Annotated in this window: 53 protein-coding genes and 1 other annotated feature (2 of these 54 running past the window's edge); of the genes, 26 read left to right on the forward strand and 27 right to left on the reverse strand. The window is 56.9% G+C overall.

From position 1 onward, the window contains the following. From purE to mnmH, 3 genes are all read left to right on the forward strand, one after another. A protein-coding gene (gene purE, locus SK58_RS18420) for a 5-(carboxyamino)imidazole ribonucleotide mutase (protein WP_006809824.1) crosses the window boundary here: on the forward strand, positions 1–208 show its end. Its footprint begins 302 nt before the window's first position; only the last 208 of its 510 coding nucleotides appear in the window; its start codon lies off the left edge, out of view; its stop codon occupies positions 206–208. Continuing rightward, positions 205–1,272, forward strand: a complete 1,068-nt coding sequence (gene purK / locus SK58_RS18425; RefSeq protein WP_003858922.1) for a 5-(carboxyamino)imidazole ribonucleotide synthase — start codon at positions 205–207, stop codon at positions 1,270–1,272. The genes purE and purK overlap by 4 nt, the downstream gene beginning before the upstream one ends. A gap of 84 nt (positions 1,273–1,356) precedes the next feature. Then, entirely contained in the window at positions 1,357–2,427 is a 1,071-nt protein-coding gene (gene mnmH / locus SK58_RS18430; RefSeq protein WP_015571228.1) for a tRNA 2-selenouridine(34) synthase MnmH, read from the forward strand. An 87-nt stretch (positions 2,428–2,514) separates the two neighbouring features. Here the strand turns inward: mnmH and SK58_RS18435 are convergent, their stop codons facing one another. From SK58_RS18435 to ybbA, 3 genes are all read right to left on the reverse strand, one after another. Beyond that, positions 2,515–3,660 carry a porin gene (locus SK58_RS18435; RefSeq protein WP_017383228.1) on the reverse strand — a complete coding sequence of 382 codons (1,146 nt, stop codon included), beginning with the start codon at positions 3,658–3,660 and terminating at the stop codon, positions 2,515–2,517. Between the two features lie 182 nt (positions 3,661–3,842). Further along, positions 3,843–6,257: a putative ABC transporter permease subunit YbbP gene (gene ybbP, locus SK58_RS18440; protein WP_015571231.1), complete on the reverse strand. Its 2,415-nt coding sequence runs from the start codon at positions 6,255–6,257 to the stop codon at positions 3,843–3,845. After that, positions 6,254–6,940, reverse strand: coding sequence for a putative ABC transporter ATP-binding protein YbbA (ybbA, locus tag SK58_RS18445; RefSeq protein WP_017383226.1), 687 nt, complete (start codon positions 6,938–6,940; stop codon positions 6,254–6,256). Before ybbA ends, ybbP begins: the two co-directional genes overlap by 4 nt. Here ybbA and tesA point away from each other — a divergent pair. The 3 genes from tesA to SK58_RS18460 are packed head-to-tail and all read left to right on the forward strand — an operon-like array spanning position 6,911 to position 9,246. Further along, positions 6,911–7,543, forward strand: coding sequence for a multifunctional acyl-CoA thioesterase I/protease I/lysophospholipase L1 (gene tesA / locus SK58_RS18450; protein ID WP_003858933.1), 633 nt, complete (start codon positions 6,911–6,913; stop codon positions 7,541–7,543). The two genes, ybbA and tesA, sit on opposite strands and share 30 nt — an antisense overlap. Then, the gene (locus tag SK58_RS18455; RefSeq protein ID WP_006809829.1) at positions 7,524–8,333 is read left to right on the forward strand and encodes an SDR family oxidoreductase; all 810 of its coding nucleotides are present in this window, start codon (positions 7,524–7,526) and stop codon (positions 8,331–8,333) included. Before tesA ends, SK58_RS18455 begins: the two co-directional genes overlap by 20 nt. Positions 8,334–8,391: 58 nt before the next feature. Continuing rightward, on the forward strand, positions 8,392–9,246 hold the full coding sequence (locus SK58_RS18460; protein ID WP_017383224.1) for a co-chaperone YbbN: 855 nt from the start codon (positions 8,392–8,394) through the stop codon (positions 9,244–9,246). A gap of 51 nt (positions 9,247–9,297) precedes the next feature. On the opposite strand, the gene fetB is transcribed toward SK58_RS18460, so the two are convergent. Both fetB and fetA read right to left on the reverse strand, forming a co-directional pair. Continuing rightward, positions 9,298–10,080 carry an iron efflux ABC transporter permease subunit FetB gene (gene fetB, locus SK58_RS18465; RefSeq protein WP_017383223.1) on the reverse strand — a complete coding sequence of 261 codons (783 nt, stop codon included), beginning with the start codon at positions 10,078–10,080 and terminating at the stop codon, positions 9,298–9,300. Continuing rightward, the gene (fetA, locus tag SK58_RS18470; RefSeq protein ID WP_015571235.1) at positions 10,073–10,744 is read right to left on the reverse strand and encodes an iron efflux ABC transporter ATP-binding subunit FetA; all 672 of its coding nucleotides are present in this window, start codon (positions 10,742–10,744) and stop codon (positions 10,073–10,075) included. The genes fetB and fetA overlap by 8 nt, the downstream gene beginning before the upstream one ends. Before the next feature lie 142 nt (positions 10,745–10,886). Here fetA and SK58_RS18475 point away from each other — a divergent pair, with 142 nt between their 5' ends. The 3 genes from SK58_RS18475 to SK58_RS18485 all read left to right on the forward strand — a co-directional run bounded on the left by SK58_RS18475 (position 10,887) and on the right by SK58_RS18485 (position 13,259). After that, a complete protein-coding gene (locus tag SK58_RS18475; RefSeq protein WP_048220301.1) occupies positions 10,887–11,741 on the forward strand; it encodes a hypothetical protein in 855 nt (284 codons plus the stop codon). A gap of 154 nt (positions 11,742–11,895) precedes the next feature. Beyond that, positions 11,896–12,810 carry an SPFH domain-containing protein gene (locus tag SK58_RS18480; RefSeq protein WP_003858941.1) on the forward strand — a complete coding sequence of 305 codons (915 nt, stop codon included), beginning with the start codon at positions 11,896–11,898 and terminating at the stop codon, positions 12,808–12,810. Continuing rightward, on the forward strand, positions 12,807–13,259 hold the full coding sequence (locus SK58_RS18485) for an NfeD family protein (RefSeq protein WP_015571238.1): 453 nt from the start codon (positions 12,807–12,809) through the stop codon (positions 13,257–13,259). The genes SK58_RS18480 and SK58_RS18485 overlap by 4 nt, the downstream gene beginning before the upstream one ends. Here SK58_RS18485 and cueR read toward each other — a convergent pair. After that, on the reverse strand, positions 13,256–13,666 hold the full coding sequence (cueR, locus tag SK58_RS18490) for a Cu(I)-responsive transcriptional regulator (RefSeq protein ID WP_017694388.1): 411 nt from the start codon (positions 13,664–13,666) through the stop codon (positions 13,256–13,258). The genes SK58_RS18485 and cueR overlap by 4 nt on opposite strands. 108 nt (positions 13,667–13,774) lie before the next feature. Here cueR and copA point away from each other — a divergent pair, with 108 nt between their 5' ends. The 3 genes from copA (at position 13,775) to ybaK (ending at position 17,796) form a co-directional block, all read left to right on the forward strand. Then, positions 13,775–16,273: a copper-exporting P-type ATPase CopA gene (gene copA / locus SK58_RS18495; RefSeq protein ID WP_032104065.1), complete on the forward strand. Its 2,499-nt coding sequence runs from the start codon at positions 13,775–13,777 to the stop codon at positions 16,271–16,273. Between the two features lie 50 nt (positions 16,274–16,323). Next, the gene (locus tag SK58_RS18500; protein ID WP_017383220.1) at positions 16,324–17,118 is read left to right on the forward strand and encodes a TraB/GumN family protein; all 795 of its coding nucleotides are present in this window, start codon (positions 16,324–16,326) and stop codon (positions 17,116–17,118) included. A gap of 198 nt (positions 17,119–17,316) precedes the next feature. Further along, complete coding sequence (ybaK, locus tag SK58_RS18505; protein ID WP_010428207.1) at positions 17,317–17,796, forward strand: Cys-tRNA(Pro)/Cys-tRNA(Cys) deacylase YbaK; 480 nt, start codon at positions 17,317–17,319, stop codon at positions 17,794–17,796. 91 nt (positions 17,797–17,887) lie between these two features. Here ybaK and ushA read toward each other — a convergent pair whose 3' ends face one another. Next, entirely contained in the window at positions 17,888–19,540 is a 1,653-nt protein-coding gene (ushA, locus tag SK58_RS18510) for a bifunctional UDP-sugar hydrolase/5'-nucleotidase UshA (RefSeq protein WP_048220302.1), read from the reverse strand. 164 nt (positions 19,541–19,704) lie between these two features. Between ushA and SK58_RS18515 the strand changes: the two genes are divergently transcribed. Beyond that, positions 19,705–20,925, forward strand: a complete 1,221-nt coding sequence (locus SK58_RS18515) for an MFS transporter (protein WP_015571242.1) — start codon at positions 19,705–19,707, stop codon at positions 20,923–20,925. A gap of 232 nt (positions 20,926–21,157) precedes the next feature. Continuing rightward, entirely contained in the window at positions 21,158–22,834 is a 1,677-nt protein-coding gene (ybaL, locus tag SK58_RS18520) for a YbaL family putative K(+) efflux transporter (RefSeq protein ID WP_017383218.1), read from the forward strand. A 93-nt stretch (positions 22,835–22,927) separates the two neighbouring features. On the opposite strand, the gene SK58_RS18525 is transcribed toward ybaL, so the two are convergent. The 9 genes from SK58_RS18525 to SK58_RS18565 form a co-directional block, all read right to left on the reverse strand. Beyond that, a complete protein-coding gene (locus SK58_RS18525) occupies positions 22,928–24,232 on the reverse strand; it encodes an inosine/guanosine kinase (protein WP_032104066.1) in 1,305 nt (434 codons plus the stop codon). Positions 24,233–24,294: 62 nt separating this feature from the next. Next, entirely contained in the window at positions 24,295–25,257 is a 963-nt protein-coding gene (gene hemH, locus SK58_RS18530) for a ferrochelatase (protein WP_017383216.1), read from the reverse strand. A 124-nt stretch (positions 25,258–25,381) separates the two neighbouring features. Then, complete coding sequence (adk, locus tag SK58_RS18535; RefSeq protein WP_006809841.1) at positions 25,382–26,026, reverse strand: adenylate kinase; 645 nt, start codon at positions 26,024–26,026, stop codon at positions 25,382–25,384. A 218-nt stretch (positions 26,027–26,244) separates the two neighbouring features. After that, the gene (gene htpG / locus SK58_RS18540) at positions 26,245–28,119 is read right to left on the reverse strand and encodes a molecular chaperone HtpG (protein WP_033486645.1); all 1,875 of its coding nucleotides are present in this window, start codon (positions 28,117–28,119) and stop codon (positions 26,245–26,247) included. Positions 28,120–28,229: 110 nt separating this feature from the next. Beyond that, positions 28,230–28,835 (reverse strand): recombination mediator RecR, encoded by a 606-nt coding sequence (gene recR / locus SK58_RS18545; protein ID WP_006809843.1) that lies wholly within the window; start codon positions 28,833–28,835, stop codon positions 28,230–28,232. After that, positions 28,835–29,167 (reverse strand): YbaB/EbfC family nucleoid-associated protein, encoded by a 333-nt coding sequence (locus tag SK58_RS18550; protein ID WP_003858972.1) that lies wholly within the window; start codon positions 29,165–29,167, stop codon positions 28,835–28,837. The genes recR and SK58_RS18550 overlap by 1 nt, the downstream gene beginning before the upstream one ends. A 53-nt stretch (positions 29,168–29,220) precedes the next feature. Continuing rightward, positions 29,221–31,149, reverse strand: a complete 1,929-nt coding sequence (dnaX, locus tag SK58_RS18555; RefSeq protein ID WP_017694393.1) for a DNA polymerase III subunit gamma/tau — start codon at positions 31,147–31,149, stop codon at positions 29,221–29,223. Beyond that, positions 29,827–29,891 (reverse strand) — a sequence feature (DnaX frameshifting element). Its footprint overlaps the gene before it by 65 nt. An 88-nt stretch (positions 31,150–31,237) precedes the next feature. Next, the gene (apt, locus tag SK58_RS18560; protein ID WP_000127359.1) at positions 31,238–31,789 is read right to left on the reverse strand and encodes an adenine phosphoribosyltransferase; all 552 of its coding nucleotides are present in this window, start codon (positions 31,787–31,789) and stop codon (positions 31,238–31,240) included. A 151-nt stretch (positions 31,790–31,940) separates the two neighbouring features. Beyond that, positions 31,941–32,318, reverse strand: a complete 378-nt coding sequence (locus SK58_RS18565; RefSeq protein WP_015571246.1) for a DUF454 family protein — start codon at positions 32,316–32,318, stop codon at positions 31,941–31,943. Positions 32,319–32,368: 50 nt separating this feature from the next. On the opposite strand from SK58_RS18565, the gene priC reads away from it, so the two are divergent. Together priC and rsmS are read left to right on the forward strand one after the other, a co-directional pair. Then, positions 32,369–32,896, forward strand: a complete 528-nt coding sequence (gene priC / locus SK58_RS18570; protein ID WP_017383213.1) for a primosomal replication protein N'' — start codon at positions 32,369–32,371, stop codon at positions 32,894–32,896. Between the two features lie 12 nt (positions 32,897–32,908). Beyond that, on the forward strand, positions 32,909–33,085 hold the full coding sequence (gene rsmS / locus SK58_RS18575) for a pleiotropic regulatory protein RsmS (protein WP_017694394.1): 177 nt from the start codon (positions 32,909–32,911) through the stop codon (positions 33,083–33,085). Between the two features lies 1 nt (position 33,086). On the opposite strand, the gene mscK is transcribed toward rsmS, so the two are convergent. Together mscK and acrR are read right to left on the reverse strand one after the other, a co-directional pair. Beyond that, complete coding sequence (gene mscK / locus SK58_RS18580) at positions 33,087–36,434, reverse strand: mechanosensitive channel MscK (RefSeq protein ID WP_048220303.1); 3,348 nt, start codon at positions 36,432–36,434, stop codon at positions 33,087–33,089. Positions 36,435–36,547: 113 nt separating this feature from the next. Continuing rightward, entirely contained in the window at positions 36,548–37,201 is a 654-nt protein-coding gene (acrR, locus tag SK58_RS18585; RefSeq protein WP_015571247.1) for a multidrug efflux transporter transcriptional repressor AcrR, read from the reverse strand. Between the two features lie 141 nt (positions 37,202–37,342). Between acrR and acrA the strand changes: the two genes are divergently transcribed. The 6 genes from acrA (at position 37,343) to SK58_RS18615 (ending at position 44,180) form a co-directional block, all read left to right on the forward strand. Further along, positions 37,343–38,536, forward strand: coding sequence for a multidrug efflux RND transporter periplasmic adaptor subunit AcrA (acrA, locus tag SK58_RS18590; RefSeq protein WP_017694395.1), 1,194 nt, complete (start codon positions 37,343–37,345; stop codon positions 38,534–38,536). Positions 38,537–38,558: 22 nt separating this feature from the next. Next, entirely contained in the window at positions 38,559–41,705 is a 3,147-nt protein-coding gene (gene acrB, locus SK58_RS18595) for a multidrug efflux RND transporter permease subunit AcrB (RefSeq protein WP_015571248.1), read from the forward strand. A gap of 510 nt (positions 41,706–42,215) precedes the next feature. Next, positions 42,216–42,590, forward strand: coding sequence for an Hha toxicity modulator TomB (gene tomB, locus SK58_RS18600; RefSeq protein ID WP_006809850.1), 375 nt, complete (start codon positions 42,216–42,218; stop codon positions 42,588–42,590). 27 nt (positions 42,591–42,617) lie between these two features. Then, positions 42,618–42,836 (forward strand): HHA domain-containing protein, encoded by a 219-nt coding sequence (locus SK58_RS18605; RefSeq protein ID WP_015571250.1) that lies wholly within the window; start codon positions 42,618–42,620, stop codon positions 42,834–42,836. 208 nt (positions 42,837–43,044) lie between these two features. After that, on the forward strand, positions 43,045–43,596 hold the full coding sequence (maa, locus tag SK58_RS18610) for a maltose O-acetyltransferase (protein WP_015571251.1): 552 nt from the start codon (positions 43,045–43,047) through the stop codon (positions 43,594–43,596). A gap of 116 nt (positions 43,597–43,712) precedes the next feature. Next, positions 43,713–44,180: a YlaC family protein gene (locus SK58_RS18615; protein ID WP_023296041.1), complete on the forward strand. Its 468-nt coding sequence runs from the start codon at positions 43,713–43,715 to the stop codon at positions 44,178–44,180. Here SK58_RS18615 and SK58_RS18620 read toward each other — a convergent pair. Further along, the gene (locus SK58_RS18620; protein WP_048220304.1) at positions 44,152–45,612 is read right to left on the reverse strand and encodes a MocR-like pyridoxine biosynthesis transcription factor PdxR; all 1,461 of its coding nucleotides are present in this window, start codon (positions 45,610–45,612) and stop codon (positions 44,152–44,154) included. The genes SK58_RS18615 and SK58_RS18620 overlap by 29 nt on opposite strands. Before the next feature lie 101 nt (positions 45,613–45,713). Here SK58_RS18620 and SK58_RS18625 point away from each other — a divergent pair, with 101 nt between their 5' ends. After that, entirely contained in the window at positions 45,714–46,424 is a 711-nt protein-coding gene (locus SK58_RS18625; protein WP_045344589.1) for a GNAT family N-acetyltransferase, read from the forward strand. Here the strand turns inward: SK58_RS18625 and ykgO are convergent. Together ykgO and SK58_RS18635 are read right to left on the reverse strand one after the other, a co-directional pair. Continuing rightward, the gene (ykgO, locus tag SK58_RS18630) at positions 46,421–46,561 is read right to left on the reverse strand and encodes a type B 50S ribosomal protein L36 (RefSeq protein WP_003859006.1); all 141 of its coding nucleotides are present in this window, start codon (positions 46,559–46,561) and stop codon (positions 46,421–46,423) included. The genes SK58_RS18625 and ykgO overlap by 4 nt on opposite strands. A 2-nt stretch (positions 46,562–46,563) precedes the next feature. Beyond that, entirely contained in the window at positions 46,564–46,824 is a 261-nt protein-coding gene (locus SK58_RS18635) for a type B 50S ribosomal protein L31 (protein WP_015571255.1), read from the reverse strand. A gap of 217 nt (positions 46,825–47,041) precedes the next feature. Between SK58_RS18635 and SK58_RS18640 the strand changes: the two genes are divergently transcribed. Beyond that, positions 47,042–48,610, forward strand: coding sequence for an EAL domain-containing protein (locus tag SK58_RS18640; RefSeq protein WP_048220305.1), 1,569 nt, complete (start codon positions 47,042–47,044; stop codon positions 48,608–48,610). Here the strand turns inward: SK58_RS18640 and SK58_RS18645 are convergent. Continuing rightward, a complete protein-coding gene (locus SK58_RS18645; RefSeq protein WP_015571258.1) occupies positions 48,603–48,875 on the reverse strand; it encodes a metal-sensing transcriptional repressor in 273 nt (90 codons plus the stop codon). The genes SK58_RS18640 and SK58_RS18645 overlap by 8 nt on opposite strands. Before the next feature lie 134 nt (positions 48,876–49,009). Here SK58_RS18645 and SK58_RS18650 point away from each other — a divergent pair, with 134 nt between their 5' ends. After that, the gene (locus tag SK58_RS18650; RefSeq protein WP_048220306.1) at positions 49,010–49,825 is read left to right on the forward strand and encodes a nickel/cobalt efflux protein RcnA; all 816 of its coding nucleotides are present in this window, start codon (positions 49,010–49,012) and stop codon (positions 49,823–49,825) included. Between the two features lie 35 nt (positions 49,826–49,860). Here the strand turns inward: SK58_RS18650 and SK58_RS18655 are convergent, their stop codons facing one another. From SK58_RS18655 to SK58_RS18665, 3 genes are all read right to left on the reverse strand, one after another. Continuing rightward, complete coding sequence (locus SK58_RS18655; protein WP_048220307.1) at positions 49,861–52,950, reverse strand: beta-galactosidase; 3,090 nt, start codon at positions 52,948–52,950, stop codon at positions 49,861–49,863. 103 nt (positions 52,951–53,053) lie between these two features. Next, positions 53,054–54,124, reverse strand: coding sequence for a LacI family DNA-binding transcriptional regulator (locus SK58_RS18660; RefSeq protein WP_015571260.1), 1,071 nt, complete (start codon positions 54,122–54,124; stop codon positions 53,054–53,056). 77 nt (positions 54,125–54,201) lie between these two features. Next, entirely contained in the window at positions 54,202–54,813 is a 612-nt protein-coding gene (locus SK58_RS18665; RefSeq protein WP_048220308.1) for a membrane protein YczE, read from the reverse strand. 84 nt (positions 54,814–54,897) lie between these two features. Between SK58_RS18665 and SK58_RS18670 the strand changes: the two genes are divergently transcribed. After that, positions 54,898–56,319 (forward strand): MocR-like transcription factor YczR, encoded by a 1,422-nt coding sequence (locus SK58_RS18670; protein ID WP_048220309.1) that lies wholly within the window; start codon positions 54,898–54,900, stop codon positions 56,317–56,319. A 70-nt stretch (positions 56,320–56,389) separates the two neighbouring features. On the opposite strand, the gene SK58_RS18675 is transcribed toward SK58_RS18670, so the two are convergent. Both SK58_RS18675 and SK58_RS18680 read right to left on the reverse strand, forming a co-directional pair. After that, positions 56,390–56,605, reverse strand: a complete 216-nt coding sequence (locus SK58_RS18675; RefSeq protein ID WP_015571263.1) for a hypothetical protein — start codon at positions 56,603–56,605, stop codon at positions 56,390–56,392. Further along, on the reverse strand, positions 56,602–56,845 hold the 3' portion of the coding sequence (locus SK58_RS18680) for a hypothetical protein (RefSeq protein WP_006809862.1). Its footprint extends 8 nt past the window's final position; 244 of the gene's 252 nt are visible here — the last part of the coding sequence; the start codon falls outside the window, past its right edge; the stop codon is at positions 56,602–56,604. The genes SK58_RS18675 and SK58_RS18680 overlap by 4 nt, the downstream gene beginning before the upstream one ends.

Raw genomic sequence — 56,845 nt, forward strand, 5'->3', positions numbered from 1 at the left:
GGATAGCCTTTACTCTATCGTCCAGATGCCGCGCGGTATTCCTGTCGGTACCCTGGCGATTGGTAAAGCGGGTGCGGCAAATGCCGCCCTGCTGGCCGCGCAGATCCTGGCGACGCATGATAAAGATTTGCACCAGCGTCTGGCGGAGTGGCGTAAAGCCCAGACCGATGAGGTGCTGGATAACCCGGATCCGCGGGGTGCAGCATGAAGCAGGTTTGCGTTCTTGGTAATGGTCAGCTTGGCCGGATGCTACGTCAGGCCGGTGAGCCGCTGGGTATTGCCGTCTGGCCCGTCGGGCTGGATGCCGAGCCGGAAGCCGTGCCGTTCCATCAGAGCGTGATCACCGCCGAAATTGAACGCTGGCCGGAAACCGCCCTGACCCGCGAGCTGGCGCGCCATAACGCCTTTGTGAACCGCGACGTCTTCCCGATCATTGCCGACCGTCTCACGCAAAAACAGCTTTTCGACAAGCTCGGCCTCGCGACCGCGCCGTGGCAGCTGCTTTCCGATAAGCGCGAGTGGGATGACGTGTTTGCGATGCTGGGAGACCTGGCGATTGTGAAGCGTCGCGTCGGCGGCTACGACGGCCGCGGGCAGTGGCGCCTGCGCGCGAACGACACCGCCGAGCTGCCGGACGACTGCTACGGCGAGTGCATTGTTGAGCAGGGCATTAACTTTAGCGGTGAAGTGTCGCTGGTTGGCGCGCGCGGGCATGACGGGCACACCGTTTTTTACCCGCTAACGCATAACCTGCATCAGGACGGGATTCTGCGCACCAGCGTCGCCTTCCCGCAGGCCAATGCTGACCAGCAGGCGCAGGCGGAAGAGATGCTCTCTGCCATCATGCATGAGCTGGGCTATGTGGGCGTGATGGCGATGGAGTGTTTCGTCACGCCGTCGGGTCTGCTGATCAACGAACTTGCGCCGCGCGTGCACAACAGCGGCCACTGGACGCAAAACGGCGCCTCCATCAGCCAGTTCGAGCTGCACCTGCGCGCCATCACCGATCTGCCGCTGCCGCAGCCGGTGGTGACCAGCCCGTCGGTGATGATCAACCTGATCGGCACCGATCTGAACTACAACTGGCTGAAGCTGCCGCTGGTGCACCTGCACTGGTACGACAAAGAGGTGCGTCCGGGGCGTAAGGTCGGCCATCTGAACCTGAACGATACCGACACGGACCGCCTGAGCGCCACGCTGGAAGCGATTGTTCCCCTGCTGCCGCCAGAATATGCGAGCGGTATTGTCTGGGCGCAGTCAAAACTGAAGTAAGTATCCCTCGCCGGGGAGTTGACCTTCCCCTTCCCCGGCGTACAATCCCCGCCCATTGCTGCTCAGTTTTCTTCTGGAACCACCATGAACGATGGAACGGACTATCGCGCGATCCTCGCGTCCGATACCCCTTTAATCGACGTTCGCGCGCCGATCGAATTTGCCCAGGGTGCGATGCCCGCCGCACTCAACCTGCCCTTAATGAACGACGACGAGCGTGCCGCCGTCGGCACCTGCTATAAACGCCAGGGTCCGGACGCCGCGCTGGCGCTCGGCCATAGCCTGGTCAACGGCGAGACGCGCGAGGCGCGCATCAGCGCCTGGCGGGAAGCCAGCCTTGCCCATCCTGAGGGCTACCTTTGCTGCGCGCGCGGTGGCCAGCGCTCACACATCTCCCAGGCCTGGCTGAAAGAGGCGGGCATCGACTACCCGCTGATCCGCGGCGGCTATAAGGCCCTGCGTCAGACGGCGATTCAGGTGACCATTGAGCAGTCACAAAAGCCGATGGTGCTTATCGGCGGCTGCACCGGTAACGGGAAAACGCTGCTGGTGAAGCAGCATGCGCAGGGCATCGATCTGGAAGGGCTGGCGCACCATCGCGGCTCGTCGTTTGGCCGCACGCTCACCCCGCAGCTTTCTCAGGCGAGCTTCGAGAATCACCTTGCGGTTGAGCTATTGAAAAAAGACGCCGCGCGCTGGGTGCTTGAAGACGAGGGCCGGATGATTGGCTCTAACCACCTGCCGGAGTGCCTGCGCGACCGCATGGCTGAAGCGCCTGTCGTAGTGGTCGAGGATCCGTTTGAGATCCGTCTTGAGCGCCTGCGCGAAGAGTATTTCGTCCACATGTGGGCCGACTTTTCTGCCGCCTGCGGTGAAGAGGCGGGCTGGAAAGCGTACAGCGAATATCTGCATCACGGCCTGTACGCCATTCGTCGCCGTCTGGGGCTGCAACGCTTTGCGGAATTTACCGCCCTGCTGGATGCCGCGCTTGTCGAGCAACAGCGTACTGGCAGCACTGACGCGCACTTCAGCTGGCTTGTGCCGTTGCTGAAGGACTATTACGACCCGATGTACGGCTATCAGCTGGAGAAAAAGGCGGAGAAGATTGTGTATCGCGGGACGTACGAAGAAATTGCTGAGTGGCTCGATCGCTGAAAAAAGCCGGGTGGCGGCTACGCCTTACCCGGCCTACGCGTACTTTTGTAGCCCCGGTAAGCGCAGCGCCACCGGGGAACAAACCACTTAGAAGTCGTAACGCAGACGCACCAGGTTCATATCGCCCAGGTTGTCGGTGCTGGAGGTGAACACGTGTTCGTAATCCACGCGGAAACCGTAATCCAGCTGGAAGCTGATACCCACACCGTTGTCGATGCGCTGGTAGTTACGGCCATTCACGTACTCAATACGGTCGCCCATGAAGTACGGCTGGATGGATTTCACCGCATACTGACCAACCGGGAACTTGTAACCCGCAAAGTATTCAATACCCCATGCATCACCGGCGAAGTAGTCGTTAACGGACACTTTTTTGGTGGTCAGGAAGTTCTGATACCAGCCGCCGCCTGCGGAGAAGGTCCAGTTATCCGGCGTCCAGCTCAGGGCGGTACCAAGGATATTCTGGTCGTAGGATTTGCTGTCGCCGTTGTCCGGGTTACGCATGTCCGCGCGGGTGTAGTTCCACGCTGCGCCCCAGGTCAGATCGGTAGTCAGGTGATAATCGATACCCAGTGAACCGCCGCCTTTACGTTTGTAACGCAGGCCGTTGCCCGGCAGGTATTCGCTGTCTTCAAACAGGTAAGAGGCGTAGATGTCAGCATCGCCCACGGTTTTCTTGTACTTCAGCATCTGGCGTGAACGGTAAGAGCCGTCATAGTCGCCGTTGATCCCGTTACCTGGCGCCTGACCAATCATGTCGTAGTCCCAGATATCGGTTTTTGCGCCCACTACGTCATAGTACACGCTGTTCTGCTGGCCGAAGGTCAGCGTACCCCAGGTGTCGCTCTTCAGACCGGTGTAGAGCATACGACGAGAGGTGTCGTGCGCGCCGTCGGCGTAGTGATGATCCCAGTTGAACTGCGCCGGAATGTTCACACCCAGCTCGTAGTAGCTGATCCAGCTGATGTCATCGAACAGGTAGTAATCCGCAGCGAAACGGAAGCGGGTGCCGCCGTCAAAGCCGTTGCGCTTGTAGCTGTTTTTGCCGTCATCACCGGTCATATTCTGGAACTGAGGACGAATACTGCCGCCAACGGTAAAGTTCAGGCGGCTCAGCGGGTTACCCGCCTGCGGATCCTGTTTCAGAAGGGTGATTTCCGCCTGAGATGCGAAAGAAGCCAATGCCACTGCTGCGCCGATCGTTGTCGCCAGCGCTGTTTTTCTTATAGTCATTCTTTTTCCTTGATAGACACGCTGCTAAATATTTAGCTGGTGAATATTAACCGGAAAAATTCGGGCTGTGTGGGCGGGTTTTTAATGTTTTGTGCTACTAAATGCAGGGGCATTAACGATTTGTGCCGTTAAGCGATGACGAACCAGCAGAAATGCCGGTGCGTCATCATCACGTCAGTAAACTAGCTGACAAACTGGCGGAATAGCGCTTTACCTTTCAACAGCCGGGTTCCGAGCCAGCCGCCGCACAGGGACAGCAGCACGGCGCCGCAGACGGGCAGCGTGAGCCACAGCCGCCAGTCGGGCTCCCACGGGAAGTCGAAGACTTTGCTCTGGAGTACCGCCAGCGCGGTTTCCGCCCCGATGGCCGCCACCAGGCCCGCCACCAGACCGAGCAGGGCAAATTCGCTCCACAGCGTGGCGCGCAGCAGCCGTTTACTGGCTCCCAGCGTGCGGTAGACCACCAGCTCCTGATGACGCTGACGCATGCCCACCTGCACCTGCGCCAGCAGCAACAGCACGCCGCAGACGGTCACCAGCACTACCATCACCTCCAGCGCGCGGCTCACCTGCTCCAGCACCTGCCCGACCTGTTTGAGGATCGCGCCGATATCCAGCAGGCTCACCGTCGGAAATTCCCGGTTAAGCTGCGTCAGCATGCCGTTGCCGTTTTCCCAGCGGAAGCTGGTGAGCCAGCTCTGGGGCTGTCCGTCCAGCGCACCCGGCGGGAAGATGAAGAAGAAGTTTGGTCGCAGGCTTTCCCAGTCCACCTTACGCAGGCTGGTAACTTTGGCGGTGAAATCCTGGGTATCACCGGTGAAGGTCACGCTGTCGCCGAGGTTCACGTTCAGCCGTGTTGCCAGCCCCTCCTCCATCGACACTTCCCCCGCTTTCGGCGGCCAGGTGCCGGCAACGATCGGGTTATGATCCGGACGTTTCGCCTGCCAGGTCAGGTTGAGTTCGCGATTGAGCGATTCATCCTTATTTCCCTCCGTCGACTGGCCGTTGATCTGCGTCAGGCGGGCGCGCACGATCGGATAGAACGATTCCGGAATAATGTGATGCTCAGACAGGAAACCCTTCAGCGGCGTCACCTGTTCAGGAGCAATGTTGATCAGGAAATAGTTCGGGCTTTCCGGCGGAAGCTGTTGCTGCCAGCGATCCAGCAGATCCCCGCGCAGCACCAGCAGAAGCGCCAGCAGCATAAACGACAGCGAAAATGCCGAGAGCTGGCTGAGGGTAGACCACGGCTGGTGCAGCAGTCGGTTAACCGCTAACCGTATGGGGAGTGATTTAACTGTCAGCTTTCTCAGGACATTAAGCAGTATCCAGCCCACTACGCCGCACAGCAGCGCCAGCACCACCGCGCCCGCCAGCACCGCCCACAGCAGCGTACTGCCGCCCATCAGCCAGGCCAACAGCCCGACCGCCACCGCAATAATCACCGGCAGATAGAACTTCAGCGGCCAGACGCTGGCCACCACATCGCGGCGCAGCACGCGCAGCGGCTGGGTGGCGAGCAGCAGCCGGTACGGGCGTAACCCCACCAGCAGGGAGATCGTCGTCATCGCGCCGATGGCCCACAGCCACGGCCAGAGGCTGGCAGGCGGTAATGCGGCGGGCAATACCGGTTTGAGCAGCACCATCAGCAGCTTTTCAAACAGCAGCCCTATCGCCCCGCCGGTCAGAGCCGACAGCGCCAGCACCATCAGCCACTGGCCGACAATCAGCTTGCGCAGCTGCGCGCGGCCCGCGCCGAGGGTTTTGAGGATCGCCACCAGATCGTAACGGCTGCGGCAGTAGTGCCCCATCGCCACGGCAACCGCCGCAATGGCAAGCAGCAGAGTTAACAGCGCCGACAGCAGCAGGAACTGCTGGGAACGTTCGAGGGATTTGCCGAGCGCCCCGTCATCCTGCTCCAGCCCGTACCAGCGGTGTTCCGGCTTGAGCTGCGGCAGGAGCCATTTTTCGTACGCCTCCAGCTGCGCAGGCGTCCCGCCAAACTTATACCGCCAGGTGACACGGCTTCCCGGCTGGACGGCGTTGGTTTTCGCCACATCAGCGGTGTTCATCAGCAGGCGCGGCGCAAGCTGGAACGGATTAAATCCAGAGTCGGGCTCCTGCACCACTTCCCCGGCAATTTTGAGTGTCGCGTCGCCGACGTCGATACTGTCGCCGGGTTTCAGGTTCAGCAGCGCCATCAGTCGCGATGCCAGCAGGACCGTACCGGCCGTCGGTTTTAGCCCCGGCGGGCTGGTTTGTAAGTCACCATACATCGGGTAGATGTCATCCACGGCTTTTACGCTGGCAAGCTGCGGCGTGTCGCCCGCAAAGGTCATAGTCTGAAAGGTGATCTGCTCCCCTACCTTCAGCCCCTCTTTGCGCGCTTCCTCAATCCAGCCCGGCGGCACGGGGCGAGAACTTTGCAGAGCCCGGTCCCCGGCCATAAATTCCCGACTCTGCTGGCTAAGCCCTTTCTCCATACGATCGCTGACGCTGCCGAGCGCCAGCACGCAGGCCACCGCCAGGCTCAACGCCAGCCAGACAATCAGCAGCGAGGGCGAGCGCCACTCGCGCCAGAACCAGCGGGCAATCATGCTTCCTCCTGAAGAATACCGTTCACCAGCCGCAGGCGGCGGTCGCAGCGGGCGGCCAGCTGCGGATCGTGGGTAACCAGAATCAGCGTGGTGCCGTGCTCGCGGTTGAGGGAAAACAGCAGATCGGCAATCTTGTCTCCGGTTTTACGGTCAAGGTTACCAGTGGGTTCATCGGCAAACAGCACTTCAGGGCGCCCGTTAAACGCCCGCGCCAGCGCCACGCGCTGCTGCTCACCGCCGGAAAGCTGTGCCGGAAGATGGTCGAGACGTTTGCCTAGCCCCAGCTGTTCCAGCAACGCCTTCGCGTGATCGCGGCTTTCACGAGTATTGTCACCACGCAGCAGGCCGGGCAGCTCAACGTTTTCCAGCGCGTTCAGCGTCGGGATCAGCATGAATGACTGAAAGACAAACCCGATATGCCGGGCACGCAGCGCGGCGCGGGCCTCTTCATCAAGCGCGTGGAGGGGCTGGCCGACCAGGTTCACTTCACCACTACTGCCATCGTCCAGACCAGCGAGAATGGCCAGCAGTGTGGACTTACCGGAACCGGATTCACCAATCAGGGCGATGGTTTCGGCACGTTTGACAACGAGTTCAACTCCGGTGAGGATGGAAAGCTCGTGTTCTCCCTGACCGACGGACTTCTTAAGACGATGAACTTCAACAATGTTTTCCGCTGGCATTTGCCCTTCCTGTTTTTGATGCTGATGACCTTCCGCGCGGCGGCTGCGGACACGTTATTGATTCTGGGCGACAGCCTGAGTGCGGGCTATCGTATGGCCGCCAGTGCGGCCTGGCCCGCCCTGCTCAATGATAAATGGCAGTCCCGGGCGTCTGTCGTGAACGGCAGCATCAGCGGCGATACGTCGCAGCAAGGCTTATCGCGCCTGCCTGCCCTGCTTAAGCAGCATCAACCGCGTTGGGTGCTGGTTGAACTGGGCGGTAATGATGGTTTGCGCGGCTTCCAGCCTCAGCAAACGGAGCAAACGCTGCGGACCATTTTGCAGACCATTAAGGCCGCCAATGCCCAGCCGCTGCTGATGCAAATTCGCCTGCCCGCCAACTACGGCCGTCGGTATAATGAGGCGTTTAGCGCGATCTATCCTAAGCTTGCCAAAGAGTTTGATATTCCGCTGCTGCCATTTTTCATGGAAGAGGTCTATCTGAAACCCCAGTGGATGCAGGATGATGGCATTCACCCCAATCGCGATGCCCAGCCGTTCATTGCCGACTGGATGGCAACCCGGCTGGCTCCTTTAGTAAAACATGACTCGTCAAACAGCTGAGAACCTGACAGGTAAAGTTATGCAAAAATCGGTCTTAATAACAGGATGTTCCAGCGGAATTGGCCTTGAAAGCGCCCTTGAACTGAAACGTCAGGGGTTTTGGGTACTGGCAGCCTGCCGCAAACCCGAGGATGTCGAACGCATGCGAGGGCTGGGATTTACCGGCATTCTGCTGGATCTCGATTCGCCAGAGAGCGTAGAGCAGGCCGCCGATGAGGTTATCGCCCTGACCAACAACCGTCTTTACGGTCTCTTCAACAATGCGGGCTACGGCGTGTACGGCCCGCTACAGACTCTCTCACGGGAACAGCTGGAGCAGCAGTTCTCCGCAAACTTTTTCGGGGCGCATCAGCTTACCATGCGCCTTCTCCCCGCCATGCTGCCGCACGGCGAAGGGCGCATCGTGATGACCTCCTCGGTCATGGGCCTGATCTCCACGCCGGGCCGCGGGGCTTACGCCGCCAGCAAATATGCGCTTGAAGCCTGGTCCGATGCGTTGCGCATGGAGCTGCGCCACAGCGGTATTAAGGTCAGCCTGATTGAACCGGGCCCGATCCGCACCCGCTTTACGGAAAACGTTAACCAGACGCAGGCGGACAAACCGGTCGAAAACCCCGGCATCGCGGCGCGTTTTACGCTTGGGCCAGAAGCCGTCGTTGCCAAAGTGCGCCACGCGTTTGAGAGCGATACCCCTAAAATGCGCTATCCGGTCACGCTGGTAACCCATGCCGTCGGCTGGTTGAAACGCCTGCTGCCGGGGCGGATGATGGACAAAATTTTGCAGGGTTGAGTTGAAGCGACGACGCTTACCCCCATGTAAAGAGTAAACCGATAAAAGAGAATGCCGCATGTCCGTACAGAATATCGTCAACATAACTGAAGCTAACCTGCAACAGACGCTCGAACAGTCAATGATTAAACCGGTGCTGTTCTACTTCTGGTCTGAACGCAGCCAACACTGCCTGCAACTGACGCCGGTCCTGGAAAGCCTTGCCGCGCAGTACAACGGTCAGTTCATTCTGGCGAAGCTGGATTGTGACGCCGAACCAATGGTGGCTTCCCAGTTTGGCCTGCGCGCGATCCCAACCGTCTACCTGTTCCAGAACGGTCAGCCGGTGGATGGCTTCCAGGGGCCGCAGCCGGAAGAGGCGATCCGCGCCCTGCTGGATAAAGTTCTGCCGCGCGAAGAAGAGCTGAAAGCGCAGGAAGCCATGGCGCTGATGCAGGAAGGTAAGTACGACGAGGCGCTGCCGCTGTTAAAAGACGCGTGGCAGCTGTCGAACCAGAACAGCCAGATTGGTCTGCTGCTGGCAGAGACCCAGATTGCGCTGCACCGCCCTGAAGACGCGGAAGCCGTGCTGAAAACGGTGCCGATGCAGGATCAGGATACCCGTTATCAGGGTCTGGTGGCGCAGATTGACCTGCTGAAACAGGCGGCCGATACCCCTGAAATTCAACAGCTTCAGCAGCAGGTTGCGGACAACCCGCAGGATGCCGCGCTGGCAAGCCAGCTGGCGCTTCAGCTTCATCAGGTGGGGCGTAACGAAGAGGCGCTGGAGCTGCTGTTTAGCCATCTTCAGAAGGACCTGGGCGCCGCAGACGGACAGGCGCGGAAGATGTTCCAGGAGATCCTGGCCGCGCTGGGTACCGGTGACGCGCTGGCGTCGAAATATCGTCGTCAGCTGTACGCGTTGCTCTACTAGTAAAAAAATGCCCGGTGGCGCTAACGCTTACCGGGCCTACAAAAGCCGATATTACCCCGTCTTTTTCAACTGCGTCACCACCAGCTGGTGGCGCGCGTTGTAAAACTTCCGATAGGTCAGGTAGCAGGCAATGATGGTGGACAGGCTCGCCGTAGAGAGCAGCATAAACGTCACCATAATCTGGTACTTAATCGCTTTTACCGGATCGATACCGGCAAAAATCAGCCCCGACATCATGCCCGGCAGGCTCACCAGACCCACCGTTTTGGCGGAATCCACCGTTGGGATCAGCGAAGAGCGAATGCTGTCGCGGATCAACCGCGCAGAGGCCACCTTCGGCGTCGCGCCCAGGCTTAGCTTCTCCTGAAGCTGCTGCTGTTCACTGCTGAACCGTTGCCCCAGATTGTTGTAGCACAACCCGACCGCCACCATCGCATTGCCCGCAATCATCCCGGAAATGGGGATCACCTGCATCGGCGTAAATTCTATCGAGCCGGAGAGTACCAGTACCGCCAGCGTTAACGCGGTCCCGGTAGTGATGGCGATCAACGACGAAATGAACGCTTTATCGATGTATTTACTGCGTTTCTGCGCGTTCCATGCCGCGTTAAAGCAGATAAACAGCACCATCAACAGGGTCAGCACGGCATGATTGACGTTGAAGATGTATTTCAGCACATAGCCGACGATGATGAGCTGAATGACCGCGCGGGCGATACTCCAAAGAATATCTTTTTCCAGCCCCAGCTTTTCCCGGTAGCTGACCACAATCGCCACCAGCACCAGGACCATCGACAGCGCCAGCGATTCGTTGGTTATGTTATGTTCACCCACGATGAGCCTCCTCCATTTTCCCGCCCTGCGGCCTGAGCGTGATGACATCATCCGCATGGGTAATTTCATTTGAATCATGCGTCACCCACAGCACGGCAATATTCTGCTCCCGGGCGTAGCGATGGATAATGTCATTGACGTTGCGCTTGTTAGCGTCATCCAGCGCGCTGGTGATTTCGTCCAGCAACAGCGCCTTCGGCAAGAATTGCAGGTTACGGATCAGCGAGACGCGCTGCTTTTCCCCTCCCGACAGTTCGGCGATCGATTTGGTCAGCGTCTCCGGCGAAAGCCCGAACCGAGTCAGATCGTCGGTAAACTTTTTTGGATCAGGCGTTTGGTTGCGGATGTGCCAGGGGAAAACCAGATTGTCGTACACCGTGTCGCCAAACAGGGACGGCGTTTGCACGCAGTATGACACCTGCTGGCGATAGCTTTCCGGTGAAAGCGTGGCGATATCTTTTCCTGCAAACAGGATGGTTCCCTCCGTTGGGCTCAGTAGCGAAGCCACGATTTTCAGGAGGGTGCTTTTGCCGCAGCCGGAGGGGCCAGTTATCAGTTTAAATTCGCCCGGAGAGAGACAAAAATCAACGTGCTGAAGGATGGTGTTATCACCCACACGAAAGCCAACATCCCTGATATCCAGAAGATTTTTTTTATTATTCATTCCGATTCCATTAACCGCTGTAATAAGAACAGCCTTTAGCATAATCCTTTCCGCTACGCAGCGCGAATAGCCTTAACCTATAGCAAGTGTTAAACTTTTTGCTCGCTAATTGTCACCTCTATAACTACAGGAAGTCAGCAACATGACACATATCTTTTATGAGTTCTCTTCCCTGAAGCCTGGTATTCCTGATGTGGAAACATTAATGGAAGTCATCAATTCTTCTGAACTCACGCGTTTTGTCATGGGTGCAGAGGTGGTCGATTTTGTTAAGAAGGCGCTCATCGTTAACACCACAATCGGTAGCTTTAAAAACTGCTATTTTGCTTTCGATGATGGGGCTTACTTTCTCGAGTTTGACGGCAAGGGTAAATCCAGACGCTTTACTGAGGTGCCGGACTGGTTCGTTTCCCCCGCGGAATTTGCCCGCTCGCAATGGCTGATTAACCATGATCTGGCCGATGTGAAGGCGACGGCGTTTATTGACGTGTTGATGTCCTATCCGCTTAAAGAGCGCCGGGCGCACTGCAATCTGCTGTTTGGTCTGGATCTGCATAAGGTCAATGTGGTTCCGGCGCCTACAGCCCCTGCCGGAAAAATGGGCAATAAAAACGGAAAAACCACCAAGCCTCGCGTCACGGATCTCGGCTCTTTTGAGCTTTTTACCGCGTTCTTTGCGCGTATGAAAACCGCCGTCAATGCTAATGAATTCCCTACCCTACAGGTGCTGACCGGCCAGGAGGATCTTACAAAAGCGCCGCACAGCTTAAAGCAAGGGATCAGAACCTGGTTTAAGGCGATTACCGGCGATCTGCCGCCGAACAACAAACGTGTCGGGGCGGGCAATGCGGTATTGTTCTGCGCTCCCGTTCGCGAGCAGATCCAGCAGATAGAGGCCATCGGCCTGGAAAAATACTATCAGGGCTTATCAAAAGCTATCGCTGACGCCGGGGATGGGTTTATCACTGACTTCAGCTATACCTGGTCTGAAAAGTAACGCTTTGCGCCCCGCATCCCGAACGGGGCGTTTTATTTCTGCCAGTCCGGTTCCCACCTCTTTACAGGGGCGAAATCCTGTTCGTTAGCCGATATACTTACGTTCAACAAATACGCAGTTTTTCTCGTTACGGCATGCAAAACAGGAGGTTTTTATGCTCATCGTTGTTCCTGTCCTTATATTCGTTGCGCTGGTTATCGTGGGCGCAGGCGTCAAAATTGTCCCGCAGGGTTACCAGTGGACCGTCGAACGCTTCGGTCGCTACACCAATACTCTTCAGCCGGGTTTAAGCCTGATCGTCCCGTTCATGGACAGAATTGGGCGTAAGATCAATATGATGGAGCAGGTGCTGGATATCCCTTCCCAGGAAGTCATCTCCAAGGATAACGCCAACGTCACCATCGATGCGGTTTGCTTTATTCAGGTGATTGATGCGCCGAAAGCGGCCTATGAGGTGAGCAACCTGGAGCTGGCGATCGTCAACCTGACCATGACCAACATCCGTACCGTGCTTGGCTCAATGGAGCTGGACGAAATGCTCTCCCAGCGCGACAGCATTAATACCCGCCTGCTGCACATTGTGGATGAAGCCACCAATCCGTGGGGGATCAAAGTGACACGCATTGAGATCCGCGACGTGCGCCCACCGGCAGAGCTGATTGCTTCCATGAACGCGCAGATGAAGGCCGAGCGTACCAAGCGTGCCTATATTCTTGAAGCCGAAGGGGTGCGTCAGGCTGAAATCCTGAAAGCGGAAGGGGAAAAACAGTCGCAGATCCTGAAAGCCGAGGGCGACCGTCAGTCTGCCTTCCTCCAGGCGGAAGCGCGTGAACGTTCGGCAGAAGCGGAAGCCCGCGCGACGCAAATGGTCTCCGAGGCGATTGCCGCCGGGGATATCCAGGCCGTGAACTACTTCGTCGCGCAAAAATATACCGATGCGCTGAAGGAGATCGGCTCCGCGAACAACAGCAAGGTGGTAATGATGCCGCTGGATGCCAGCAGTCTGATGGGATCTATCGCCGGAATTGCCGAGTTGATCAAAGACGGCGGAAACGAGCGTAAAAAATGATTGAGCTCATCGTTGCACATCCTCATGCGTTCTGGCTAAGCCTTGGCGGCTTACTGCTGGCCGCCGAGATGCTTGGCGGCAACGGTTATCTGCTGTGGAGCGGGGTTGCCGCGGTGATTACCGGGCTGGTCGTCTGGCTGCTGCCTGTCGGCTGGGAGTGGCAGGGCGCGCTGTTTGCCGTGCTGACGCTGCTGGCCGCCTGGCTGTGGTGGCGCTGGCTGAACAAACGGGTGAAGGCGCAGAAGCCGGTCGACGCGCACCTCAACCAGCGTGGGCAGCAGATCGTGGGTAGACGCTTTACGCTTGATAACGCGCTGATCAACGGACGCGGTCATATGCGCGTGGGGGACAGTTCGTGGCCGGTGGTGGCCGACGATGACCTCAGCGCCGGCACGCGGGTTGAGGTCATTGCGGTGGAAGGCATTACCCTGCGGGTTAAAGCCTGTTAGACGTGGGTTTTACGGTGGCAGCAGCCGGAAAGATTGTCGATAATCGGGCACTCGGCGCTGTCATCTCCCGGGCAGGATTCTGCCAGCTGTAACAGTTGCTCACGCATCGCCTGTAATTCGATGATATGGCGTTCGATCTCCGCCACTTTTTCCAGCGTACGTTTTTTCACGTCGGCACTGTGGCGTTTCGGATCGTTAAACAGGTTAACCAGCTCGCCGCACTCTTCAAGGTTAAATCCTACCTGTCTTGCCTGGCGCAGTAACGTCAGTTCATCAAGATGCAGCTGCGTATAGCTGCGGTAGCCGTTTTCACTGCGCAACGGTGGCGTCACCAGCCCTTTTTCCTCATAAAAGCGAATCGCTTTGCTGGTTAAGCCGGTTTTTTTCGCAACATCGCTGATATTCACATTTCCCCCTTGACCTTCCCCTTGATGGAAGGTTTAACCTTCATAACAGTTAGCGAAAAGCAGAGTGAAGGTCAACAATTGACCAGAACATTATACGGGAGTTTTGTTATGTCTCACACTATTGACCTGACACTGGACGGCCTCTCCTGCGGCCACTGTGTCAAACGCGTTAAAGAAAGCCTGGAGCAGCGTCCTGACGTGGAAAGCGCTGAGGTGACTATCGATCATGCCGCCGTGACCGGCAGCGCCAGCGCCGACGCGCTGATTGATACCATTAAACAGGCCGGTTACGGGGCGGAGTTAAGCCACCCAAAGGCTAAACCGCTGGCAGAGTCATCATCCCCGTCGGAAGCACTGACAGCGGCCACTCCTGAGCTTCCGGTAGCTGATGATATTGATGACAGCCAACAGCTGCTGATCAACGGCATGAGCTGCGCCAGCTGCGTCTCCCGGGTACAAAACGCCTTACAGGCGGTACCGGGCGTCGCACAGGCACGGGTAAACCTGGCGGAGCGTACTGCGCTGGTGATGGGCAGCGCCTCCGCCGCAGAGTTAGTGCAGGCCGTGGAGAAAGCGGGCTACGGGGCGGAGGCCATCGAAGATGATGCCGAGCGCCGCGAGCGCCAGCAGGAAACGGCTGTCGCCACTATGAAGCGTTTCCGCTGGCAGGCGATTGTCGCCCTGCTGGTCGGTATTCCGGTGATGGTGTGGGGCATGATGGGTGACAACATGATGGTCACCGCTGACAACCGCACCCTGTGGCTGGTGATTGGTCTGATTACCCTTGCGGTGATGGTGTTTGCTGGCGGACATTTCTATACCAGCGCCTGGAAGAGCCTGAAAAACCGCACCGCGACGATGGACACGCTGGTCGCGCTCGGTACCGGCGCGGCGTGGCTGTATTCGATGAGCGTGAACGTCTGGCCGCAGTGGTTCCCGATGGAGGCGCGCCATCTCTATTATGAAGCGAGTGCGATGATTATCGGTCTGATTAACTTAGGCCATATGCTCGAAGCCCGCGCGCGTCAGCGCTCGTCGAAAGCGCTGGAAAGATTACTCGATTTAACCCCGCCGACGGCCCGCGTGGTCACGGACGACGGGGAAAAAAGCGTTCCGCTCTCAGAGGTACAGCCGGGAATGACGCTGCGCCTGACCACCGGCGACCGCGTGCCCGTCGACGGTGAAATCACCCAGGGCGATGCCTGGCTGGATGAAGCGATGCTGACCGGCGAGCCGATACCCCAGCAGAAATCTCAGGGCGATGCGGTGCATGCGGGTACGGTGGTACAGGACGGCAGCGTACTGTTCCGCGCCAGCGCGGTCGGGAGCCATACCACGCTGTCACGCATCATTCGCATGGTCCGCCAGGCGCAGAGCAGTAAGCCGGAGATTGGTCAGCTTGCCGATAAAATCTCCGCCATTTTTGTGCCGGTGGTCGTCGGTATTGCCCTGCTGAGCGCGGCGATCTGGTATTTCTTCGGCCCGGCGCCGCAGATTGTCTACACCCTGGTGATCGCCACCACGGTGCTGATCATCGCCTGCCCTTGTGCTCTTGGTCTGGCCACGCCGATGTCGATTATCTCTGGCGTCGGACGCGCCGCCGAATTTGGCGTACTGGTCCGGGATGCTGACGCCCTGCAACGGGCAAGCACGCTGGACACCCTTGTCTTTGATAAAACCGGCACGCTCACCGAGGGCAAACCGCAGGTGGTGGCCGTCAGTACCGTTGGCTGTACGGAGACGGACGCCCTGCGCCTTGCCGCCGCGCTGGAACAAGGTTCCAGCCACCCGCTGGCGCGCGCCATCCTGGAGAAAGCCGGTGATGGCCGTCTGCCGCAGGTCAGCAACTTCCGCACCCTGCGCGGTTTAGGGGTCAGCGGTGAAGCCGAAGGCCATACGCTGCTGCTGGGCAACCAGGCACTGCTGACTGAACACGGCGTTGATACGTCCGCGCTGGACGCAGAGCTAAATGCGCAGGCCTCTCAGGGCGCGACGCCGGTTCTGCTGGCGAGGGATGGTCAGGTGGCGGCGCTGCTGGCCGTGCGCGATCCGTTACGCCAGGACAGCGTAGATGCCTTACAGCGCCTGCACCGCGCGGGCTATCGTCTGGTGATGCTGACCGGGGACAACCCGACCACCGCCAACGCCATTGCGAAAGAAGCCGGTATTGATGAGGTGATCGCGGGCGTGCTGCCGGACGGCAAAGCGGACGCCATCAAGAACCTGCAAAGTCAGGGTCGCCAGGTGGCGATGGTGGGCGACGGCATCAACGACGCCCCGGCGCTGGCGCAGGCTGACGTAGGCATTGCGATGGGCGGCGGGAGCGATGTCGCCATTGAAACCGCGGCGATCACCCTGATGCGCCACAGCCTGATGGGGGTGGCGGATGCGCTGGCGATTTCGAAAGCCACGTTGCGCAACATGAAGCAGAACCTGCTGGGGGCCTTCGTCTATAACTCGCTCGGCATTCCGATTGCCGCCGGGATTTTGTGGCCGCTGACCGGTACCCTGCTGAACCCGGTTGTTGCGGGTGCGGCGATGGCGCTCTCGTCAATTACCGTGGTGAGCAACGCTAACCGTCTGCTGCGGTTTAAACCGAAGGATTGAACCTTGTACCCGTACGCGCTAGCATGAACCTTTCCGATCATGGAGCGCGTATGGGTCTGTTTAATCGTCTAAAAACATCGTTTCGCGCCCTTTTTCCCCGCCGTTATGCCTGGCCCGGTATGGATATTTCGCTTCCGGGCGGGCAGCATCTGCACCTGGTGGGAAGCATTCATATGGGCACGCAGGACATGTCCCCCCTGCCCTCCGGCCTGATTAAACTGCTGAAGCGCGCCGACGCGCTGATCGTCGAAGCCGACATCTCCGGCCATGAATCGCCGTTTGCCGGGCTGGAAAGCGATCGCCCCCTGGCGGAACGTCTTAACGGGACGCAGCTGGCTGAGCTTACCCGTCTTGCGGATGAGACCGGCGTCTCGCTCTCAATGCTCGACACTCTGCCCCTGTGGCAAATTGCCATGGTGCTACAGGCCACCCAGGCGCAGCGCCTGGGGCTGCGCGGCGATTACGGTATCGATTATCAACTGCTGAATGCGGCAAGGGCGCGCAACCTGTCCGTCATTGAACTGGAAGGCACGGACAGCCAGATTGCGCTTCTTCGCCAGCTTCCCGATGACGGCCTGATGCTGCTGGATGATACCCTGACCCACTGGCATACCAACGCGCGTCTGCTGCAAACAATGATTGGCTGGTGGCTGGATGCGCCGCCCGCAGACGGTAAGCTGGCGTTACCGTCGACGTTCAGTGAATCGTTGTATGATGTGCTGATGAACGCGCGCAACCAGGCGTGGCGGGAGACACTATATGCCCTGCCTGCCGGTCGTTATGTTGTCGCGGTTGGCGCGTTGCATTTGTACGGAGAAGGGAATTTGCCGTCGCTGCTGAAATAAAAAAATGGCCAATATCTCTATTGGCCCGTCAAAGAGGAATTTCATCGTTTTTATTATACCGAAGTGACCTTCGGCTACGCCGATTGTCGCTCAAAGTAACCATCACTGCCAATACTATTGCGCAAGATGGTGCTATTTTTTAGACAAACGTCAGGCGTATGCTGCTGGTATGAATCGTCTGTCGTAAGAAGGATAGCCATGACTCCCGCCGTTAAATTACTCGAAAAAAACAAAATTTCTTTCCGGATCCACACCTACGATCACGATCCGAACGAAACCAACTTTGGTGATGAAGTGGTGCGCAAGCTGGGGCTGAACGCGGACCAGGTCTACAAAACGCTGCTGGTCGCGGTGAACGGCGATATGAAGCACCTCGCCGTGGCAGTGACGCCCGTCGCCGGACAGCTTGATCTGAAGAAAGTGGCCAAAGCGCTGGGAGCGAAAAAGGTCGATATGGCTGACCCGATGGTTGCGCAACGCACAACGGGTTATCTGGTCGGCGGGATCAGCCCGCTCGGCCAGAAAAAGCGTCTGCCGACGCTGATCGATGCGCCTTCGCAGGAATTTGAGACGATCTATATTTCTGGCGGCAAACGCGGGCTGGATATCGAACTGGCCGCAGGCGATCTGGCGAAAATGCTGGACGCGAAATTTGCGGATATTGCGCGCCGGGATTGAGAAAATTGCCCGGTGGCGCTGCGCTTACCGGGCCTACGATTCGAATGTAGGCCGGGTAAGGCGAAGCCGCCACCCGGCAAAAAAAAACGCACTACTGCCAGCTCACCTCGCCTTTCGGCTCATACATGTTCACGTCAATCGGTGAATTTTGCTGGATAAACTGCTTCAACACTTCCGCATCAATAAACCCGGTATTTACATAGCCCGGTTTGTTATCGATATGCGGATAGCCGTCGCCGCCGGTGGCGTTAAAGCTTAACGTTGCCAGGCGGTAGGTTTTCGCCGGATCAACCGGTTCGCCTTTGATTTTGAGATCGTTAAGCTTGCCGTCCTTCGCGACGAAGCTGACGTTAGCAAACTGCGGATACGCCCCGGAATCCGGCTTCATCTGCGCCACGGCGGTCAGGTAGTCAATCACCTCCTTCCCGCTCATGTCCGCATAGACCACCACGTTGCCAAACGGCTGCACTTTGAGCACGTCTTTATAGGTGATGTCTCCGCCTTCAATGGAATCACGAATACCGCCGCCGCTCATCACGCCGAAATCCGCATTCGTGCGCGCCATCTGCGCGGCCAGCACCAGACGCCCCATGTTGGTCTGTACAAAGCGGACTTTGCTGCGGTCCCCTTCCAGTCGTCCGTTAAGCGTGCCAATCTTCACGTCCAGCTGCGCTTTCCCTTTGCTCTGGAACGGCGTCAGCAGAGAGAGCATCTGCTGGTTTTCAGCGATCTCTGGCGTGTAGAGTACCCGCTCGCTTTTGCCATCCGGGTAGGTCACTTTCTTCTTCAGGTTGACCGGGATGAGCTGATAGTGCACCAGCTTCATTTCGCCGTTACGGAATTCGAAATCCGCGCGGCCAACGTATTTACCCCACTCGTGGGCCTGTACAATCCAGATCCCGTTCTGACGATCAGGCGCGCACGGCGTGCCGGGCACATAATCTGCCTGCTTTTTATTCTCAGAAGCCATGCAGACCGGATCCTGTGAGTGACCGCCCACAATCATCGCCAGCGAGCCCGCAGGAAGGCTGCGCGCCATCTCCACGTCGCCCGGCGCGTTAGAGCCGTGCTGACCGTTATCGTAATGCCCCATGTGGGTGGTCGCGATAATCACATCCGGTTTTTCATTCTGCTGCAACTCCTGGATCACCAGCTTCGCTTCGTCCGCCGGTTTACGAAATTCGATGTCGGTGAAAAATTCAGGATTACCAATTTTGGCCGTATCGTCGGTGGTTAAGCCGATGACCGCGATCTTCAGATCCTGACGCTTAAACAGCGCCCACGGTTTAAACAGACGCTCGCCGGTGCTTTTCTGATAAATATTGGCGGAAAGGAACGGGAATTTGGACCACTTCTCCTGCTGGCGCAACACGCTCAGCGGATTATCAAACTCGTGGTTTCCGACCGCCATCGCGTCGTAACCAACTAAATTCATGCCGCGGAAATCAGGCTCGGCATCCTGCAAATCAGATTCCGGTACCCCGGTATTAATATCCCCGCCCGACAGCAGCAGTACGCTGCCGCCCTGGGCCGCGACCTCTTTACGAATGCCGTCCACCAGCGTTTTTTGCGCCGCCAGGCCATATTCACCGTATTCGCTGCGCCAGAAATGGCCGTGATGATCGTTAGTATGCAGAATGGTAATTTTATAGGTTTTATCTTTTTCATACGCCTGCGCGGGCAGGCTTGTCAGCCCCCATGCGGCGATGAGCGCCAGCGCGACGCCACGCTTCATTAACTTCATCTTCTCTCTCCCTGACCCATAGACAAACGCAAAAATTACAGTGACTCACAAGAATAGACAAATAAGTTTTCAGAATTGCGACTTTCTTCAAATGTCACGGACGGGTATGTTAGTCGGATAATAATTACTCCCTGCATCTCTAATAACAAATCGACGTGGTATTTATGGCAATCAGTGAATCAACCCAGCCCGTCCAGGGCGCTCCGGCGTCGCCGCCGAAATCGCGCACTTCCTTTAAAGTATTAGGCGCAATCAGTCTCTCTCATCTGCTCAACGATATGATCCAGTCGCTGATTCTGGCGATCTACCCGCTGTTGCAGTCTGAGTTCTCATTAACCTTCGTGCAGATCGGGATGATCACCCTGACCTTCCAGCTGGCCTCTTCGCTGCTACAGCCGGTGGTGGGCTACTGGACGGACAAATACCCGATGCCATGGTCGCTGCCCATTGGCATGTGCTTCACCCTGAGCGGGCTGGTGCTGCTGGCCATGGCGGGCAGCTTTGAGGCGGTACTGGTTGCCGCGGCGCTGGTGGGAACCGGTTCATCGGTGTTTCATCCGGAATCGTCCCGCGTGGCACGTATGGCCTCCGGCGGACGTCACGGGCTGGCGCAGTCTCTGTTCCAGGTGGGGGGTAACTTTGGTAGCTCCCTCGGTCCTCTGCTGGCGGCGGTAATTATCGCGCCTTACGGCAAAGGCAACGTGGCGTGGTTTGTGCTGGCCGCGCTGCTGGCGATTGTCGTCCTGGCGCAAATCAGCCGCTGGTATGCCGCGCAGCATCGCGTAAATAAGGGAAAACCTGCCGCGAAGATAACCAATCCCCTTCCGCGCAATAAGGTGATCCTTGCCGTCAGCGTGCTGCTGGTGCTGATTTTCTCGAAATATTTCTATATGGCGAGCATTAGCAGCTATTACACCTTCTATCTGATGCAAAAATTCGGATTATCAGTACAAAACGCCCAGTTCCACCTCTTTGCCTTCCTGTTTGCGGTGGCGGCAGGCACGGTGATAGGCGGCCCTGTGGGGGATAAAATTGGACGTAAATATGTGATTTGGGGCTCTATACTCGGCGTCGCGCCGTTTACGCTTGTTTTACCGTACGCAACGCTGGAATGGACCGGAATATTGACGGTGATTATTGGTTTTATTCTCGCATCGGCATTTTCAGCCATCCTGGTCTACGCGCAGGAGCTGCTGCCGGGACGTATCGGTATGGTTTCCGGTCTCTTTTTCGGTTTTGCCTTTGGCATGGGCGGCCTTGGCGCAGCCGTGTTGGGGATGGTTGCAGACCACACCAGCATCTTCCTGGTCTATAAAATCTGCGCTTTCCTGCCACTTCTGGGGATGTTGACCATATTCCTGCCTGACAATCGTCATAAAGCGTGACTTCACGGCTGCCAAAGTTAAACTTTGGCAGCCGGATAACCTGATGCCATAAGGCTTTCCTCTCCCTCCCCTCAGCAAATTTATCAAAATCTGCCTTTTTTCATGCTTATTGCCTTTTTATTGTGATTTCAACAATTATTCATAAACATAAGCGTAAAAATTGTCATAAACTATTAATCGGCTTTTTGGTATTTGCACCAAAAATGGATCACCCATCGCGAAAGGAGACGGAATGCACCACGCCACACCGCTTATCACCACCATTGTTGGTGGACTTGTGCTCGCTTTTATTCTCGGCATGATTGCCAATAAATTGCGTATTTCGCCCCTGGTAGGCTATTTACTGGCGGGCGTGCTGGCAGGGCCCTTTACGCCGGGTTTTGTCGCTGATACCAAACTGGCGCCTGAGCTGGCGGAATTGGGCGTGATCCTGCTGATGTTTGGCGTCGGACTGCATTTTTCCCTGAAGGATCTGATGGCGGTAAAGTCGATCGCCATACCGGGAGCGATCGCCCAGATAGGGGTGGCGACGCTGCTGGGCATGGCGCTTTCGGCGGTGCTGGGCTGGTCAATCATGACCGGTATCGTATTTGGGCTGTGTCTTTCAACCGCCAGTACCGTGGTGCTGCTGCGCGCGCTTGAAGAGAGACAGCTGATAGACAGCCAGCGCGGACAAATCGCGATAGGTTGGCTGATTGTTGAAGATCTGGTAATGGTGTTGACGCTGGTTCTGCTGCCTGCCGTTGCCGGGATGATGGAAAAAGAGAATATCGGCTTCGCCTCGCTGGCGCTGGATATGAGCATTACCATCGGTAAGGTTGTAGCGTTTATCGCCATCATGATGCTGGTGGGCCGCCGTCTGGTGCCGTGGATCATGTCCCGCAGCGCCGCCACGGGCTCGCGTGAACTGTTCACGCTTTCGGTCCTTGCGCTGGCGCTGGGCATTGCCTTTGGCGCCGTCGAGCTGTTTGACGTCTCCTTTGCGCTGGGCGCGTTCTTCGCCGGGATGGTGCTGAACGAGTCCGAGCTGAGCCACCGTGCCGCGCACGATACCCTGCCGCTACGTGATGCATTCGCGGTGCTGTTCTTTGTCTCCGTCGGGATGCTGTTCGACCCGCTGATCCTCATTCAGCAGCCGCTGGCCGTGCTGGGTACGCTGGCAATCATCATCTTTGGTAAGTCCGTTGCCGCCTTCTTCCTGGTACGGATGTTCGGTCACTCGCCGCGCACGGCGCTGACCATCGCCGCCAGCCTGGCGCAGATTGGCGAGTTCGCCTTTATTCTTGCCGGTCTGGGGATGGCCCTGAACCTGCTGCCACAGGCGGGGCAAAATCTGGTGCTGGCGGGGGCGATCCTCTCCATCATGCTAAACCCGGTATTGTTTGCCCTGCTGGAGAAATATCTCGAGAAGACCGAAACCCTCGAAGAGCAAACCCTGGAAGAAGCGATTGAGGAGGAGAAACAGATCCCCGTAGATATCTGCAACCACGCGCTGCTGGTCGGTTTTGGCCGCGTCGGCAGCCTGCTCGGTGAGAAGCTGATGGCCCAGGGGATCCCCCTGGTAGTGATTGAAACCTCCCGCACTCGCGTCGACGAGCTTCGCGAGCGCGGCATCCGCGCGGTGCTGGGCAACGCGGCTAACGAAGAGATTATGAATCTGGCGCATCTGGACTGCGCTCGCTGGCTGCTGCTCACTATCCCGAACGGTTACGAGGCTGGCGAGATTGTCGCCACAGCCCGTGAAAAATGCCCACATATCGAAATCATTGCCCGCGCCCATTATGATGACGAAGTGGAGTACATCACCGAGCGCGGCGCGAATCAGGTGGTGATGGGTGAGCGTGAGATTGCGAATACAATGCTGACAATGCTGACAAAACCGCCAGTTGAAGAGGCGGTGACGGGTTAAGTTTTGTGCGGCCTGATGCCCTCACCCTGGCCCTCTCCCACAGGGAGAGGGAACAAACACTAAAAACGGCAACCACAGGTTGCCGTTTTGCTTTTACCTGTCCCAATACGCCTCTTCGAGGCTGTCTTCCCGTTCCGGCAGCCCCCGCGTTAAGCGCGGTGAATGCTGGTTCAGCACCTGATAACTCACGCGGTTCGCGTACTTGCACACCTGCGCCAGCGAGGAGTAGGTCAGCCAGTTGAAGGTGTGCTTGCTGGAATTCGGCACATTGGTTTTGTGGTAGGCGTTGGCGGTGATGTCGTGCAGCAGCGCGGCCAGCGCGCCGTCGCCCGCGCCGTTGGTGTTCATGATCTTCTCGGGGCCACCCATATACGGTGCGATGTGGGAGAAGATACGCAGCGGGTTGATGCAGTCTTTATGACGCATGGCGCGGCTGAACTCGTACTGGTTAAATTCGGCGATTGCGCCCGGCAGCAGCGGGTGCTGGGTTTTTCGCTTGCTCTCTTCTTCCGTGAAGCCCGCCATATACAGCCCGACCGGCCCGGCGGTGCAGAGCACCAGATCTACCCAGTCCAGCGCCTTATCAGACGCCAGCAGCGGATCGCTTTCGCCGGTCAGCGCTTCGGCTTCTTCTTCATTCATCGCCAGAATCGAGACGTGTTCTTTCAGGAAGGCCTGCCACCACTCCGGGTTGTCGGCAATGACGAATTTGGTGCCCAGCGTCAGAACCACAGGCACGTTGTATTTCTTCGCGTACTCAATTGCCTTCATGGTTGCGTCCGGCATTGGTTCGCCCGGCTTGCAGCGCACCAGATAGGAGGTCAGTACCAGCGCAGACGCGCCCGCGATCACCTCTTCCGGGATACTTTCAGCGCGCAGCTTGTTCATATGGCCGGGGCTGATGGCAAAGGTACGCTCGCCGGAATCGCTTATCAGCGTAAAGCAGCGGCCAATCGGCCCGTCAACGCCCTGCAAATAGTTCAGATCGGTGCGGCTGGAGGTATTGCACAGGTAGCGGTAGGCATAGCCACCGATTTCGATATTGCTGCACATCACGCCAAGCAGCACCGAGCGGTCGTCTGCCAGTACGGAGTAGTTGTGCATGGTGTTGCCGATGGTGCCGCCGGCAAACTGGTGGGTGATAAGATTTTCGCGCACCAGCTCCTGATATAGCGCTTCAGCAACGTCATCCTCAATCACCAGCGAGTGCCCGGCGCTCAGACCGTAACGTGCGACAAACGCATCATCCACTTTGGCTTCAATGTCCACCAGCGTCTGATCGATACCGACCACCCAGGCAGCGCTGGTTTCGCTTTCCTGCTGAATTTGCTGTAACAGCGGATCGCGGGCATCGACGGGGAAATAGTGTTTGGACTTACGTTTACCGGGAAATTTCATGGTCTGAACTGTGCAAAGAATACGGGCCGGGAATGGTAGCACAAACCCGGCCCGTAACGCGATCAGCGGCGGGTGGTGACCAGTGACACCATCATGTCGATGTGTTCAGGGGAGTCGTTAAGCGCAGGAATGTATTCGTATTTCGTTCCGCCCGCCTCCATAAAGAACTCTTTGTTCTGGACAGCAATCTCTTCCAGCGTTTCCAGACAGTCCGCCGAGAAGCCCGGCGACATCACCTGAATGTGCTTCACGCCCTTCTCGCCCAGCATCTTAAGCGTTTCATCAGTATACGGGGTGAGCCACGGTTCACGGCCGAAGCGCGACTGGAAGGTCATCATCACCTTCTCAGGCGGCAGGCCGAGGGCGGAGACCAGCTCGCGGGTGGTATCGCGGCAACGCTGGGGGTAATCATCCCCTTCGTTCGCGAAACGCTGCGGAATACCGTGATAGGAGAGCAGCAGCAGATCCGGCTCGCCGTGTTTTTCAAACGACGCGCGCGCGCTGCTGGCAAGCGCCTGAATGTACAGCTCGTTATCGGCATAGTCGCGGATAAAGGTGATACCCGGTATACGGCGGCGGGTCGCCAGAATGCGCGCCAGTTCGTCCCAGACGGCAGCTACCGTGGAGCACGAATACTGCGGATAAAGGGCCAGCACCACAATGTGTTCAACGCCCTGCGCCAGCAGAGAGTCGACGGCGCTTTCCAGGGACGGCTTACCGTAGCTCATGCCGAGCGCAACGGGCATGTCCGGCAGGCGGGCGGCCAGCGCCTTCTCCTGACGACGGCTGTACACCATCAGCGGCGAGCCCTCTTCCATCCACACGGACTGATAGAGCTTTGCCACACGCGGGGAACGAATCGGCAGAATGACGCCACGCAGCAGTGGCCACCACAGCAGTCTTGGGGTATCCACGACGCGCGTGTCGCTTAAAAATTGTCGCAGGTAGCGTTTGACCGCCGCTGGAGTAGGTGCTTCTGGGGTGCCCAGATTGGCAAGCAGGATGCCGGTTTTCGCCTGACTCATTCACGCCTCTTAACCATTTGATAGGCTGTCAATTGTAGCGGAAATGCGTTTAAACGAAACCCATTGCTGTAATAGGTAAGATGAGAATTTTTCTCACCCGGGGCTCCGGGTGAGAGAGGTGCGCTTAGCCGAGGATTTTTTCCAGCTCTGCACGTACGTCAGCCACGGCTTTGGTGCCGTCCACTTTCGCGTATTTGGTGTTACCCGCCTGCGCTTCTTTGGTGTAGTAGCCGATCAGCGGTGCGGTCATCTGATGATATTCCACCAGGCGTTTACGCACGGTTTCTTCCTGATCGTCTTTACGGGTGGTCAGCTCTTCGCCGGTCACGTCGTCTTTGCCTTCAACCTTAGGTGGGTTGAATTTGATGTGGTAAACGCGGCCAGAAGCAGCGTGTACGCGACGGCCAACGATACGGTCAACGATCAGCTCGTCTGGTACGTCGAACTCCAGCACGTAATCCACGTTGATGCCCGCTTCTTTCATGGCGTCAGCCTGAGGAATGGTGCGCGGGAAGCCGTCCAGCAGGAAACCGTTACGGCAGTCTTCCTGAGCAATGCGCTCTTTAACCAGCGCGATAACCAGTTCGTCGGTCACCAGTTTGCCTGCGTCCATGATGTCTTTCGCTTGTTTACCCAGCTCGGAGCCAGATTTAACAGCGGCGCGCAGCATGTCACCGGTGGAGATTTGCGGAATACCGTATTTCTCCATGATGAACTGAGCCTGAGTTCCTTTACCCGCGCCCGGAGCGCCAAGCAGAATAATACGCATTGCGAAAATCCCCTCAAAAGTCGATTCAATTTTTCAAAAAGCGCTAAACAATACCACCAGAACGGGTATGGCTCAAGGAAGGCGGGAAGGCTGAAACGGTTAACGGGGGGAGATAATTTGGCTTCGGGCGGTCTGGTGCCCTCACCCTAACCCTCTCCCACAGGGAGAGGGAACTCTTTCACCCTCTCCCTGTGGGAGAGGGCCGGGGTGAGGGAAGATTACGCCAGCAGCAGCGCATTCACACGTTTAATGAACAGGTTAGGATCTTCCAGCGTACCGCGCTCGGCCAGCAGGGACTGATCCAGCAGCAGTTCAACCCACTCCGCAAAGCGGGCGTCGTCCTGGGTATCCGCCGCGCGTTTCACCAGCGGGTGATCCGGATTAAGCTCAAAGATATATTTCACATCCGGCACGGCCTGGCCCGCCGCAGCGAACAGTTTCGCCATCTGGGTGCTCATTTCGTCCGCATCGGTGGTGACAATGGCTGGCGTATCGGTCAGACGGTGCGTGAAGCGCACCTCTTTCACGCGGTCGCCCAGCAGCGTTTTAACGCGCTCAACGAACGGCTCCAGCGCCTTCTCGGCTTCTTTCGCGCTGTCGTCCACTTCATCCGCCAGCTTATCGATAGACTCGTCGGCTTTGGCAACGGACTGGAAGGATTTACCGTCGAACTCGGTCAGGTAGTTCATCATCCACTCGTCGATGCGGTCAGACAGCAGCAGCACTTCGATGCCTTTCTTACGCAGCAGTTCCAGATGCGGGCTGCTCTTCGCTGCCGCATAGCTGTCGGCGGTGATGTAGTAGATCTTCTCCTGCCCTTCTTTCATGCGGGAGACGTACTCTTCCAGCGACACGGTCTGGGCGGAGGAGTCGTTGTGCGTAGAGGCGAAGCGCAGCAGTTTAGCGATAGCTTCCACGTTCGCAGTATCTTCCGCCGGACCTTCTTTCAGCACCAGGCCAAACTGTTTCCAGAAGGTCTGGTATTTTTCCGCATCGTCCTTCGCCAGTTTTTCCAGCATCTGCAACGCACGTTTGGTCAGGGCGTTGCGCAGGTTACGGGTGACGGTGCTGTCCTGAAGAATTTCACGGGAGACGTTCAGCGGCAGATCGTTGGAGTCTATCAGGCCACGCACAAAGCGCAGGTAGTTCGGCATGAACTGCTCGGCGTCGTCCATAATGAACACGCGCTGCACGTACAGCTTCAGGCCGTGCTTGTGATCGCGGTTCCACATGTCCCACGGCGCCTGCGCCGGAATGTACAGCAGGCTGGTGTACTCCTGCTTCCCTTCAACACGGTTGTGGCTCCAGGTCAGCGGATCGGTGAAGTCGTGGGCGATGTGCTTGTAAAACTCGTTGTACTCGTCGTCTTTAATTTCAGCTTTATTACGCGTCCACAGCGCCTGCGCCTTGTTGATTTTCTCCCAGGAAACCACGGTTTCGCCGTCTTTCTCTTCCTGTTTTTCAATCTCAACCGGCAGCGCGATATGGTCGGAATACTTACTGATGATGGAGCGTACGCGCCAGTCGTTCAGGAAATCGTCTTCGCCTTCACGCAGGTGCAGGATGATTTCTGTGCCGCGATCCGCTTTGGTGATGTCATCAACGGTGTATTCACCTTCACCTTTAGACTCCCACAGCACGCCGTTCTCGACGCTGTCGCCCGCGGCGCGGGTGCGCACGGTGACTTTGTCCGCCACGATGAACGCCGAGTAGAAGCCTACGCCGAACTGACCGATCAGCTGGCTGTCTTTCGCCTGGTCAGAGCCCATGGACTCAAGGAACGCTTTGGTGCCGGATTTGGCGATGGTTCCGAGGTGGTCAATCACCTCGTCGCGGTTCATCCCGATGCCGTTATCGGCGATGGTCAGGGTGCGGTTCTCTTTATTAAACGAGACGCGCACGCGCAGCTCGCCGTCGCCTTCATACAGATCCGGGTTAGACAGCGCGCGGAAGCGCAGCTTGTCCGCCGCATCAGAGGCGTTGGAAATCAGCTCACGCAGGAAGATTTCTTTGTTGGAATACAGGGAATGGATCATCAGGTGCAGAAGCTGTTTTACTTCTGACTGGAAACCACGGGTTTCTTGTCCTTTCATCTAAGTCGACCTCAACAATGCCATTTAATGGGGTTGTAAAACGTTGAGTGAGAGATGGGGATAAGGGGAGGAATTTTCAAGCGGAGGCCGCGCGCGCAGCCTCCGTTTGGTCAGAAAATAATCTTGTGACGTCCGGCCAGCGAGTGTGACAGCGTGGTGCCGTCGACCATCTCCAGCTCACCGCCGACCGGCACGCCGTGGGCGATGCGGCTGGCGTCAACGCCGTACTGCGCGCACAGCTCGGCGATGTAGTTGGCGGTTGCCTCCCCTTCCACCGTCGGGTTGGTGGCGAGGATCACCTCTTTGATGGTTTCCGACTCCAGGCGCTGCTCCAGGCGGTCAAGACCGATATCGTCCGGGCCGATGCCATCCAGCGGGGAGAGATGCCCCATCAGCACGAAATAGCGGCCGGAAAACTGCCCGGTTTGTTCGATGGCGTAGATGTCCGCCGGACTCTCCACCACGCAAATCTGACCGTTTTCCTGACGACGCGGGTTCGTGCAGATGTTACATACGTCCTGCTCGGTAAAGGTCCGGCAATCCGCACAGTGGCCAATTTCTGACATGGCGCGGGTCAGAGCCTGCGCCAGGCGCATCCCGCCGCTGCGGTCGCGCTGCAATAGCGTAAACGCCATACGCTGCGCCGACTTCGGGCCAACGCCCGGCAGGCAGCGCAGTGCTTCCATTAACTGCGTGAGCAGCGGACTGGTTTGCATCAGAATGGCATCTTAAAGCCCGGCGGCAGTTGCATACCGCTGGAAACAGAGGCCATTTTCTCTTTCTGGGTTTCGTCGATACGGCGAGCGGCATCGTTAAACGCGGCTGCAACCAGATCTTCCAGCATCTCTTTGTCGTCTTCGAGCAGGCTCGGGTCGATTTCAACGCGACGGCAGTTATGCGCACCGTTGATGGTCACCTTGACCAGACCGGCACCGGATTCACCCGTGACTTCCAGCTGAGCGATCTCTTCCTGCATCTTCTGCATTTTTTCCTGCATCTGCTGAGCCTGCTTCATCAGGCCACCCAGACCGCCTTTTCCACCAAACATAGGCTTCTCTCTTCTTTCACGTTAAGGATTACAACCGTAAGTCAGACTCACGATCAAATGGGGCGAATACTCTCTTCATCCAGATCGGCGTCGAAGAACCGACGCAGGGTCTGGATGTTGTTATCCGCAATTATCGCCTCGCGCGCCTGCGCGAGCTTCTCTTCATAAATGGCCTGACGCCACTCGAGCGGCGTTTTCACCGCCGGATTATCATCTTCAATGATAGTCAATTCAACCGGTACACCCTGTAATGCGGTAAGCGCCTCGGCCAGCGCCTTTTGCGCGCCAGGGGAGTTGAGGTGCCGCTGGCCAGGGCGCAGGTGCAGACGCACCTGATTACCGTCCTGCTCTTTCCAGGCGTTCAGCGCGACCTGCTCCACCAGCTTCGGCAGTTGCAGTTTGCTGACCTCGGCGGCCCAGGCGTCGCGCTCGATGGACTCTTCCGCGAGCTTCGCGGATAGCTCCGGCGTTTTTTCATGCTCCAGCGCCTTTTTCAGCGCTTTTGGCGTGGCGACCACTTCCTTGACCGTTTCAACAACGGTGGTCGCCTTCCAGCGGTATGCCTCTTCTTTCGCCGGGGCTTTTTGCTCGAGCGCGGACGGTGCCGGACGCGACTGCACGCGCTCCGTTACCGAGGCCAGTCGTTCAAGCGCGGCGTTGTTCACCGGCCGCGCTCTTGCAGGCGCTGCCGGTTCACTCTTTTTTGGTTTGGTTGCTCCCTGCGCACGTTGCAACTGGCTTCGTGCGGCAAGCACCGAACTGGTGGCATCCGACAGCGGCACGTTTTGCGGCGGCGGCGATGCCGGTTGCGGTGGCACCTGCTGCGGTGACATTACCGCGGTCGGCGCAACCGGCGCAAAGGACTGCCGGGGCGTTTCCGGCTCCGGCAATGGCTTGCGCGGATGGAAGGCCAGCGCGCGCAGCAGCGTCATTTCAACGCCCATCCGGCGATCCGGTGCAAACGGCAGCTCTTTGCGGCCAATCAGCAGCGTCTGATAATAAAGCTGAACGTCAGCCGGCGGCACGGTGCGCGCAAGTTCACGCATCCGCTGTTCAATGGTCGCCATGTCCGCGCCAATGGCCGACGGAGACAGTTGCAGCATCGCCACGCGGTGCAGCAGGCTGAGCATCTCGACAAGCAGCGCTTCCCACTCAATGCCACGGGCAGCGGCGTCGTTGACGAGCGCCATCACTCGCTCACCGTTGGCGGCAATCATCGCTTCAATAAGCGACAGCGCCTGATCGTCATCCAGCGTGCCGAGCATGGTACTGACCGCGTCGGTGGAGAGTTTACCGTCACCGCTGGCAATCGCCTGGTCGGTCAGGCTCAGCGCATCGCGCAGGCTGCCGTCCGCGGCACGGGCCAGCAGTTGCAGCGCACGCGGCTCGTGGACAATGTTCTCTTCATCGAGGATATGCTCAAGCTGAGCGCGGATCTGCTCAACGTCGAGCGCCTTCAGGTGGAATTGCAGGCAGCGCGAGAGGATCGTGACCGGCAGCTTTTGCGGATCGGTGGTCGCCAGCAGGAATTTGACATGCGCAGGCGGCTCTTCCAGCGTTTTCAGCAGGGCGTTGAAGCTGTGGCGCGACAGCATGTGCACTTCATCGATCAGATAGACCTTGAAGCGGCCGCGCGCCGGGGCGTACTGCACGTTGTCGAGCAGATCGCGGGTATCTTCCACTTTGGTGCGCGAGGCGGCGTCGATCTCAATCAGATCGACAAAACGCCCCTGCTCGATCTCACGACAGTTGTCGCACACGCCGCACGGGGTGGCGGTGATCCCGGTTTCGCAGTTCAGACCTTTTGCCAGCAGACGGGCAATAGAGGTTTTACCGACGCCGCGGGTGCCGGAAAAAAGATAGGCGTGATGGATGCGACCTAGCGACAAGCCGTTCGCCAGGGCCGTCAGCACATGTTCCTGACCGACAACGTCAGCAAAGGTTTGTGGTCGCCATTTACGGGCTAACACCTGATAACTCATGGGCAGGCTCTGCAACGCTGGAAGGTGAATTAATGGAGGGGAATGCTATCACAACCTCACCCATTGAGCGAGGTTGTGAGATACGGGATTAATGTCCCGGGAATGGCACCAGGCTGTAGCTGGTAATACCCTGTTTTTCCAGGCGCTGCTCGCCGCCGAGATCGAACAGGTTGATGATGAATGCCGCGTCGGTCACTTCCCCGCCCAGACGACGGATCAGCTTCACGGTCGCTTCGATGGTGCCGCCGGTTGCCAGCAGATCGTCCACCACCAGCACCTTGTCGCCTGGCTTGATGGCATCAACGTGAATTTCCAGCTGATCGGTGCCGTATTCCAGCTCATAGCTCTCAGCAATGGTTTCACGCGGCAGTTTGCGCGGTTTACGCACCGGCACAAAACCCACGCCCATCGCCAGCGCAACCGGTGCGCCAAACAGGAAGCCACGGGCTTCAGTACCTACTACTTTGGTGATCCCGGCGTTTTTATAACGCTCAACCAGCAGTTCAATGCTGAGGGCGTACGCTTTCGGGTCTTCCAGCAAGCTGGTGACATCGCGGAAAAGAATGCCAGGTTTTGGATAGTCCTGGATACTTTTGATGCTATTTTTCAGATATTCAAGCTGCTGTGCAGTTGCGGTCATCGGTTTGTGCCTAAATGAAACAGTGTTACTCACGGCGCGCGACGAGTCGGTCAAAGTAACAGTTGTTTAACCTTTGACCAGGCGCACCTGTGCTCGAAAACGGTCGAATTTACTGGCTGTGCGCCATAATTGCAACCGCCATGATGAGGCTTCAGTGCTTTTGTTGCTTTTCATCAACCACGGGGATCCGCCACATAAAGATCAGCAGGCAAACCAGGATCGCCAGCAGCAGAATGCGCACCCACATCATTTTCACCAGCCATAACGAGACGGCGAAGGTGATCAGGATGAAGGCAATGGCGCGCGGCTTAGCCCCGGGCGGCATGGCCCGGTGTTTTTGCCAGTGCCGCAGGTAGCCGCCAAACCACGAGCGGTACAGAAGCCAGTGGTGAAAACGCGGCGACGAGCGGGCGAAGCACCAGGCGGCCAACAGGATAAACGGGGTGGTCGGCAGCAAGGGTAAAACCACACCCAGCGTGCCCAGCACTACCGCGAGCCAGCCAATGATGATTAAAATAGTACGCTGCATAATGCGAATCGTTATCAAACTGAACGGCTACTTTACCACTGGAGAGCGCCTTGAAAACAGCACTGCTTCTTGAGAGGCTGCAAAATCAGCTGATCGCGCTGCGGGCGCAGGCCACGCCGTTGATGGGCCACGCCACGCTGAAACCGCGCTTTGACCGACAGCTCTTCCGCACCCGCAGCACCGTCATTGAGGATTATCTTGCTGAAGCGCAGACCAATCTCGACGAGCTTCGTCACGCGGTTGAGAGTGAACAGCAGGAACAGGTCGCGTGGCTTGCGGAGCATCTTACCGAGCAGATCACCGCCCTGCACCGGGAAATCGCCGCCTGGCCGTTACGGGCGTGGGACAGCGCCTCGCCGGGGCTCGGTAAATGGCAGCGCAAGCGGCTGGAGAACCAGGAGTTTGAGCGCCGTCTGTTTGAGATGAAGCGCGAGCGCGAAGCCCGCCTGAACACCAGCGAAACGCTGGAAGAGCAGCAGTTATTAATGCGTGAAATCAGCGCGCTGGAAGGCCGCATCGTCCGCTGCCGTCAGGCGCTGGATGAGATTGAACGCGTCATTGAACGCCTGACCCGTTAACAGGAGCCACTGATGTCACTGGAAAATGCCCCCGACGAGGTCAAGCTGGCCGTCGATTTAATTATGCTGCTGGAAAATCACGAGATCCCGGCGGAGACGGTGCTGAAAGCGCTGGAGATTGTGCGACGAGATTTTGAGGGGAAACTTCCCCCTCACCCTACCCTCTCCCCAGAGGGGAGAGGGAAATAGATTAGGCGGGAGTAGGGTCGTCCCCCTTAATCTCGCGCTTCACTTCCGTATGCTCATCGCCTTTCTCGTTGCGCAGATGAACCTCAAGCTGGTTAAAGGCGATATTAATATCGTTTTCACGACACAGACGGTCAATGGTGCGGTTCAGCTCATCGACGGTGTAGCTGCGATCGCGCAGTTCGCGTACGTACAGGCGCAGCTCATGATCCAAAGTGCTCGGCCCGAAGGTGGTGAAGAATACCACTGGCGCAGGATCGTGCATCACTTTTGGATGGTCAGCTGCCGCCTTCAGCAGTACCTCTTTCACCTTGTCCAGATCCGAGCCATAGGCCACCCCGAGTCGGATCACCACGCGAGTGGTGGTATCCGAGAGCGACCAGTTGATCAGACGCTCGGTCACAAACGCTTTGTTCGGGATGATCACCTCTTTACGATCGAAGTCGGTAATGGTGGTCGCACGAATGCGGATCTTGCTGACGGTCCCGGAGAAAGTACCGATGGTGACGGTATCGCCGATACGCACCGGACGTTCGAACAGGATAATCAGGCCAGAGACAAAGTTACCGAAGATCTCCTGCAAGCCGAAGCCCAGACCCACCGACAACGCCGCCGCCAGCCACTGGAGTTTATCCCACGAGACGCCCAGCGAGCCGAATACCGTCATCGCCCCGACAATAATAATGACATAGTTCAGGATGGTGGTAATGGCGTACGACGCCCCCTGACGCAGGTTCAGCCTTGAGAGCACCAGCACTTCCAGCAGACCCGGCAGGTTGCGGATCAACGCCCAGGCAACCACTGACGACACCAGCGCAAAGAGCAGGCTGCCCATGGTGACGCTTTTCATTACCGCAGCGCCCGCTTCGGTACCGTTGTATTGCCAGAGCGTGATACTGTCGAGGTAGGCGAAGACGGTAATTAAATCAGACCAGATGGCCCAGAACATCACCGCAAACAGGGCGATCATCACCAGCATGGTAATACGCATCGTTTGCTGGTTAACCTGCTCCAGAGCAATGGTCGGCTCTTCCTGCGGCTCTGCCCCTTCAGCCCCCTCTTTCACCTGATGCTGCCGACGGGCAACAGCACGACGATAAGCAATGCGGCGCGCCGCCACGCTCAAACCACGCAGCACGGTCTGGAACAGCAGGTTCCATACAATCACCAGATAAACCGTTTCGATCCAGCGGCCGGAAAGACGCAGCGTGGTATAGAAGTAACCCGTCGCCGTCAGCACCATCAGCGCCAGAGGAATGATCGCCAGTACCGTTACGGTAGCCAGACGAAGATTGTGGGACTCTTTATCCCGCCAGCTGTCGCGGCACATTGGCCACATCAGAACGGCAATCAGCAGCAGGTTCAGCATAATCACCAGTTGCCCCAGCACGTCATCCATCAGGTGCAGTGGGGAAAGCTCCGCCACAACTGACCAGAAGTGCAGCGGCAGCAGCGCGAGGCTGATGCGCACAATCTGGCGACGCCAGTGGCTGGTGAGTTTTTCCGGCATGTTGAAGTGGCGGACGGCGACGCCATCTTTTTCCAGCACTTTCCAGCACAGACCAAACACCAGCCAGAACAGCGCCAGCTTCTTGCTGAACGCCCACAGCAGATCGCTGATATTCAGCTGCATGGTCAGCAGGATCAGGCCCACGGCGAGTATCAACAGGCAGACCGGCAGAGCACGGATCAGATCGATCAGGATCGCTTTCGGGGTGTGCAGCTGGCTGTCGTTACGCAGTTGCCCCACTTCCGAGGCCAGCTTCGCCTGGTACTGTTTCAGCCATTTCAAACGCCAGCGTATGACGCCAGCGATGAGCAGCAAAGGCAGCCCCGTCAGGAAGGCAATCATCACCGCAGGCCAGGCTTTCTCCCAGTTCACGGTAATTTTCATGCTTTTGATCTGGGATTTCAGCGTTTCCGGGAAAGATTTAAACCAGTCCCAGTCCATGGGTTTATTGCTGTTCACCCAGAAAATCTGCTGGGTCAGGATCTCCTGGAGGCTTTTAGAAACGCTCACCAGCTGCTGCTGGTTGATTTGCAGGTTAATCGCCATCATCAGCTGGTTGCCCAGCTGCTTGTTAAGCTGATCGAGCAATTCGCGGCGCATGTCCACCACCTGCAACAGCGCGTCGTGAACTTCAGCGTTCACTTCACCTGAATGGCCCTCTTCCACTTTGGCAACGAAGGTATCGCTCTGGAATAGCGCATCGCGCTGCTGGTTAACGTCAAACTGTTCAAGACGCAAATCCGCAATGCGGTTGGTCATGTCTTCCAGCTCGTCGGCGGACGGCAGCGTCTGCTGTTGCTGGTAGAGAATGCGCGACAGCAGCAGGCTGCCCTTCAGGACGGCAATCTGCTCCTTGACGTTGCGCTCGGCCTGCAAAGCGCGATCCAGCCAGTTTTTGACCTTAATATTCTGCTGCACCAGCGCGCTGCCGTTTTCAGTCGCCTGAATCAGACGCTCGCTCAGCTGGTGGTTAATCTCCAGCTCCTGCTTCACCAGCGGGTTGGCCTGAATACGGGCCGTCTCGTCTGGCGAAACCGCTTCTTGCGCCGTTTTTTCAGTCAGCGTCAGGCGCTTGCTGTTCACCGCTTCCTGCAACAGCTGAAGCTGATGCTCAAGCCGGTTGATATTCGCGGTCACGTAGTCACGCTGTTTTTGCAGCGCATCCTGTAGCACCGTGTTGCCTTCCAGACTCTTACGCTGCTGTTCAATCTCCGCGTTTAGCAGCGTCTGCTGGATGTTCAGCAGCGTTTGCTGGGTGGGACGAAGCGCCCCTTCCCCCACGGTGATGCCATTCAGACGGTTACGTATCTGCTGTAGCTGTTGCGACGCCGAGTACATAGCGTTCTGCACGCGCTCAGGCTGGGTTTGCAGCGAAACCAGCTGGCTGTTGTAGGTTGAGAGATCGGACTGCGCCGTTTGCAGATCGTCCAGCAGCTGCGCCACGCGCGACTCAAGCTGGCGCAACGACAGCGTGGCAAGCGTTTTTCGGGTTTCATCGTCGTTATCGACGTCGCTGAGCGCACTCAGCGCCTCCGTTGCCTTACGCATGTTCTCCGGCGCCTGAGCGACCTTCTGCCGTAGCTGGGCCGTTTCGGCTTTGATGCGATCGATCTTGTCCAGCGTTTCCAGGGTTTCCGTTAGATCCTGCTGAACGAGCTTTTCCTGGGCGGAGAGATCTTTTTGCTTATTCAGGGTGTCGAGTTGCGACTGAACATCAGCACGCGTGGGAATGTCACTGCCGTTGTCTGCACGGGCCCATGAAAGCGGCGCGGCTGCAAAGTAAAACAGCAGGATCAAAAACAGGGCCAGAACAGGATGTTGCGAGCGATTGATGTGCAGCATAGTTGTGAATGTGATGTGAGAAATGACCGGAAATAGTCGGGCATGAAGGATATCACGCCCGGCTGAAGCAGAATAGTACGACGGAAAGGGTCTACGATTTTTCCCATGCCCGATCAGGCAGAGCGCGGGCTAAGTTTACTTTGAAGGGTCGGACAGAGCTGGCACATCTCAAGAAAAATTTCGACGTAGCTGCGCGCCTCTGATCTGAGATCGAACGACTCCGGAGCAAAAAGCCAGTTTTCCATCAGGCCGGAAATATAGCTGCGCATCAGGATCGCCGCCCGGCGGGTGAGTAATGTGGCAGGAAGCATTTTGGCCTGCATGCACTCCGTGAGGACCTGTTCGATGCGATCGTAGCTTTCCAGACACAGGTCGCGCTGCGCCTGTTGAACCACCGCCATTTCACCAACGAACTCACATTTATGGAAGATGATTTCCATCATCAGACGACGACGCTCTTCAACAACCGTCGCTTCAAGGATATATACTAGAATTTCTCTTAACACTGAGAGTGGATCGTGAGGGAATTTTGCCCGATACTCACTCTCAAGATCGCTAATGCTGGACTCTGAAAGCTCCCAGATTTCACCAAACAGATCGGACTTGTCTTTGAAATGCCAGTAAATCGCTCCCCGCGTGACGCCCGCGGCCTGAGCAATCTGTGCCAGCGAGGTTGCCGAAACACCCTGCTGTGAGAACAAACGCATTGCCACATCCAGAATGTGTTGTCGGGTTTCCAGCGCTTGTTGTTTGGTTTTTCGTGCCATACGTTGATGAATTTACAGGAGTCAGATTTACATACATTTATGAATGTATGTACCATAGCATGACGATAATATAAACGCAGCAATGGGTTTTTAGACTCAGGACCCTTGATCAATTTGAAATCGGACACTCGAGGTTTACATATGAACAAAAACAGAGGGTTAACGCCTCTGGCGGTCGTTCTGATGCTCTCAGGCAGCTTAGCGCTTACAGGATGTGACGACAAACAGGCTCAACAAGGAGCTCAGCAGGTGCCAGAAGTTGGCGTCGTGACGCTCAAATCCGAACCTCTCCAGATGACAACAGAACTACCGGGCCGCACCAGCGCCTACCGCATTGCGGAAGTGCGTCCGCAGGTGAGCGGTATCATCCTGAAACGTAACTTCACCGAAGGCGGTGATGTCAAGGCAGGCGAGTCTCTGTATCAGATTGATCCAGCAACCTATCAGGCGTCTTATGAGAGCGCTAAGGGCGATCTGGCTAAAGCCGAAGCGGCAGCCAAAATCTCGCAGCTGACGTTGAATCGTTACAAGAAACTGCTCGGCACGCAGTACATCAGCCAACAGGATTACGATTCTGCCCTGGCCGATGCACAGCAAGCCAACGCAGCCGTTGTGGCGGCGAAAGCGGCGGTAGAAACCGCGCGTATTAACCTGGCCTACACCAAAGTGACCTCCCCTATCAGCGGTCGCATTGGTAAATCAGCCGTCACCGAAGGTGCGCTGGTGCAGAACGGTCAAACCAACGCGCTGGCCACCGTGCAGCAGCTCGACCCGATCTACGTTGACGTCACCCAGTCCAGCAACGATTTCCTGCGTCTCAAACAGGAGCTGGCTAACGGCACCCTGAAACAGGAAAATGGTAAAGCCAAAGTGGAACTGGTTACCAACGACGGTATCAAGTTCTCACAGACTGGCACACTGGAATTTTCTGATGTGACCGTCGATCAGACCACCGGCTCTATCACCATCCGGGCCATTTTCCCCAATCCGGATAAAACCCTGCTGCCCGGTATGTTCGTACGCGCCCGTCTTGAGGAAGGGACTAACCCAAGCGCCATTCTGGTTCCTCAGCAAGGTGTGACCCGTACGCCACGCGGCGATGCGAGCGCACTGGTTGTGGGTGCCGATAACAAAGTCGAAACACGCAATATCACTGCAACGCAGGCGATTGGCGACAAGTGGCTGGTAACGGAAGGTCTGAAAGATGGCGATCGCGTAATTATTACTGGTTTGCAAAAAGTTCGTCCTGGTGCGCAGGTCAAAGCTCAGGAAGTGAAATCTGACGACAAACAACAAGCGTCGGCCGCTGGCCAGTCAGAACAAACCAAGTCTTAACTTAAACAGGAGCCGTTAAGACATGCCTAATTTCTTTATCGATCGCCCCATATTTGCGTGGGTGATCGCCATAATCATCATGCTGGCCGGGGGACTTGCGATCCTGAAGCTGCCTGTCGCGCAATATCCAACGATTGCGCCGCCGGCAGTGACGATCTCCGCAACCTATCCGGGCGCTGATGCCAAAACGGTGCAGGATACCGTTACGCAGGTTATCGAACAGAACATGAACGGTATCGATAACCTGATGTACATGTCCTCAAACAGTGACTCAACCGGTACGGTTCAGATCACCCTGACCTTTGAATCCGGTACGGATGCGGACATTGCACAGGTTCAGGTGCAGAACAAATTGCAGCTGGCGATGCCTCTGCTGCCGCAGGAAGTACAACAGCAGGGCGTGAGCGTCGAGAAATCGTCCAGTAGCTTCCTGATGGTTGTCGGCGTGATCAACACCAACGGCACCATGACGCAGGAGGATATTTCCGACTACGTGGGCGCCAACATGAAGGACGCCATCAGCCGTACGTCTGGTGTGGGTGACGTTCAGCTGTTCGGTTCCCAGTACGCGATGCGTATCTGGATGGATCCGAATAAACTGAACAACTTCCAGCTGACGCCGGTTGACGTGATCAGCGCAATTAAAGCGCAGAACGCCCAGGTTGCCGCCGGTCAGTTGGGTGGTACACCGCCGGTGAAAGGCCAGCAGCTTAACGCGTCGATCATCGCGCAAACGCGTCTGACCTCCGCCGATGAGTTCAGCAAAATTCTGCTGAAGGTGAATCAGGACGGTTCGCAGGTTCGCCTGCGTGACGTGGCGAAGGTTGAGCTGGGCGGTGAGAACTACGACATCATTGCGAAGTTCAACGGTAAACCGGCTTCCGGTCTGGGTATCAAACTGGCGACGGGCGCGAACGCCCTGGACACCGCGACGGCTATCCGTGCAGAACTGAAGAAGATGGAACCGTTCTTCCCGTCAGGTCTGAAAATCGTTTATCCGTATGACACCACGCCATTCGTTAAAATTTCGATTCACGAAGTGGTGAAAACCCTGGTTGAGGCGATCATTCTCGTCTTCCTGGTGATGTACTTGTTCCTGCAAAACTTCCGCGCAACGCTGATCCCAACCATCGCCGTGCCGGTTGTACTGCTCGGGACCTTCGCGGTGCTGGCGATATTTGGCTACTCGATAAACACCCTGACGATGTTCGGGATGGTGCTCGCCATCGGCCTGCTGGTGGATGACGCCATCGTGGTGGTCGAAAACGTCGAGCGTGTCATGGCGGAAGAAGGCCTGCCGCCGAAGGAAGCAACCCGTAAATCAATGGGCCAGATCCAGGGCGCGCTGGTCGGTATCGCGATGGTACTGTCTGCGGTATTTATCCCGATGGCCTTCTTTGGCGGCTCTACCGGTGCGATTTACCGTCAGTTCTCCATCACCATTGTTTCGGCGATGGCGCTGTCGGTACTGGTTGCACTGATCCTGACGCCAGCCCTGTGCGCGACGATGCTGAAGCCGATTCAGAAAGGCGGTCACGGCGAGCATAAGGGCTTCTTCGGCTGGTTCAACCGCATGTTTGATAAGAGTACGCACCACTACACCGACAGCGTGGGTAACATCCTGCGCAGCACCGGTCGTTACCTGCTGCTCTATATCATCATCGTGGTGGGGATGGCTTTCCTGTTCGTTCGTCTGCCAAGCTCGTTCCTGCCAGATGAAGACCAGGGCGTGTTCCTGAGTATGGCGCAGCTTCCGGCCGGTGCGACGCAAGAGCGTACGCAAAAGGTGCTGGATGAGATGACCGACTACTTCCTGACCAAAGAGAAAGACAACGTCGAATCCGTGTTTGCGGTTAACGGCTTTGGCTTCGCGGGTCGTGGTCAGAACACCGGTATCGCCTTCGTTTCTCTGAAAGACTGGTCTGAACGTCCGGGCGCAGAGAACAAGGTAGAAGCCATTACCGGCCGCGCGATGGGCACCTTCTCACAGATTAAAGATGCGATGGTCTTCGCCTTTAACCTGCCAGCGATTGTTGAACTGGGTACGGCGACCGGCTTCGACTTCCAGCTGATTGACCAGGGCGGTCTGGGCCACGAAAAACTGACTCAGGCGCGTAACCAGCTGTTTGGCGAGGTGGCAAAACACCCTGACCTGCTGGTGGGCGTACGTCCTAACGGTCTGGAAGATACGCCGCAGTACAAGATCGATATCGACCAGGAAAAAGCGCAGGCGCTGGGTGTTTCCATCAGCGACATTAATACCACGCTGGGTGCAGCCTGGGGTGGCAGCTACGTCAACGACTTCATCGACCGTGGTCGCGTGAAGAAAGTCTACGTGATGTCCGAAGCGCAATACCGTATGCTGCCGAACGATATCAACAACTGGTATGTTCGCGGCAGCGATGGCCAGATGGTGCCGTTCTCCGCCTTCTCAACCTCGCGCTGGGAATACGGTTCACCGCGTCTGGAGCGTTATAACGGCTTGCCATCGATGGAAATCCTCGGTCAGGCAGCCCCGGGCCGAAGCACCGGTGAAGCCATGAACCTGATGGAAGAACTGGCCAGCAAACTGCCTGCGGGTGTCGGCTACGACTGGACCGGCATGTCCTATCAGGAACGTCTGTCCGGTAACCAGGCCCCTGCCCTGTACGCCATTTCACTGATTGTGGTGTTCCTGTGTCTGGCGGCATTGTATGAGAGCTGGTCGATTCCATTCTCCGTTATGCTGGTGGTTCCGCTGGGGGTTATCGGTGCGCTGCTTGCCGCAACGTTCCGTGGGCTGACCAACGACGTTTACTTCCAGGTGGGCCTGCTGACAACCATTGGCTTGTCGGCGAAGAACGCGATACTAATCGTCGAATTCGCCAAAGATCTGATGGAGAAAGAAGGAAAAGGCCTGATTGAAGCAACGCTGGAAGCCGTTCGTATGCGTTTGCGTCCAATCCTGATGACGTCCCTGGCATTTATCCTCGGCGTTATGCCGCTGGTTATCAGCTCCGGCGCGGGCTCCGGCGCACAGAACGCAGTAGGTACCGGCGTAATGGGTGGGATGGTAACCGCGACCGTTCTTGCGATCTTCTTCGTACCGGTGTTCTTCGTGGTGGTTCGCCGCCGCTTCAGCCGTAAGAATGAAGACGTTGAGCACAATCATTCGGTAGAACATCACTGATACCGGTTTCACATGATAAAAAGGCCGCATTTGCGGCCTTTTTCTTTTTCAGAAAAAATCATAAAATAGACCTATTGCCTTTCTATTTATTTTCCTCCTTTTTAATAAGGCCTGGCATAATAGGCCGATAACTTACACCAGGAACTCAGCATTCTTTTATTATCATTTCGTGACGTAAATTATTCGGACTATTCCTAAGCAATGGAAAATATCTGAAGATATCTGGTTTCGGACTTCACATGAAACTTTGCGCTAACTCAATGAATTCTAAGGAACCGATAAAAATCGGCTTTTTTATTGATTAACGCGTTCGCTGCAAAAGGTAGATTTGCGTAAAGGCTCGAACAGTAACGATTTAATTGTAATTTTTCGTAATAGCGCGGTGAAATCTTGATCAGAGTGGCTTATAGTTAGAGTTATCAGGAACACAGCTCCCGTGTGGCTAAGCAAGTTGTATCCATCCCGACATGATGTTCGGTGAGTAAAAAATCACTCAGAAGGGGATGCGCTATGGACGAGTACTCGCCAAAAAGGCATGATATCGCGCAGTTGAAATTTCTCTGCGAATCCTTGTACCATGACTGCCTTGCCAATCTTGAAGAAAGTAACCATGGCTGGGTGAACGATCCAACGTCTGCTATCAATTTACAGCTTAACGAGCTGATCGAGCATATCGCCACCTTCGCACTTAATTATAAAATTAAGTACAATGAAGATAATAAGTTGATAGAGCAAATTGATGAATACCTGGACGACACCTTTATGTTGTTCAGCAGCTACGGCATTAACGCACAGGATTTGCAGAAATGGCGTAAATCAGGAAACCGTCTATTTCGCTGCTTCACTAATGTCAGCAGAGCTAATCCGGTTAGTCTTTCCTGTTAAAATTATTACAATTACTAAGGTGAATTTATGTCTGATAAACCATTAACAAAAGTCGATTATTTGATGCGCCTGCGACGCTGCCAGTCAATTGACACCCTTGAACGAGTTATTGAGAAAAATAAATACGAGCTGTCTGATAATGAACTGGCGGTATTTTATTCAGCTGCCGACCATCGTCTTGCTGAGCTGACCATGAATAAACTGTATGACAAGATCCCCTCTTCGGTGTGGAAATTTGTTCGTTAATCGTTGAAGAGAGACTGTAAAGGCATTACGCCCGTTGTTAAGCTGAATTTACCTTTCGAATTACGCTTCAAATGCAAACGCCAGGTTCCCGTATAAAACGTATTTATGCGCAAGAATGTTGTGACTCCCGTCACAGCCACTTTTAGGGAACGTTCCCTTTCTGGTTAATCCTCTTTACGCTGCGTAAAACGATTCCAGAGAGGTTCCCATGAGTGAAGAAAAACAGAAGATGATTGCAGGTGAATATTACCGCCCTGGCGATGACACGCTGAGGGCTGACCGTTTACGCGCGCGTCATCTTGTTCACCGCTATAACCATACCGCACCCGATGAGAAGGCCGAACGTCGCGCCTTATTAGCTGACCTGCTGGGTCAAAGCGAAGGTGCCTATATAGAGCCAAGCTTCCGCTGCGACTACGGGTATAACATCTATCTGGGCAACAATTTTTACGCTAACTTCGATTGCGTCATGCTGGACGTCTGCCCTGTCCGCATTGGCGATAACTGTATGCTGGCGCCGGGAGTGCACATTTATACGGCCACGCATCCTCTGGATGCGACCGAACGTAACAGCGGGCTGGAGTACGGTAAACCGGTTACCATTGGTGATAATGTCTGGATCGGCGGACGTGCGGTCATTAACCCGGGCGTCACCATTGGCGATAATGCGGTTATCGCTTCCGGCGCGGTAGTGACCAAAGACGTGCCGGCCAATGCGGTAGTGGGCGGGAATCCGGCGAAAATCATTAAAATGATCTAAGCGCATCCTGAGTAACTGTTATGCTTTTTCCTGGCATAACTGTTACTTTCATCGCATAAACCCCTCTCATAAAATAGGCAGATCACCTGTATTTTTAACAATCATAAAGGCAAAAAATGACAGAGATACAGCGCCTGCTTACCGCCACCATCGACGATCTCAATACCCGCGAAAAGCGCGACAATCGCCCGCGCTTTAGCATCAGCTTTATTCGCAAACACCCCGGATTGTTCGTCGCCATGTACGCCGCCTGGCTGGCAACGCTTATCGTCATGCTGAAGTCTGAAACACTGGTCGATTCCGTCTGGCTACTGGTTGTGCTGTTCGTGGTGTTTAACGCGTTTTTCTTTTTCGACGTCAATCCGCGTTACCGGTATGAAGATATCGACGTACTCGATTTCCGCGTGTGCTACAACGGGGAGTGGTACAACACGCGCTACGTGCCGAAGGAGCTGATCGACAATATCCTGCTCTCGCCGGCCGTCGAAGCCGGGCAAAAAGAGAAGTTGCAGAAAATGGTCATCACTAAGGGCCAGCTCTCTTTTTATGATGTCTTTACCCTTTCCCGCCCCACTGCTGTGTAATGAGCGCCTGAAGACGTCGGATACCCGGCGCAAACTGCGAAGCAGAGGTATTACCGTAACCTAAAACCAGACCGGTTTGCCCCTGCTTCGTCTCAAGGTAATACCCGCTCAGCGCAGCGGGTGCCAGCTGAAACGCTCTCGCCTGCTCCACCAGCCGCTGATCGTCGATACCGTCAATCGCCAGCGTCAGGTGCATTCCCCCTTCCCCGGCAAGAACACGGTGCGGCGTATGAAGCTCTGCGCTCAGCACCTCCCGCAGCTGGCGGTAACGCTTACGATAAAGGCGGCGCATGGCGGCAAGATGTCGTGCATAGTGGCCTTCCTCAATAAACAGCGCCAGGGTGCGCTGTTCAGCGCGATGCCCGCCGCGCAGCAGCGAGCCGATGGCCGGACGCGCCGCCTTCGCCAGCGCTGGCGGTAACACCATGAACCCCAACCGGAGCGATGGAAACAGCGTTTTGCTGAACGTCCCCAGATACACAACGGGCGCATTGTTGACCATTCCGAGCATCGCCGGGACGGGCTCACCGGTATAACGAAATTCGCTGTCGTAATCATCCTCAATGATCCACGCGCTGTGCTGCCGGGCCAGTTCCAGCAGCGCCAGACGCCGCCGCGCGCTGAGCACGCTTCCGCAAGGGAACTGATGCGATGGCGAGGTAAAAATCAGCGTGGGTGAAGGCGCAGACAGCCCTTCCCAGCACATCCCCTCGTCATCCACCGGTATGCCGGACATCGCCAGGCCGGTTTTGACGAAAGCGCTTTTGGCGCCGCTATAGCCGGGATTTTCCACCCAGGCAACATCCCCCGGCTCGCTTAACAGCATCGTGCACAGATTGACGCCCTCCAGCGCCCCTTCGGTTATCACAATCTGGCTGGCATCGCAGTCAATGCCGCGGGACAGCGCAAGATGGCGGGCAACGGCGGCCCGCAGCGTCGGCTCGCCGGCCGGGTCGCCATACCCTAACAGGGTGCTTCCCTCCTCGCGCAGAACACGATCGTACAACCGCCGCCACAGCGGTAAGGGGAAATAGTTGATGGCAGGCGTTCCCGGCGTAAACGCCATCACCGGGGTGTCGCGCAGCACAGGCGCGGGCAGCAGGGCGACACGTTTTGTCAGCCTGACGTCCGGGTCCGGTAATGTCCGGGTAATCGTCCGAGGAGCGAATTGCCCCACCCGCGTACCCTGGCGGCTACGCAGCAAATAACCTTCGAGCGTGAGCTGGTCCAGCGCCGCATTGACGGTGTTTCGGGACACCGAGATCTGTTGTGCCAGCGTTCGCGAGCCGGGCAAATGGCTGCCGGACCGGAGCCTTCCGCACAGTATGGCCTCCCGCAAAGCAAGATAGAGCGCACGCTGGAGCGTCTCTTCCCCACGTTTTTTCAGCGCAGCATGGAGCAAGGTGTAAAGCTCATCACCCGGTATATTCATCTTTCCTCCTCGTGGTACCAGAAAAACATAGCCTGGTGGTTCTTTTTAAGGAACCAGCAATTCATTAATCTGGAGATCTTTTCAATGTGACGGGAATAAAGATGAATACATTCAATGAGTTTGGACAACCTGTAGGTGAAAGCCTTTTCGACTGGCAGCCTCGCCCGCACCCGTCCCGGGTGATACTTCAGGGTCGCTATTGTCGGCTTGAGCCGCTGCGCGTGGAGCATGCCCCGGCGTTGTTCTCTGCGTATTCCCTGGCCGGAGATACCCGAAGCTGGACGTGGCTGCTGCGTGAACCCGATGCCACCGCAGAGGAGTTTGCCGAATGGGTGGCGAGCGTGAGCGAATTAGCCGATCCCATCCACTTTACCGTTATCGATAACCAGACCCAGTCTCCTGTCGGGACGCTGTCCCTGATGCGGATCGATCCTAAAAACGGCGTTGTGGAAGTGGGACATGTTCACTTCTCGTCACTGTTAAGTCGCACGCCCATGTCGACAGAAGCGCAGTATCTGCTGATGCGGTACGTGTTCGATACCCTGGGCTACCGGCGTTATGAATGGAAGTGCAACAGCCTGAACGAACCATCCCGCAAAGCGGCCCTGCGTCTGGGCTTCCAGTTTGAAGGGCGTTTTCGCCAGGCGCTGGTCATTAAAGGCCGAAACCGGGACACCGACTGGTTTTCAATTCTCGACAAAGAGTGGCCAGCGCTGGCGAGCGCGTTTGAAAGCTGGCTTGCCACCGACAATTTTACCGCCGATGGCAAACAGAAAAGATCCCTGGAAAGCTGGCGAGAGACGCGCGTTTAGCGTCTTTTTTTACGTCCCTGCACCGCCTTAAAGCGCGGGTTAGATTTGCAGATCACGTATAAGCGTCCCTTGCGTTTGACTATCTGGCAATCCGGGTGACGCTGTTTTGCACTGCGTAATGAGTTCAGCACCTGCATGATTAGCCTCGCTTCGCATCAAGAAAGCCACCAAAACGCTTGCGGAAGCGTGCCGCGCTGCCATCCGTCGAGAAGGTCTTCTGCTTCCCGGTATAAAACGGATGTGATTTAGAGGAGACATCAAGGGTAACGTAGGGATACGTTTTCCCCTCCAGCTCAATTTCACGGTCTGTCTTAATTGTTGAGCCGACTTTAAAGTATTCATTAGCCGTGGTGTCGTGAAACACAACGGTGCGATAGGTTGGATGGATATTCGGTTTCATCTCTGGCCTTCATGTATTGTTATAACATAACAAAATACTATCTGAGCTTTGCTGCAAAAACAACCCCTGTCACGCACAGCCTGTTTTTGAAAGGTTGATTCAGATACCTGCCTGAGACTGTCACATGCTATAACTATATCATTTAGCGATAAAAAACTTTTTCTTCTGGCGCGCAAACTCCAGGCCCAAGGTGGGCATATGGAAAGGATAAAGCAGCATGCGAACCCGACATCTGGTCAGCCTGGTAACAGGCATACTGATCTTCTCTGTGCTGGTCCCTGTGTGCCTCAGTATCTGGCTGGCGCATCGTCAGGCAGAGGATAAATTTGTGGACGCTCTGGACAGCTATGCCTCGCGCGTCCTGATCCGTACCGACAGAGTCGTTGCGCAGGCAAAACAGGCGCTCACGCATCTACAGACATTCCACGCCCCACCCTGCACTCCCCCGCATTTACGCGAAATGCGTCGGGTTGAATTCTCATGGCGCTATATTCAGGAAGTGATGTATATCGATAACCTGAAGCCGCTCTGCTCATCCCTTGAACAATCCAGTAATACGGCGATCTTACCGCCCCCGATGCGGATCACCGCAGACGGGTATAGCGCGTGGCTCACCTCGCAAAACGACCTCGGCATTCACCGCTATATGGCCGTTCTGGGGAAAGGACATTATCTGGTGATGGTTGATCCTGCCTCGCTTGTGGATGTTGTCCCGTTTGGTGAAATTTCGATGGATGCCGCCCTGGTGGGCAGTGAAACCCATCGGATATTTGCCAGAAGCAATATTGTCGACCCGTATATTCTTTCTGTCGTTAAGGAGCAGCAGGACGTTACGCGCGTACAATACAACGGCTCGATGTACGTGTTGAAACCTGTACCCGAACTGGGTTTTACGGTGATCGCGTGGGCGTCGTTAAAACCGCTGGCGGAATCGTGGCACCAGCAGCTGATCATCTGGCTACCGGCTGGCATCTTGCTAAGCCTGGCTGCTGCCCTTATTGTCATGCGCATCCTCCGCCGTTTGCTGTCACCGCGTAACCGCCTGATCGACGCAATCAACAACCGGGAGATCGAGGTTTACTATCAGCCCATCGTAGCGCTGTGCAGTGGAAAACTGGTGGGTGCTGAAGCGCTGATGCGCTGGCCGCAGCCAGATGGCAGTCACCTGTCGCCCAATCTCTTTGTGCCGCTGGCTGAGCAGACGGGGCTTATTTCAACGCTGACGCAGCTGGTGGTGAATAAGGTGTTTGAGGATTTAGGCGCCTGGCTGCATCATCACCCGGAACTGCACATTTCTGTCAACCTTGCGCCATCGGATTTAACGTCCCCCGAGCTGCCTCGCCAGCTGAGTCAGTTGCTCAACAAATGGGGCGTCCACCCGCGCCAGATCGCCCTTGAATTAACCGAGCGCGGCTTTGCCGATCCCGCCGTCAGCGTGCCTGCCATCGCTGCGTTTCGCCGCGCCGGACACGCTATCTACATTGATGATTTTGGCACGGGTTACTCCAGCCTGAGCTATTTGCAGGATCTGGATGTCGATACCCTGAAGATTGATAAATCCTTTGTGGATGCGCTGGAGTACAAGAACGTGACTCCCCACATCATCGAAATGGCCAAATCGCTTAAACTGGCGATGGTCGCAGAAGGCATTGAAACTGAAGGGCAGATCGAATGGTTGCATCGCCACGGCGTGCAGTACGGCCAGGGCTGGTATTTCAGCAAGGCGCTGCCTAAAGAGGATTTCATTCTCTGGGCCGGGCACAACCTGGAGAAGCACATTACTTAAGGTACGATTTGATCACCTGCATCACGACCCCGAGATCGGCCTCGCGCTGCGCTTCCTCTGGCTCTTTCACCACGTGATCGGTTAAATGCCCCTCAATCACTTGCATCATCATACCGTTTACCGCGCCCCTGATCGCCGCCAGCTGCTGTAACACCTCGGCGCATTCATGATCGCTGTTAAGCATTTTTTCCAGCGCAGCGCTTTGCCCCTGAATTTTTTTCAGGCGGGTCAATAACTTCTTTTTATCACGAACTGTGTGTGACATCGCTTAGCTCCTCTTTGGTGGCGTAAAAAGCATATCACGCTCTACTCCCCCTGGGTATTTTTCTACTGGGGGGTAGTATTATACTACTGGGGGGGAGTAGTATTCTCGGCATGTTTTCCACCCCGGAATGTTCAATGAACGATATTTCTTCTCTTCTACAGCAGGGTAACGCCTGGCTGTTTGTCCCCAGCGCCATCCTGCTTGGCGCGCTCCATGGCCTTGAGCCAGGCCATTCAAAAACAATGATGGCGGCTTTCATTGTGGCGATCCGCGGTACGCTGAAACAGGCTGTGTTGCTTGGGTTGTCCGCAACGCTGTCTCATACGGCGGTCGTCTGGATCATTGCGATGGCGGGATTATGGTTTGGTCGGGGATGGGATGCAGATACTTCTGAGCCCTGGTTTCAGTTGATTTCCGGGGTTCTGATCGTGTTGATCGCCCTGTGGATGGCGTGGCGAACCTGGCATGAGAGCCAGCCGCATCACCACCATGATGATCATCATCACCATCATGATCATCACGACCACGCGCATCATCACGACCACACGTCTCCTCTGGTTGAAGAGGAGTGGCAGGATGCCCACCAGCGCGCACACGCCCAGGACATTAACCGACGCTTCAACGGTAAAGAGGTCACCACCGGGCAAATCGCGCTATTCGGCCTGACCGGTGGGCTTATCCCCTGTCCGGCCTCCATTACGGTGCTGCTGATCTGCCTGCAACTGAAACATTTCGCGCTCGGCGCCACGCTGGTGTTCAGTTTCAGTATCGGACTGGCGCTCACTCTCGTCGCCTCTGGCGCAATTGCCGCATTAAGCATGAAACATGCGGCGAAGCGCTGGCCCGGCTTTAGCGCCTTTTCGCGCAAGGCGCCGTGGATCTCAGCGGCACTGATCGCGGTAGTCGGGATTTATATGAGCATTCACGGCGCAAGCGGGATCCTGAGATAAGCATTGCGGCCACGGCAGTGGCCGCACGTGTCGGCTCAGCCGTTCTGCTGCCAGCTAAACGTGTAGCGCAGCCGGCGGTTTTGCAGAATGAAGGCCGGGGCTACGCTCGGGCTCCATGAGTCGTCCCCCCCTACGCCCATGTGAAACGCATCAAGATTCAACCAGCAGCCAGCCTCTTCCCGCAGCAAATGCTGATGCGTTGTCTCATGCAGCTGCCGCTGGCTATAACGGCTCAGGGAGAAATGGAACTGTCCCTGCAACTGATGGGAGCCAAACGTCAGCTCGCGGGTGTCGCAGCGCAAACCGTTCTCCGTCGGGAAGATATACGGCGTCTGCATCTCTTCCAGCGGTAACGCCCAACGCCCCTGCTGCGCCGCCAGTTTTCTGTCCGGATAGTTCTCCAGCGGGCCTAGCCCCAGCCAGCGCACCGTTTCCGGGATATCCGCCAGCATAACGCTCAGGCCCACGCGAGCGGGCTCAGGAATGTCAGACGCCACCGTCACCTGCACATCACCGTGCAGCACCCCGTGGTCATCAATCCGCCAGAGCTTGCAGCTGATAAACAGCGCTTTACCCTGATGCTCCCACACGTGCTGCGTGGTCACCACCACCTCACGGGCATGCTGCTCCGCTTCACACTGGAGGAGGCGCGCGGACATCCCATACATCCCTGCCGCTTTCCAGCGTTCCACCCACGCGTTCGGATCGATGCGGGTCGCCTCGCTGACGCCAATGTCATTGTCCAGCGGCGCGCGGGTGAAGTTATCCGTTAGCGGGTAACGGAGCGTTTCAGCACCCTCGTTCCACCACTGGGTCAGGTTTCCGGTGAGACGGCTAAACTGCCAGCGCTGCTGCTGATGAGTAATGTCCAGCGCCTCGTCCTGCACCGTTAGCTGCGGAGGGGTTCCGCCTGCTTTCGGGGGCGCAAGGTACAGCGGAGCCGGGAGCGGCCACTGATCCCAGGCACAACGGTGGCCGGGCGGCGACCACGGCGTGGCCTGCGGCTGAACGATTTCCACGCTGAGCCAGACCTCGCCCGGCTCAGCGTCAAGCTCAGGCAGCGGGATCTCAACACGCTGCGTCCCCTGGGGCGCAACAGAAAGGGGGGTTTCGCCGGTAGCCAACACCGCACCGTCACGCGCCACCGACCATCGCAGATGCTCGTTGTCAGTATGACGGAACAGATAATCGCTCTGGATCTCGACGACCAGCGGAGCGGTGCTCACCAGCGTAAAGGTAAAGAACTGCTGGGCACGCTGCGCCTCATAAAGGGCGGGATGCGGAGTGCGATCGGGAAACACCAGCCCGTTGAGGCAGAACTGACGGTCGTTGGGCTTATCGCCAAAATCGCCGCCGTAGGCCCAGAATGCCGTGCCGTCTTCCGCTTTTTTCGTCAGCGCCTGATCGACCCAGTCCCAGACAAAGCCGCCCTGCAAACGGGGATGGCTGCGGAATGCCTGCCAGTAGCTGGCAAAGCCGCCAAAGCTGTTGCCCATCGCGTGGGCATACTCGCAGAGGATCAGCGGACGGGTTTCGTCCGGCATGCCGATCCACTTTTTAATCGACCACTTTGGCACCGCCGGGAACGGCTGATCCTGATCGACGCGGGCATACATCGGGCAGACAATATCGGTAGCGGCTGTACTGGCGCCGCCGCCTTCGTACTGCACCGGCCGCGTGGGATCGGCGGTTTTCAGCCAGCGGTACAGCGCATCGTGATTCGCCCCATGCCCGGACTCATTCCCCAGGGACCAGATGATGATGGACGGATGATTCCGGTCCCGCTGCACCATACGCGTTACGCGTTCGCTCATGGCAGGCAGCCAGCGCGGATCGTCCGCCAGGCGGCTCATCGGCACCATGCCGTGGGTTTCAATATTCGCCTCATCGACCACGTACAGGCCGTAGCGATCGCAAAGCGTGTACCACAGAGGATGGTTCGGATAATGCGAGCAGCGCACGGCGTTGAAGTTATGCTGCTTCATCAGTTCGATGTCGCGGCGCATGGTCGCCTCATCCATCACCTGCCCCTTCTCAGGATGATGTTCGTGACGGTTCACGCCGCGGATCAGCAGCGGTTTGCCGTTAAGCTTCAGCAGGCCGTTGCTGATTTCGACGCGTCTGAAACCGACATCGCAGGCTTCAGTTTCCAGCACGTTACCCTGCGCATCCCGAAGCGACATTGTCAGCCGATAGCATTCCGGTGTTTCAGCGCTCCACAGCGCGGGAGCGTTCACGGGTATCGCCACCGTAAGCCGTTCAGCCCAACTGCCGCGTTCGTCCACGATGGCCGATCCGGGCTGCTGCGTGGTTTGCGCGCAGGCTTCGCCATTACGCCACAGGGTAAACGCCACCTCGCATTCGGCGTAGCGTGAGCCTTCCAGCGCAACGTCAACCCGGAGTATCGCCCGATCGCATTCGGCATTCAGATCGGTCACGATCTGATAATCGGCAATTCGCGTTTCCGGCTTGTGCAGCAGCGAGACGTCGCGGAAAATGCCGCTCATCCGCCACATGTCCTGATCTTCCAGGTAGCTTCCGTCGCACCAGCGTAACACCATCACCGCCAGACGGTTCTGCCCCGGTCGCAGCACCGCGCTGAGATCGAACTCCGCAGGCAGACGGCTGTCCTGCGAATAACCCACCCACTGGCCGTTACACCACAGATGAAAAGCTGAATTCACCCCGTCAAAAATAATGCGGGTTTGCCCGCTGCACAGCCAGGCGTCATCCATATCAAATGTGAGCGAGTAACAACCGGTTGGGTTTTCAGCCGGAACATACGGCGGGTTCACATTTATCGGATAGGTGACGTTGGTATAGATGGGAGTATCAAATCCCTCCATCTGCCAGTTCGACGGCACGGGCATCTCAACGGCGTCAGCCAGATCGTCCGTTAACCATGTCTCGGGAACCTGCTCTGGCGCCGGGAAAAAGCTGAATCGCCAGACGCCATTAAGCAGACGCTTGCTCAGCGAAGGCTTATCCTCGCGGGCGAAGGTATCATCGCGCCAGCTATGAAAAGGCGCGTGTGCGGCCAGACGATTCCACTGCGTCACGCCCGGGTTTTCCCAGTCACGACGCGCCAGAAGTGCGCTGAGGGTCAGCGGTAATGTAGAAGACATATCAACCTCTTTGCGAAGCGCTCACAATTTCAGCCAACATGCCCTGGTAAACGGTGGCGGTAAAGACTTTGATCGTCACCAGGCGAGCACGATCACAAAAGTGCTAGCTGCGCGCCAGTTTCTCCGCCAGCAGCGCCAGCGTTCTGAGCTGTTGCGCCAGATCTTCACGATCGGCCTGCTGTGCGGCGCGCGGCGCGGTGGAATGACGTACTATCAACGTAACGGGAAGTTGTTCCTGCCAGCATTCGTCGTGATGGTCAGGTGCCATCAGCCACTCCACGCTGCGCTCACCGGCCTCGCGGAACGCCTGCCGAACGGTGGTGAGCGGAGGTGAAAACCACGCGCTGTCAGCCGTATCATCAAACCCGACAACCGAGATCTGCCCCGGTACCGCAACGCCTTTTTCCGCACAGGCGCGTAAAACGCCAAGCGCCATCTGATCGTTAGCGACGAGGATCGCCTCCGGCAGCTGCGCGCCCGCCAGGAGCTGATGCCCTTTCTCATAGCCCGAGGCCGCGCTCCAGTCGCCCTGCGCCACCGCAAACGCCTCCACGCCGGCCCGGGCCAGCGTGGTTTTCCATCCCGCCAGACGAGCCCGGGCAGAGACAGAACTTTCCGGCCCGGCGAGCAGCGCAATTCGCTGGTGCCCCAGCGAAAGCAGATGCTCTGCCCCCAGGCCAGCGCCCTGTTCGGCATTGAAAACAAGGCTGTTAACCCGAGCTGTGGGGGAAACATCGAGAAAAAGAACCGGGGTCGGCGAGGCCATTTCCTGAAGCATTTCTGCCTGTGCATCTTCCAGCGGAACGTTCACCAGCAGCGCCTCCACACGCTGCGCCAGTAATTCCTGCAAAGCAGCCTGACACTGCGCGGGTTGCTCCACCATGGAGATGAGTACGCTAGCCCCCTGCTCCACTGCCCGGGATTTTACAGCTGAGGCGATTTGCGACGGCGCATGCAGCGCCAGATCGCTGGTCATCAGCCCCAGCGTGCGGGTACGTTTCCCGGCCAGCTGCTGCGCGCCACGGTTAGGCACATAGTGTAGCGCCGCCATGGCCTGCCGGACCTTTTCCCGCGTACGGGCAGAAACGTGTTCTGCGTCGTTAATCACCCGGGAAACGGTCTGATAGGAAACGCCCGCCACGCGGGCAACGTCATAAAGAGTGATCGCTTTCATACATTCTGGCGTCGTAAAAAGAGAAGTCTCTATTCTGACACAGTTACGCCATCATAGCCTGTGAGCGCTTCGCAAAATTAAACAATCCGCTCCGGCTGCGCGGCTTTCTGAATGCGCGGCCTCTGGCGAAACCACGGCAAACAGAGCTGGATCAGCGGGCCGATGGTTAATGCATACAGTACGGTTCCAACGCCAAACGCTCCCCCGAGGAAGTAGCCGACGATCAACACGGTCACCTCGATCGCGGTACGCACGCTGCGGATCGACCAGCCCAGCCGGGCATGTATGCCGGTCATCAGACCGTCGCGCGGGCCTGCGCCAAAACCCGCGCCGATATACATCCCGGTGGCAAGGGCGTTAACCACAATGCCGGAAACCAGCAGGGTGATGCGCACGGGCAGCGAGGTGAGCTCAGGGATCAGCGCCATTGACGCATCGGTCGCCAGACCAATACAAATCACATTACTGATAGTACCCAGTCCCGGCAGCTGACGCAGCGGGATCCACAGCAGCAGCACCGCGGCCCCGGTTAAAATAATCACCGTGCCGATACTCATCCCGGTCTGGATGGCGACGCCAAGGTGAAAGACATCCCACGGGTCGACACCCAGATCCGAACGAATAAACATCGCGGTTGAAAGCCCGTACAGGCCTAAACCGACATAAAGTTGTACCAGACGACGTACCATTTTTTCTTCTCCGAAGAACCAGGTTCCATCTTCGGTGAAAATGGCACTATGATTAATGTCCAGTTTTCAAATAGTGGACTGCATATGTCATCACGTCGTTTTGGAAGCCAGTCTCTGGTACGCCTGTTAGGGCACTGGCAGCAAGCCTCTTCCCGCACCCCGCTGTGGCGCCAGCTGGCTGACGCGTTACGCCTGTTAATTCTGGATGGCAGGCTGGCGTTAAACACGCGCCTGCCCGGAGAGCGGGAACTGGCCGCCGCTCTGAGCGTAAGCCGCACCACCATCAGCAGCGCGCTGGCGCATCTGCGGGAAGAGGGTTATCTGGAGAGCCGTCACGGCAGCGGTTCGCGGGCGATCCTGCCAGACAGCCGCGCCGTGCCCACGCTTTCCACTGTCAGCGCGGCGCTGGATCTCTCAACCGCCGCGCTCAACGCGGGGCCAGAGATCCACCAGGCCTACGCCCACGCGCTGACGGCCATCACGCCGAATCTGGCGCTGACCGGGTACGATCAGCTTGGGCTTCCGGCGCTGCGTGAAGCTATCGCCGCCCGCTACACCGCACGGGGTCTGCCCACCCGGGCAGACGAAGTGATGGTGGTGAACGGCGCCGTCAGCGGCTTCGCCCTGATCTTAAGAATGATGACCGGTCCCGGGGATCGCGTGGTGGTGGATCATCCCACTTACCCGCTGGCGATAGCCGCCATTCAGGGGGCGCTATGCCGGCCCGTGGGCGTCTCGCTGCCTGAAACGGGCTGGGATACTGACGGTTTTGCCGCAACGCTCGCCCAGACCGCCCCGCGTCTGGCCTATCTGATGCCGGATTTTCATAATCCGACCGGGCGTTGCATGGATGCCGCGACGCGCCAGACCATAACCGACATCGCCGCGCAAACCCGCACCACGCTGGTGGTGGATGAAACCATGGTTGATCTCTGGTTCGATGCTCCCCCGCCGCCACCGCTGGCCGCCTTTAACCCGGATGCCACGGTGATGACGCTGGGTTCCGCAGGTAAAAGCTTCTGGGGTGGGCTGCGTCTCGGCTGGATCCGCGCCTCGTCACGCACTATCGCCACCCTCGCGCAGACGCGCGACACGCTGGATCTGGGCTCTCCGGTGCTGGAACAGCTGGCCACGCTGTGGCTTATCGAAAACAGTGAAACCTTCCTGCCTGCCCGGCGGCAAATGCTGGCAGAACGGCGCGACCGCTGCGGCCAGATGCTGCGGGAACATTTCCCCGAATGGCGGTTTCAGGAAGCGGAGGGAGGGCTTTCATACTGGATTGAATTACCCGGCATGCTGGCGACGCAGCTGGCGGCACGCGCCGAAACGACAGGCATCATTATGGGCACCGGCACGCGCTTTGGGCTTTCAGGCGCGTTTGACCGCTACCTGCGAATGCCCTTCTCACTCAGTCCGCCAGAACTTGAAGAGGCATTATTGCGGATCAAACCGCTGTGGCGTGCGTTAAATAAAAGTGTAGCGCCAGTAAAACGGAGCCTGGTGTAAATTATTCGCCAGAAACAATAAAAACTGCTGACTGTAACGCATGCAGTCAGCAGTTTTCATGAAGAACAGCTTAATGTTGAGGAGGAATCGGGAAGCCTTTCAGCGAAATAATGAAATTATCCCCTTCTTTCTTTATTTTTGCACCGGTATCACACCAGTCAGACGCAATACGAAAGAACTCATCACTTCCTACATTCCAGCCAAGACGAACATGTTTCACGTAGCCGGAACGTAACAGATTGCAGGCCTCGTTGTAGTCACTGGCAGTCGATAGTTGTTGTTTCATTTTCTCTTCTTCAGAAGTTTACGTAGTGCTTTGATTTCTTTAGGAGTAAATGGAGTTACGCTCTCTTCTTCCGTATGCTGATTATCAACATCCTCTTCCGATACTCCCGCCTCTTCTACTGCTTCAAATGCCAGCAGCAGCAGTTTCTCTGTGGTCACGCTTAAATTCTCATTATTGTCTTCCGCATAGTGGCGAAGTCTTTCTTTTAGCGCTTCATCAATTTTAACGTTTAAAACCGCA

The organism is Enterobacter sp. BIDMC93 (genome assembly GCF_001037805.1).
GTDB lineage: Bacteria > Pseudomonadota > Gammaproteobacteria > Enterobacterales > Enterobacteriaceae > Enterobacter > Enterobacter hormaechei_C.

What these genes read in the sequence shown, in the direction of transcription:
- SK58_RS18670 (WP_048220309.1), top strand. Translation starts at nt 54,898, where the DNA reads ATGTCATCACGTCGTTTTGGAAGCCAGTCTCTGGTACGCCTGTTAGGG.
- recR (WP_006809843.1), bottom strand. Translation starts at nt 28,835, where the DNA reads ATGCAAACCAGTCCGCTGCTCACGCAGTTAATGGAAGCACTGCGCTGC.
- SK58_RS18675 (WP_015571263.1), bottom strand. Translation starts at nt 56,605, where the DNA reads ATGAAACAACAACTATCGACTGCCAGTGACTACAACGAGGCCTGCAAT.
- ybbP (WP_015571231.1), bottom strand. Translation starts at nt 6,257, where the DNA reads ATGATTGCCCGCTGGTTCTGGCGCGAGTGGCGCTCGCCCTCGCTGCTG.
- SK58_RS18645 (WP_015571258.1), bottom strand. Translation starts at nt 48,875, where the DNA reads ATGTCACACACAGTTCGTGATAAAAAGAAGTTATTGACCCGCCTGAAA.
- ykgO (WP_003859006.1), bottom strand. Translation starts at nt 46,561, where the DNA reads ATGCAGGTGCTGAACTCATTACGCAGTGCAAAACAGCGTCACCCGGAT.
- SK58_RS18550 (WP_003858972.1), bottom strand. Translation starts at nt 29,167, where the DNA reads ATGTTTGGTGGAAAAGGCGGTCTGGGTGGCCTGATGAAGCAGGCTCAG.
- SK58_RS18455 (WP_006809829.1), top strand. Translation starts at nt 7,524, where the DNA reads ATGACTCGTCAAACAGCTGAGAACCTGACAGGTAAAGTTATGCAAAAA.
- SK58_RS18485 (WP_015571238.1), top strand. Translation starts at nt 12,807, where the DNA reads ATGATTGAGCTCATCGTTGCACATCCTCATGCGTTCTGGCTAAGCCTT.
- htpG (WP_033486645.1), bottom strand. Translation starts at nt 28,119, where the DNA reads ATGAAAGGACAAGAAACCCGTGGTTTCCAGTCAGAAGTAAAACAGCTT.
- fetA (WP_015571235.1), bottom strand. Translation starts at nt 10,744, where the DNA reads ATGAATAATAAAAAAAATCTTCTGGATATCAGGGATGTTGGCTTTCGT.
- hemH (WP_017383216.1), bottom strand. Translation starts at nt 25,257, where the DNA reads ATGAGTCAGGCGAAAACCGGCATCCTGCTTGCCAATCTGGGCACCCCA.
- ybbA (WP_017383226.1), bottom strand. Translation starts at nt 6,940, where the DNA reads ATGCCAGCGGAAAACATTGTTGAAGTTCATCGTCTTAAGAAGTCCGTC.
- mnmH (WP_015571228.1), top strand. Translation starts at nt 1,357, where the DNA reads ATGAACGATGGAACGGACTATCGCGCGATCCTCGCGTCCGATACCCCT.
- SK58_RS18620 (WP_048220304.1), bottom strand. Translation starts at nt 45,612, where the DNA reads ATGAATATACCGGGTGATGAGCTTTACACCTTGCTCCATGCTGCGCTG.
- apt (WP_000127359.1), bottom strand. Translation starts at nt 31,789, where the DNA reads ATGACCGCAACTGCACAGCAGCTTGAATATCTGAAAAATAGCATCAAA.
- mscK (WP_048220303.1), bottom strand. Translation starts at nt 36,434, where the DNA reads ATGCTGCACATCAATCGCTCGCAACATCCTGTTCTGGCCCTGTTTTTG.
- ybaL (WP_017383218.1), top strand. Translation starts at nt 21,158, where the DNA reads ATGCACCACGCCACACCGCTTATCACCACCATTGTTGGTGGACTTGTG.
- SK58_RS18665 (WP_048220308.1), bottom strand. Translation starts at nt 54,813, where the DNA reads ATGGTACGTCGTCTGGTACAACTTTATGTCGGTTTAGGCCTGTACGGG.
- SK58_RS18525 (WP_032104066.1), bottom strand. Translation starts at nt 24,232, where the DNA reads ATGAAATTTCCCGGTAAACGTAAGTCCAAACACTATTTCCCCGTCGAT.
- tesA (WP_003858933.1), top strand. Translation starts at nt 6,911, where the DNA reads ATGAACTTCAACAATGTTTTCCGCTGGCATTTGCCCTTCCTGTTTTTG.
- SK58_RS18655 (WP_048220307.1), bottom strand. Translation starts at nt 52,950, where the DNA reads ATGTCTTCTACATTACCGCTGACCCTCAGCGCACTTCTGGCGCGTCGT.
- SK58_RS18565 (WP_015571246.1), bottom strand. Translation starts at nt 32,318, where the DNA reads ATGCAGCGTACTATTTTAATCATCATTGGCTGGCTCGCGGTAGTGCTG.
- copA (WP_032104065.1), top strand. Translation starts at nt 13,775, where the DNA reads ATGTCTCACACTATTGACCTGACACTGGACGGCCTCTCCTGCGGCCAC.
- SK58_RS18660 (WP_015571260.1), bottom strand. Translation starts at nt 54,124, where the DNA reads ATGAAAGCGATCACTCTTTATGACGTTGCCCGCGTGGCGGGCGTTTCC.
- SK58_RS18640 (WP_048220305.1), top strand. Translation starts at nt 47,042, where the DNA reads ATGCGAACCCGACATCTGGTCAGCCTGGTAACAGGCATACTGATCTTC.
- SK58_RS18460 (WP_017383224.1), top strand. Translation starts at nt 8,392, where the DNA reads ATGTCCGTACAGAATATCGTCAACATAACTGAAGCTAACCTGCAACAG.
- SK58_RS18500 (WP_017383220.1), top strand. Translation starts at nt 16,324, where the DNA reads ATGGGTCTGTTTAATCGTCTAAAAACATCGTTTCGCGCCCTTTTTCCC.
- SK58_RS18475 (WP_048220301.1), top strand. Translation starts at nt 10,887, where the DNA reads ATGACACATATCTTTTATGAGTTCTCTTCCCTGAAGCCTGGTATTCCT.
- ybaK (WP_010428207.1), top strand. Translation starts at nt 17,317, where the DNA reads ATGACTCCCGCCGTTAAATTACTCGAAAAAAACAAAATTTCTTTCCGG.
- adk (WP_006809841.1), bottom strand. Translation starts at nt 26,026, where the DNA reads ATGCGTATTATTCTGCTTGGCGCTCCGGGCGCGGGTAAAGGAACTCAG.
- SK58_RS18515 (WP_015571242.1), top strand. Translation starts at nt 19,705, where the DNA reads ATGGCAATCAGTGAATCAACCCAGCCCGTCCAGGGCGCTCCGGCGTCG.
- dnaX (WP_017694393.1), bottom strand. Translation starts at nt 31,149, where the DNA reads ATGAGTTATCAGGTGTTAGCCCGTAAATGGCGACCACAAACCTTTGCT.
- acrR (WP_015571247.1), bottom strand. Translation starts at nt 37,201, where the DNA reads ATGGCACGAAAAACCAAACAACAAGCGCTGGAAACCCGACAACACATT.
- acrB (WP_015571248.1), top strand. Translation starts at nt 38,559, where the DNA reads ATGCCTAATTTCTTTATCGATCGCCCCATATTTGCGTGGGTGATCGCC.
- SK58_RS18480 (WP_003858941.1), top strand. Translation starts at nt 11,896, where the DNA reads ATGCTCATCGTTGTTCCTGTCCTTATATTCGTTGCGCTGGTTATCGTG.
- SK58_RS18605 (WP_015571250.1), top strand. Translation starts at nt 42,618, where the DNA reads ATGTCTGATAAACCATTAACAAAAGTCGATTATTTGATGCGCCTGCGA.
- SK58_RS18650 (WP_048220306.1), top strand. Translation starts at nt 49,010, where the DNA reads ATGAACGATATTTCTTCTCTTCTACAGCAGGGTAACGCCTGGCTGTTT.
- rsmS (WP_017694394.1), top strand. Translation starts at nt 32,909, where the DNA reads ATGTCACTGGAAAATGCCCCCGACGAGGTCAAGCTGGCCGTCGATTTA.
- tomB (WP_006809850.1), top strand. Translation starts at nt 42,216, where the DNA reads ATGGACGAGTACTCGCCAAAAAGGCATGATATCGCGCAGTTGAAATTT.
- SK58_RS18615 (WP_023296041.1), top strand. Translation starts at nt 43,713, where the DNA reads ATGACAGAGATACAGCGCCTGCTTACCGCCACCATCGACGATCTCAAT.
- purK (WP_003858922.1), top strand. Translation starts at nt 205, where the DNA reads ATGAAGCAGGTTTGCGTTCTTGGTAATGGTCAGCTTGGCCGGATGCTA.
- SK58_RS18625 (WP_045344589.1), top strand. Translation starts at nt 45,714, where the DNA reads ATGAATACATTCAATGAGTTTGGACAACCTGTAGGTGAAAGCCTTTTC.
- ushA (WP_048220302.1), bottom strand. Translation starts at nt 19,540, where the DNA reads ATGAAGTTAATGAAGCGTGGCGTCGCGCTGGCGCTCATCGCCGCATGG.
- maa (WP_015571251.1), top strand. Translation starts at nt 43,045, where the DNA reads ATGAGTGAAGAAAAACAGAAGATGATTGCAGGTGAATATTACCGCCCT.
- SK58_RS18635 (WP_015571255.1), bottom strand. Translation starts at nt 46,824, where the DNA reads ATGAAACCGAATATCCATCCAACCTATCGCACCGTTGTGTTTCACGAC.
- SK58_RS18435 (WP_017383228.1), bottom strand. Translation starts at nt 3,660, where the DNA reads ATGACTATAAGAAAAACAGCGCTGGCGACAACGATCGGCGCAGCAGTG.
- acrA (WP_017694395.1), top strand. Translation starts at nt 37,343, where the DNA reads ATGAACAAAAACAGAGGGTTAACGCCTCTGGCGGTCGTTCTGATGCTC.